We start from the raw sequence: 57,671 nt of genomic DNA on the forward strand, positions 1-57,671 counted from the left end.
GTCTGTTCTCTGATGTCTTTTGACACTGATATTATTACTGAGGTCTGAGGAAGTAGGATTGAGTTCTGAGTAGTGATGTCTGAAGACTGAGGGCTGAGGACTGAGGTTTGAGGACTGAGGTCTGAGGACTGAGGTTTGAGGGCTGAGGACTGAGGTTTGAGGTCTGAGGTCTGAGGTCTGAGGTCTGAGGGCTGAGGGCTGAGGGCTGAGGTCTGAGGTCTGAGGGCTGAGGTTTGAGGACTGAGGACTGAGGGCTGAGGTGAGGTCTGAGGTCTGAGGTCTGAGGTCTGAGGACTGAGGTCTGAGGGCTGAGGGGTGGGGTGTGGGGTGTGAGGTGTGAGGTGTGAGGTGGGGGGTGAGAGGTGAGGGGTGAGGGGTGAGGGGTGAGGGGTGAGGGGTGAGGGCTGAGGGGTGAGGGCTGAGGACTGAGTAGAGTTAGGAAGATTTTCATCCAACGTTTGTGAGTTTTTAGCTGATGAGCGTCTAAGTAGATTGGTACAACTAAACTTAACGGATAGGACTGTTCATGGTTCATGGAGAATTGAAAATTACAATGAACAATCAACGATGAACGAGCTTCTTGAGTTATGTTTATTTTCACCCAGTTACTTATTCCGTAATTTCTAGTGATGAAGCGATGCACTACGGATATAAAGCCATCACCATTATAGGAACTGCCGCCTTACTTAGTGGAGGGACGACAGCTATCTATGCACAGACTCAGCCCTTACTCTTTCCTCAGCATTTCGTTAGCACTCTTCTAGTGGCTCAGTCGAATGCAGAGGAATTTTTCAACCGGGGGATGGAGAAGTATAAGAAAGGAAACTATAGCGGCGCTTTCAATGATTTCACCGCTGCAATTCGCCAAGATGCCAACCTGACTAAAGCCTACTACAGCCGAGGGCTGGCAAGGCGGCAGCTAGGAGATAACCAGGGAGCGATCGCAGATTACACGGAGTTGCTGAAGCGAAATCCCCAGAATGTCGATGCCTACCTGAACCGGGGTGTGGTCTATGCCGACCAAAAAAAGTATCGGGAAGCGATTGAGGACTACACCAAGGCGCTGAATCTCGACCAGAAAAAGGCGATCGCTTACTACAACCGGGGGAACGCCCGCAGTGCGCTAGGAAATACTAAAGGAGCCTTTGAAGATTACAGCAAAGCGATTCAGCTTCAGCCTAACGATGCCACCGCCTACGTGAACCGAGGGAATGTTCGCACTCAACTGGGAGAAGCCCAGGAAGCGATCGCTGATTTTACGAAGGCGCTAAGTCTCAACCCCAATCTAGTAGAAGCTTATTACAATCGCGGGATTGTCCGACGGCGACTGGGAAATATCAAAGAAGCGATCGCAGATTATGACCAAGCCATCCAGCGCGATCCCAACAATGCAGCAGCTTACTACAATCGAGCGATCGCCCGTCAGCAAATCGGCAATCCTCAAGCAGCCATTGCCGACTATACCGAGGCGATCTCTATTTCTCCCAACTTTGCCAAAGCTTATGGCAACCGGGGGCTAATTCGCTACGAAACCGGCGATGCTAGAGGCGCAATTGAAGATTTACAAGCAGCTGCGCGACTTTTCTCCGAGCAAGGACTAACCGCTGACTCTCAAAAAGCATTGCAATTGCTTAGACAGTTAAAATAGACCTCTTCCATCTTATTTTCCGGGGTACTCCGGCTGCGTTGTGTAACGAGCAACTGTTCCTCTCTGATTATTCAGAGTAATCTTGAAAGGTTTCCCACCGGGGCGATACTGTCTTTTCCTCGGCGATTAGAGTTGCTGTCTTGGGCGCACTCTACTGGGGCGATGATTATTGAGGATGATTTTGAACCTGAAGCTGGAGGGAAAAAGTCTTAACTCTTAGGTTAAGTCACCAAAGCGATCGCGATATCTCTCTAGTAACTCTGCCATTTCAGCTGCTTGTTGTTGCGCTAACTCCCGCTGATTTCGCTCAATTTCAGCTAATTCCTCACCTGTCTGATACCTCACACCTTGTGCATCGTACCAGTACAATACCTCGCGCTGTATGCCTCCTACTTGAGCCACAAATCGCCCAATCCCTAAACCAATTTCTGGCATCCACAATGGTTCTCCGATTTGTAAATGATATTCTCCATTTACTAAACGGTAAACTTCAAAAGGTTGTTCCTGGTCGCGCCGCCAGAAATTTGGATTATAGATTACATAATACAACACGCCTAAGTTGGCATAAATTGCCATTTTTGTATCGTATTCTCCCCCATAAGTGTGAGAAACAATTTCTAAAACAAAAATGGGGGCGATATTATTTTCTTCCCAGAGAACATAACTGGAGCGCGAACCATTGTTTTTTCTCCGTTCAACACCCAAACTGAGAAACCCATCTGGTACCACTGGTACTCTCGGATTCACACCTGTCGTGTGATAGATGCCCATATCGACACCAAAATACCAGTCAAGGCGACTAGCCCAAATGAACTCTAGCAAGAATAATAGAAAATTCGGGAGAAAATTCTGGTCTTCGTTATCCACAGGTGTATCATCCGAACAAGGAAGTTCAGCACTTGTTGGTAATCTGGTTTCCGGGTTGTGCTGTACCATAAAGATCAGCTCCACAAGCTATTAATATAATTATCCAATAAATACCCCTAAATAAATCAAATTCATTGAAATAATAATCTCTTTTCTCTTCCTTTACCTTCTCAGCGTCTAAAGCGCTAACGCGCATGGCTTCGCTAAGGCGGTTCGTTTAAAAAAGATAGTTTTCATAAATCAAATGAGATTGCCATAACATGAATTTGGGACATCATGTGGTTCCATGTCTACACGTTGGAACCTTATGAAGGATGGCGGCGAGATGAAGGGTATGAGGAGAGGAAAAAAGAGCGATCGCAATCTCTATTTCGTGCGTTAGAAACGGTGATTCCGGATATACGCGATCGCATTGTATTAGAACTTATCGGCACACCGTTAACTCACGCTTACTACTTACGCCGCTATCAAGGAACATATGGCCCTGCAATTGCAGCGGGTAAGACATTTCCTGGCACACAAACGCCGATTTATGGATTGTATCGGGGGGATACCACGATGCCAGGAATAGGCGTTCCCGCTGTTGCTGCTTCGGAAATTTTGTGTGCAAATACTCTAGTTACACCGCAAGAAAAGGCGAAGTTATTAAAAATTTGAAATTAAAATCAAGCTTTCTTAATTGTCGGCTTTGCTGCGGTGCTGGACTGCGAGAATGTCGGTCGTTTGGGAATCGTCATTAATGGTGTAGATTACCCTATAATCGCCTAGCCGAATCCTCCAAAAATTATCTTCTCCTACCAATTTTTTGCACCCAGGAAGATGAGGAGCAGTTGCTAATGCTTCAGTTTTTGGCAAAATCCGCTCGACCCTTAGCGCCTTTAGAAGACAGAGGAAGAGAGAACAGATGGGTGTCAATTTAGTTGTGGCGGACTCATCTTTTTGGGAAGGATGCGATCGCGTTTTTAGAAACAAACCGCAGAGAACACAGAAAAAAGAGGTAAAATCACCCAGTTAACTGCAACTTTAGTCGTAATTAGTGCGTCTTTGCCATAGGGAGATACATCTACAATATCTTACCTGAAAAGAAAATATATTTTTCAGGAAAAGCTATGGAACAACTCTCGAAGCGGCAAAAAGATGCTTTGGCTATGGCGTTATGGGTGAAAAAGACAACTGCTAACAAAGATCCGCTTTTTGAGCGTCGCCTGAAGCAAATAGTGTTACGCGCTTATGTTATTTATAAAAGACGCGCTCGCTTAGAAGCAAACACTTTTTATCGATATCAATGTGACTTAAAGCGTCGATTAAAAGAGTGTCTGCAATTTCAGACAGATAATACAGAAGTTCCTTATTATTTATTCTTGTTATTGAAAGAGCCGTTTCTAGCACCTACTGCTATAGACTACGAGCTAACCATAGCCGGGAGTCAAGTTAACCAAAAATATTTTGCTCTTGATAATAAACACAAATTTTCTTTATTTCGATATCATATTGGCGTGGGTTAGGTTATGTTTAGCAGTAGGCACAACAAATCCTCTAATTGTCAGCTTAAAGAAAAAACTTGGTTGTATTAGCCTAATTTAGATTAAAGTAAGAAAGGAACCTGTAAAAGTCCGAAATGTTCGGATTCATTATCACGATTTATACCATCTTGAGGTTGCTCAACTAAAAAGAATCCAGATGGGAAGATACATGGTAAGTGGCATTCACGGGATAAAAGCACGAGTGTTTCATGATTTTCCGATTTTACAAGAGTATGACGGATTTCTAGATGAAGCTAGAATTGCGATTCACGAGTGGTTAACTCGACCTACAGCTTTTAGTAAAATTCAGGCAATTTGCTGGATGACTTTGCTAATATTACACGGCATCAATCCTTTTGCAGTTGTCATGCGTCATCTTAAGAGTATGAATAAAAAGCAGCAAGAATTATGGTGCTGATTCAAGTTTAGTTAAGAATAATTGTGGCTCTTCATTACTTGGTATGCTAAAAAGTTGATTCCAAAACTTGAAAGGCTTACCTAGCAAGGTATAACGATTTTGGACTGTATTTTCTATTTAATAAACGCTAAATTGGCTTAAATTCATGGCTAGTATAGCTTGTGGCGCTTCTTGACTATAAATTTAGCATACCAACTACGGAAGAGCCATAATTGTAGGTTGGGTTGAGTTAAGCGAAACCCAACAAATGCTCATTAGTGTTGGGTTTCGTTACCTCAACCCAACCTACACTCTATTAGCTGCAAAGGGACAAAGGACGCAAAGAAAGAAGGGAAAAAAGGGTTTTGTTTTAGGGCGCGATCGCACCCCCAGGTTATTGCCTTTCATCCTCTGTGGATTCAGTTAGAATTTCCTGCAATACGGGTGAGAGTCGATTATCTAAACGTCCTGCACGGATCAGTTCGGCGTAGGTGTCGGCTTCAATATCTAAGAGTTTTTCTCGCAGTTGTTGCATAGTAAGCGATCGCAACTGAGGATATTGATTTTGCAGCTTCTCAATTTCTTCCTCAATACCCTTGAGTTGTCCTTTTACCAGTTGTAACTCGTAACGATAAAACTCCGGATCAATTTCTGATTCTTTGCCAGCTTCCAATAAATAATTCAACACTCGATTTAAGGCGACGCGACGGGCAATTGCCTCTGAATATTGCTGGCGTAGCGGCTGCTCTCCAAGCAGTCCTAATCTTTCCAAGAACCACTTAGTTGTCAAACCTTGAACTAACAAAGTAAACAACACAACTCCGAACACCATATCAATAATTTCCTCTCTTCCTGGCAAGATAATGGGTACGCTTACCGCCAAGGCAATTGAAACTGAACCTCTTAAACCACCCCACCAAAGTATTGTTTGCTCTCGCCAACCTATTTGTGATTTAACTAACCAATTGCTCAAGGCACTGAGTCCATAAATAGCAACTGCTCGCGTTACCAATACCTCCCCAATTGTCACCACAATCAGACCGAAATTATCCACTAAACGCGAGTAGTGGATTTGGTCACCAATCAAAAGAAAAACGATGGAATTTACAAAAAATGCTAAAAATTCCCAGAATTCAGATACCAGTAACCGGGTGCGCGGGTTCATGCCAATGCGAGAGCCAAAGTTACCCAAAATCACGCCAACTGTGACAACCCCAATTACCCCAGAACCACCCAACTCTTCTGTTATCAAATAAGTGCCGTAAGCGGAAACAAGAGTGAGTGATTGTTCTACTAATGGCAAGTCAAAACGTTGAGTAAGATAGGAAATTCCAAAACCGACTAAGCTGCCAATTCCAATCCCAATACCAACAAATACCAAAAAACGAGCAATTGTAGTGTCTAGTGCAAATTCATTGGTTCCCAGCGGGATTCCCACTAGCAACGTAAACGCCACCACCGCCACGCCATCATTAAATAAGCTCTCTCCCTCCATCAACATTGTTAAGCGTTTGCCTGCACCCAGTTCCCGAAACAAAGCTACTACGGAAACGGGATCGGTTGCAGATAAGCAAGCACCGACAAGGAGGGCAGTTGTAAGAGGAAGTCCAGTCAGCCAGTTGAGGGGAAATGCAATTCCGACAACGGAAATGATGACACCAACGATGGCAAACAAAGTAACTGGAAATATATCATCCTTCAAATCTTTCCAGCGGATATTCCAAGCGGCTTCAAACAACAAAGGCGGCAAAAAAATCTCCAGAATTAATTCTGGTGACAAATTCACCAGTCGCACATCTACAAATGCTAGAAATAGCCCGACGATTACTAGCAGCAATGTATAGGGAATTTGGCGTAACCAACTGAAAATCCGCGAGAGTGTCGCCACACTCAAGGAAACAGACAACACCAGCAGAAATTGTTCCAGACTTTGCTTAATAGAAGCTTCGCCTAAAGTAGTTTCTAGCGCCATAGGAAACTCCAAGTTCGTAATTAGCCGCTAAAACACTGTAGCTTTTAATTTGCCCTTCAATCTAGAGGTTGTATAGGATACTCTGTTAAATTGGCAACATCATATCATTAAATAGATGTAATTATGCAGAGACAAAATTTATTGCATCTGTCTTCAGGAATAAAAGACTTTTTATGTCAGACATTAAACAGTTAATTGCCGATATCCAGCAAGAAGCGGAACGGGAGACATTTCCCGTCGATGAACCAGTTTATCTAGCAGCGAGTTAGGAGCCTACGCAGCCAATTCTCTATGCAGGCAATCTGGAGAGTAAGCTGTGCTTTTTTGCGCGGGATTTGGGAAAAGATGAAGTGCAGGCACGTCAACCACTTTATGGTGCTGCTGGTGGCTTTGTGCGTCGGGGTTTGTACCGTGCGATCGCAGCCACCGAACCGAATAAGGATACCGATTTACAAGTTGTCCTCGATCGCGTTTTACTAATACCATGCCTTACAAACCACCGGGTAACAAAGCATACGCTGAGGCGTGAAAAAACGATTTCGCCCCTTTTTAGAGCGATTATTGGTGTTGCATTGGCAAGGAGATAACATTATTACGCTGGGGAATGAAGCGTTTAATTGGTTTGCGCCTTATGCTGCTAAGGGTGAGTTGAAGCAGTTTTTTACAAGAAGCGATCGCTATTCTGCCAGCATTCAAGTTACGCTTCAGGCGAAGGACGCAGAAAGCAACCTACATCAATGTCCAGTGACGCTACTGCCACTCCCTCATCCTTCCCCACTCAATCAAAAATACTACGCCCAATTTCCCCAACTCCTTCAGCAACGCCTCGCTGAAATATTGCCGTAACACACTTAACCCCCAGCCATCGGATGGTTGGGAAAAGCTGTTTGTGTCTTTATTTAAAAGGGGTATATATTCAGTTAATCATGATAGACGTAGCGTTTTTTCTCTATCACTTTTCCTTCTTTATCAAAACACATTTGAAACGAAATCCAAGCAAAATCACCCCAAAAAGCTGCACCATCTACACCATAACTCCAATTATCACGATCAATGCTATGTTCGGGAGCAGGCAAGATTTTCAAAATTTCATCTTTGTCCATTCCTAATTGGATACTGGAAAATTTTTCTTCTGAAAAGCCCGAAGGTAATTTTGTATCAATTAAAGGATAAGGCAGAAAATAACTTTCGGTATGACAAACAAACCAGACTAAAGCAAAAGTTCCTATTCCTGCAAAAAAACAAGAGACGATTCTAAGAGGTGATTTCATGGAGTTCCTCAATTCATAGATAGAAATATTAACGATATCGGAATTGATGACTACCCTGTTAAAATCTAATTTCATAGAACCAAAGTTAATTTGCTCTCTCCCCTAAACCTTAGATTTCTGCCAATCTCCTAAACTTAGGAGATTGGGGGCAAGATAACTAGCGATCGCTCTTAGGCTGGAAAACAGGGCAAACGCATCTAAAATTCAGATGTACCCATCCCTCCATAATCCTGCCCCCTACTCCCTGATGACTAATTACCGCTACCAACTTATAAGAAGTTCTAACAGTTTGACTAAACTTCCGCTAGATAAGCATTTTAAGACTTGCTGGGAAAAGTCGGACCTAAATGTTGAGCGGATTTGAGAATGATCAATTATAAGTGTTGAGTTATTGTTTAAACTCAACACTCAAAACTCAACTCGGTTTCCTTTCCCCTCAAATCGGTTTCAGGCGCGTTACCTTAAGCTTAAAAGAACCGCCGCTCGTTTCCCCAAAAGCCCGAACCCGAATAATGTAATCACCTGAGTCGGTAATTCGGGAAAACAAAAGCGAGTTAGTGCTGCCGTCGGGACCGTCATCATTTTCCGCTACAGTAGAACCATCCGACGACATCAGCGTCACAATCGTGTCAAAACTATCAGAGATCAAGTCAACCGCTACCTGATCTCCAGCATCCAAATTCACCACGTAGTCACGAGCAAAACCTCCCTCACCAGTCGGAATATCTTTTTCAGTCAGCGTGTCGGAAACTTCGTTGTTTGCCGGTACAGGAATTGGGCTGTACACCTTATTTTGCGCTCTGGCTGATATAGTGGTCAGACAAAGAGCCAGCAGCGTGGCAGGAACAATCAGGGTGCGGTGCCATCTAATGGCAAAAGCGTCAGTCATAAAAATTCCCGCTGGACACCCGTCCCTGTTGAGGGTTGGGGGAAAGCGGGGCGGGGTGTACCGCTTCCCAAACAAAGAATGTTTCTACTTTTTTTACTTTCTTTGGCACCCGGAAGCGATCGCGAGAGCTTCACGCAGTTTGTGCATAGTCCGGCACTTGGGAAGAAACCGGAAAACCTTATCAGCTATTGCTCTAGTCAGTGTTACCGCCCGACTTGAGCTTTTTCCAGATGGGCGGCAAGGCTGGATCTGGCTAATTCACTAGCTTATCTCCTAAAGGCGATGAATTGGCGATCGAACTCCTGTTCATTGATTGAGCGATGGTGACATCCATTCTTTTTATATCCTTCCTACTTTATTTTGACGGACAGGACGATACAGCGATTCATCGCAGATTAGGACTTCTCCCTTTACACCGCCCAAACACTATAAACAAAAGCCTGTCGCTATTTCAACACTACCTATAGCGGAAAAGTTGCCCTAGAAGCTAGCGTTGAAAAATCTCAAGACTTGAGGAAGAGCGTATTTCCTTTCAGGATCGGTCATATGAAATCAATTGTCAAAAGAATTAACTTGTTGTTAGCACGACAAAAGGAAAAAGTCAAAAGGAAAAGGTCAAAATCTATCGCCTTTTTGCTTTTTGCCCTTCCACATCTAGCATTGGGAATGTCCGTTTGCTTTCTGAGCGTGCAGGCACAATCGATCGTCCCGGCGACTGACGGCACCGGCACCATTGTGAAGCCCAATGGAACCCTATACGACATCCAAGGCGGCACTAAATCCGCTGATAATACCAATTTGTTTCACAGCTTTACCCAATTTGGTCTTAGCCAAGGTGAGATTGCCAACTTCATTTCTAGCCCATCCATTCAGAATATCCTGGGGCGCGTTACGGGGGGCGATCCTTCAGTAATTAACGGGCTTCTCCAAGTCTCTGGAGGTAATTCCAACCTCTTCCTGATGAACCCCGCTGGGATCATTTTTGGCGCAGGAGCCAGTTTGAACGTACCTGGAAGCTTCACCGCTACCACGGCTACTGGAATTAAATTTGACTCTGGATGGTTTAATGCCATCGGCTCTAATAGCTATGCGGCTCTCCTAGGGACGCCTAATACCTTTGCCTTCGCCACCCCCCAAACGCCCGGAGCGATTGTCAACGAGGCGCAGCTAGCGGTTAAAGATGGGCAGGATCTCAGTCTACTCGGTGGCACAGTTATCTCCCTCGGTAATCTCTCGGCACCAGGGGGGAGTATCACTGTTGCATCTGTACCGGGTGAGAAGATGGTTCGCATTTCTCAGGCGGGAAACCTGCTGAGTTTAGAGATTCAACCTCTCTCGCCTTCTCTCCCCCTCTCCGTTTCTTCTCCTCTCTCTTTGCCCCAGTTACTAACAGGTGGAGGTGCTAACAATGCTACAAAAGTGACGGTTAGCGGCACTGGGGAGGTGAAACTGGCTGGTTCTGACATCCGGGTAGACGCTGGTGATGTCGTGGTGCAGGAAGCCACCTCTAAAACTTCCTTGCCCTCAGTGGGGAGTTCTGTAAATTTGGCTTCTGCTAACAACATTACAGTCCTCGGAAAAATCGATACCTCCGCCACTTTTTTGGCGGCGCATGGAGGTTCTGTAACGATGTCCGCTTTTAAGGATATTAATATCCTGAGTTCGCCCTTAAACGGGATTTTTACAACTTCCGATTCTGGCAATGGCGGCAATATTTTCCTGAGGAGTACAGCCGGTTCAATTAACATTAAAAGTTTTTTAAATTCTTCATCAAATCTTGGAAATGGAGGTGCAATTACTCTTTCGGCACTTGACAAAATTAACCATGTTGTGTCACCCAATAGTACGACGGGGACAATTAATATTGCGGGTTCTATCAATTCCTCGTCTAACTCTGGTAATGGGGGCGCGATCGCGCTTTTGGCTCTCAACCAAATAAACGCTGGAGTGATAAACTCTAGTTCAGCAATCGGGAATGGGGGATCTGTCACCCTCGATCCGCTTGGGGATATTCAAATTACCTCCATCAATGCCCAAGGGGGAACAAATGGCGTGGGGGGAAACGTTAACATCGCCGCCGGTCAATTTTTCCAAGCTTCGGGCACTTTTCTAGACCAAGATGGTGTATTCTCCAGCATCTCTACATCCGGAGGAATTGGGGGGGGTTCGATCGTTATCCAGCACGGTGGCGGCGACAGTTTAGTTCCTTTTTTAGTAGGAAATGCGACAAGGAACGGGACAGCCGGGGCGCTGAACAATGGGCAATTCACGATTTCGACCTTCCAATCTTTTCCTGGGCCAGACACCCTGGGAAATATTCGATTAATTACTGCCGATCCCAATCAAACAATCGATCCAACAATCTTAATCGATGACCCGGAAGAGGAGCCGCCAACAGAACTCCCGCCGGATATCCCGGCAATTGAAATTGACGCAGTCGTGACTGAACGCGAAGAAATTTTTACCCGTCAATTTGCCGAATATTTCGGTCTCAATAATCTTCCCGCTCGTGTTAATTCCCTGCTCGATGCTCGTCAGACTCTCGCAAGAATTGAAAAAGAAACGGGAGTCAGACCGGCGCTGATGTATGTTGCTTTTGTTCCCAAAACCATTGCACCAGAGGGACAGGAAAGTAGGAGAGTACAGGGGAATGAAAAATCCCTCTTTTCACTCAACACTCAGCAGGGGCAGGGAACCCCAGCTTCTACAGCCGTCAGCACTCAGAGCGACGAGCTGGAAGTGGTGCTGGTAACGGCAGAGGGTTCACCCATCCGCAAGCGGTTATCTGGAGCCATGCGAGGAACGCAAGGCGCATACGCTTCGCGAGGAGCGCAAGGCGCATACGCTTCGCGAACGCAAGTTCTCAAAGTCGCCGATCAATTTCGTAAGGAAGTCATTCGGATCAGACGCACTCCCACCTACTTGACCTCAGCCCAGCAACTGTATCAGTGGCTAATCGCTCCGCTAGAAGGCGATTTACAAGCTAGAGGCATCCAAAATATCGTATTCGTGCCCGACAGTGGGCTGCGTTCTGTGCCATTTGCGGCCCTATATGATGGTCAACAATTTCTAGTGGAGAAATACAGCGTCAGCTTGATCCCCAGCCTTAGCCTAACGGACACCCTCCAGCGCAACCTAAAAAACTCTCAAGTTTTGGCAATGGGAGCATCGGAATTTCCCGATCAAGACCCGCTTCCCGCTGTACCAACCGAATTATCGATCATCACGCCTGAATTGTGGCCTGGTAAATCCTTCCTCAACAACGCCTTCACTCTCAAAAATCTCAAGACTCAGCGCCGCCTACAACCGTTTAGAATTGTTCACCTGGCAACCCATGCAGAATTTGAACCAGGAAATCCGAGTAACTCCTACATTCAGCTATGGGACACTAAGCTGTCCTTGAACCAACTACCACAGCTTGACTGGAATGACCCGCCGGTGGATTTGTTGGTGCTGAGTGCCTGTCGCACTGCGCTGGGTGATGAGCAGGCGGAGTTGGGTTTTGCTGGGTTGGCGGTGCAGGCAGGGGTCAAGTCAGCGCTGGCAAGTCTTTGGTACGTCAGCGACCAAGGCACCTTGGGACTGATGACGGAATTTTACCAAGAATTGAAAAAAGCCCCCGTGAGAGTGGAGGCACTGCGGCAAGCGCAGGTAGCGATGCTGAAGGGGCAAGTGCGAATACAGGGAGGAAAACTGCTTACTCCCAATGGGGATGTGACCCTGACGCCCGAACTCGCAAAGCTAGAGAATCAAAATTTATCTCATCCTTATTATTGGGCAGCTTTTACGATGATTGGAAACCCGTGGTAATCAATGAAAAATGAAAAATTAGGAATGCTTCAATTTTTCATTTTTCATTTTTCCTAGAATTGATAGTTAACACTGAAATAGAAGCCCCGATCCTGGGCATTTTCGCCACGGTCTTTAATATCAACCAGTGGAATGCCATAGTCTAATCGTATATTTAGCTTGGGCAGTGGTTGCCAGATTAGCCCTAAGCCAGCACCTGCTAAAAATTTCTCATCCTGTAACGTAGCGTTGTTGGGATTATCAGACACATTCCACACCCAACCTAGATCCAAAAAAGGAGCAAACTGCAAGGTGGCGGCACCGGCTTCATCTCGCTGAACGGTAATGCGATCTTCAATCGAAAGTCGCACTCCATTGTCACCGGCACGCACATTTTGTCGGTAGCCGCGTAACGATTGACCGCCGCCAATTACAAACTGTTGAGAGGGCAACAGACCACTGGTTGATAGCTGAATATCTCCCTGCACAATTAAGAAATTATTGTTATTCAAGACTTGGACTCGCTGCACTTGACCCAGCCAGCTCAAGAAACGACCATCGGGTATAGGGTCGGGATTGATGGTGGCATCCAACAAGCCAGTGCCAAGACTAAAGAGCGATCGCAATGCCCAAGCACCCTTGACATCACGACGCAAATAGTCTTGTCCAAATTTAATCACGCTGGTGCGGCTCCGACCTTGTTCGTCAGGACCAAAACCAAAGGGGGTTGGTCCGGCAAAGGTAAAAGTCTGACCATTCTGGTGAGCAAAGCCTAAAGAAAGGGCAAATTCTTCACGCGGTGAGCGGATTAAAGGCTGTCGATAACTAATTTCATAAAGCTGCGACTCTCCCCGAATGTCGAACATGTCAAAAGGGGCTTGGGTGACTTGATTTCGATTGGGAGCATATCTCAGTTGCAAGGTGCCGTTCATGGGGTTGAGTGGCACCCGATAGCTTAAGTCAAGAACATCAGCGCCCCCTGTGGTCGTATGGTAATAGGAGCCAGCAATTTCATCTCCAATGCCGATGATGTTGCGATAACCCAGATTGACGCCCAATCGTTCTGAACCAACACTGGGAGGCGAGTAGTTATCGATGCCGAAGCTGCCATAAAAAGGGTTGGCTTCGGTGACGCGAACGACGAGAATACTTTGACCGACCCCACTCCCAGAACGGAGGCTGGCTTCTATGTTTTTAAATAGGGGATCGACACGCAATAGCCTTAATTGATCTTCTAGCTTGCCAGTATTGAGCGGTTTGCCAGCCCCCAAACGCACCCGCGATCGCACGTAATTTGGATTCAACCGGCGCGTTCCTTCTACCCTAATTTCTTCTAAACTGCCTTCGATGACGCGAATCTGGACGACACCATCCGTAATGGCTTGGTCTACAAGGATGGCTCTTGAGGTGATGTAGCCTTGGTTGAGGTACAACTGGGTAATCGCATCGGCAACGTTTCTAAGTTCTTCTAGGGTGACAGTACGCCCCTCTACAGTTTGAGTAATCGAGTTCAACTGTTTAGCCCCAAAGATGGTGCTGCCGGTGACTTGAATCTTTTTCACCTCAAGAGTGTCTGAGGACGGCGCAGGAGAGGGGGTGGGAGTTGGGGGTGTCAGGACGGGCGACGGTGACTCTTCCGGGAGGGGTTGTGGGATGGGTGCAGGCTGCGGAAAGCGATCGCGGTTAGGATCGGATTGGGGTTGCAGCGGTTGGTTTAGCTGTGGTTGGTTCTGCGGTGGAGACGGTAAGTTCTGCGCTTGCAGCAGCCGATTGTCAGACCCCTCTGGCACAGGATGAACCATTGCCACGCGCTTTTGGTGTATGCCGCTTGACGGGGCGATTGAACGCTGAACGGGTTCTTTTTTTTCCCTGGCGTCGCTGGAAAACGCTTTCAACGTTTCCATTTCACTATGAAAATTCAATCCATTCAGATCGGGCGTTGCCGGTAGTGTTTTGGCATTAGCACCGCTGGCAGAGACACAAGCGATCGCACCCTCAATTAACACTCCACACCAAAACCATTGAAACCTTGAACGCATGGCAGCTGTGTTCTCCACGGGTTGAATTGTCTAAAAACTTCAATTAATACAATTTTTTTGCATCCAATCCGTATTTTCTTTACTTAATTCAACTTTTTTCTTTTTCTCTGTGCAAATGTAGCGATCGCTCCTTGGAGAGAGAATGTTACTTTTGTAAACAAATTACCGGCATAATTTTAGGTTTTTTTCCAAAATTGTATCCATCTCAAGACAGAAAATTATGTCTTTATTATGCCATCAGCTGTCAATAGCGTTCGCTCTTGGCTAGCTACATTGTGCCTATGAGAGGCGAGTAAAAATGCCCGACGACTCGCATTCGCGGCTAAACAAACAAAGCCTGTGGGGGTATATTTGCTGTCATCGGGATGCTCCCCCCAATCAATGACTTCTATACCTGATGGCGCGCCACTCTCATTTCAAGCTGGACTCCTGACCCCCAAAGACAACCGTATCGAATATCATCGACGGCACCATTATCCAGCGAGGGGACGTATTTTTCCACAACTTCACCCAGTTTGGGCTAAACCAGGACGAAATTGGTAATTTTCTCTCCCACCCTGTTATCCAGAATATCCTGCTGAGAGTACGGGGTGATGATGGCGCGAGGGTGAAAGAGTGATGCGTACCTCTATACCATTTTAGATTTTGGATTGCAGATTTTGGATGGCACAAGTCCTGTCAGTAGCCACTTTCAGCAATTTTTTTGGCAACTTTAAGGTGAAATGGTATAATTGAATGTCACTTTTGTGTAGCTACACATCAGCTCCCCCAACCCCCGCGATGGGAGCGCCGCTATAGCGAAGAGAGCGAACGCTAACGCTAGAAAAAAGGGAGGCTTCGAGAATTGAAGTGTAGCGCCAATAAAGTGAATTGGTATAAGCCGGGACACTTGTTGAGTTTGGATATCCAGCCTTCAGCTTTATCCTGTCCTCTGGCTGTTCATTTCATATTTACAACTTATTTTCTTCATTTATCCCCCAAAGACTGAAAGGGTGTCATTTGGCTAGCAGATGTCGTCGTACTTGGAAGCAAAGGCTCTTTGGCAATGCTGTCCAGTCCAACTGCCTTCAAGAGTTGTTCCCACTCAGCAGAATAGGCGGAATTGTTCGGATTGGAGCGGCGCAACTCTGCCAGAGTAGTTAAGGCATCAAACCACATCCCCGCCTCTGCATAAACGTCTGGGCGGTTATTCGGTGTAGCCACCTTCAACTGATTATTCAGCTGTGCGGTTGGTGCAACACGCTGAATCGAACCTTGTACAAAAACATCGAGCGATCGCTGTTCGGAATCGCAAACCATCGACAAGAACCACTGATAATTCTTACCCACTTCCAAGGGTGGTAATCCAGCATAAGTCGGAAGGCTGATGCTGACAATACCCCCCTTCCCTGTGGTCATAAAGGTTGTTATATAAACCTCTTGATCGTTTTCATCCTTCAGTACAAACTCTATTGGCAGTGGCGACGCTTGGGCAGGCACTGGAGGTACGTAGAATGAGAAGCTCGGATATGCGGCGACGGTAAACCCAATGTTATTGGCGGGGATCAGCGCGGTTAGCGGCTTGTCTGCCACTGGGCAGCTTGCAGGACTGCGAGTTCCGCCCCCTTCCCTGCGCCCTGGTGCCCCAAGGGTTCTGGGTGGTTTGTATTCAGCTAACCACCCATCGGACATTCCTTGGGCGAGTAATGTTGGCGGTGTCCCTATCAGAGTTGAGAAACTCGTGAGCAGTGCCACTTCCATAGAGATGGCTAAGGCTCGTTTTAACCTAGGGGACTTCATCCAGTCCATAGCAGAACTGCTCCAGAGAGTGCGTGAGTTTTGAATGGATAGGGGCGGTTCAACCAACAAGATTCGATTGTCCCGCCCCAGATTGCCTGACTACCCACCCGTACATCGTTTTCTTCACTATCCGAACTCGGCTTTCTGGCTTCATCGAGTCGCATCTTGGAGTCGAAAACTCTAAACGAGTGGGTCAAATATTCCTATTTTTTAGCAGATATAACAACCCAAAGACTGGTTGTCTTAGTTCGAGCTAGTGGAAGTACGACTAGCTGCACTCTGAACTAGAGGTTCGCTTGCAACTTTGTCCAGTTCAACTGACAGTAGCAGCTTTTTCCAGTCAGATGCCAAAGTAGAATCGTTAGGACTCAAGCGGCGTAGCTCCAGCAGGGTAGCTAGTGTCTCATGCCAAAGGCGAGCTTGTGCATAGAGACCAACGCGCTCTCGTAAACTGGCTCGCTGGATTTTATTGGCAAAGGCTGGAGCTGGTGCGATGCGCTTGATCGCACCCCATACGACACTATCTTTCTCCCGGTCTTTAGCATCACAAATCACCGAGACTTCCCAATGATATTCTTTGTCTGGCGCCAGGGGTGGTAAATTGGCGGAGGCAGGAAGGTCGAGGCTGTAAATGCCAGGTTTTCCCGCGATCGCAAAATTCGCTTTGTAGACTTCTCGCTCGCTGGCATCCTCCAGCACAAATTGCGCCGATCGAGCTGACGTTGCAGGCATATACCATGAGAAGGTGGGATACTCTGCAACCGTTAACCCAACACTCTTAGTGGGTGTTAAGGCAGTAAGAGTCTGAGTGCAACTGATGGGTTTGCGGGTTGCACCTTGTTCTCTGTTATCGGGGTTGCCTCGCTCTGGCGGCTTGAAGTTTAAATTATTTGGTAGTAGGCTGCGGCTGAGTGAGGAAGGCTGTGCCTGTGCCTGGGAAGGTACGTTCAGAACCAGTCCGAGCGTTAAGGAAACAGCCAGTGTTGTTATCTGTGAGTAGCGTTTCATCCAAGTCATGCTAGAACTGTTTTCTGTTGACACTCCCCAGAGCTTAAGCTGTGGGATTTTTACTTCAACGAGTCTACTTAAAAAACTGAAATTGGTTTGAACTTTTTTCCCAGGGGTTTCTCCCTTGAGGAGAATATTGCGATCTGCCCCTAATTTTTGTAGCACTGTAGTTTCTTGTGTAGACCTCATTAATCCGGTCTCTTTCAATTTCCAGACCTTTTCAAGCGGTGTGCCTGAAGATTTTGCCCATCCAGACAGTGGTGGATGGCTCTGCACTCTCTCACTTTTGAAGGTTCTCTTTAACAACCAATCGCTAGATTGATATTGCTTTGGAGCAGCAAGCTCGTCCGATCGCGTGTCCATAATTATATATCAAACTCATGTACGGAAAATTTGTTTTTCTTTTCGGACATTGAGTCATGAAGTCTGCCCTTCTGCAAGAATCCCCTGTGGGGGGCATCTAAAGGCAATGGGTCGGCTCAGTCCTTCGTTGGGTCATTCTTTAAAGATGCCCTGACGGTTGTCAGAGTTCCCGACTGACACAGACAAATAAGATCGTACTCAGGTTCGTATAAAGCAGTTGTCTTGGTTGCATTTTTGGTAACTTGGGCTAAGACTAGGGTCAAATTAATTTTAGGGTGGCGATCGCTATTCTAGATTGACTAAATCCTATAATCCCAAATCCTAATTTTAAAACCACTCTGCCTCCCTAGGTATCCACTTCTACATAACCTTCACTGAGATTTGAGATGATTCCTGATTCAGCGGCTCTACCACTCAAAGAAAATCCTTGGCATCGGACAATTAGACCGATTGCAGCTGCTGCCTTACACGGCATTGCTTCTGTGAAAGATACACTCATCGCCATTGACGCCACTAACGGGTATCTGCTGCAAATCGATCCGAAAAGCGACAACACTACTATACTCAATGCCAATCATCTGCCCGATTTTCTCGGCGTGACTGGCTTGGCTCTTTGGGAAGATACTCTCTGGTGTACCCAGGAAAATGGTGTTTTCTTTTGTCCAAACGCCATTAATGGCATCTCTACCACTGATTTGACCCCCCAGTCCTTTATAAAGTTGCCCTACCCACCCAATGGGGTTGCTGTTTGGGAATCAACCGTTTACGTGACTTCTCAAAAGGCGGGATATATTCTTGTTTTTAGTCGTGAGACGGGTCGAGAAATTACCCGGTTTTATGCGCCTGGGGTAGGGGTAGAAAATATTACAGTTAAGGGTGAGGAACTCTGGGTTTCCGATAGCATTGAGCAAACAGTTTACTGCCTTGACCGAGCTACGGGTGAGATTAAATTCAGCGTGCTGACGCCCTTTGAGTGCCCGACAGGGTTGGCTTTTTACACAGATCCCCAAACTGGGCAGGAGATTCTCTACGTGGCTTATGCGGGTGAGGAGCCTTACCTGCGGGATAACCCGAATGCTGACCCGAACTACGAATTACAGTATCGCGATCGCACGTTTATTCACCCGTTGTATTTTTACTACAACGAGGCTGAACGCTACGCTCTCTCGAATGGCTATCTAATGGAAATTTCCTACGTCGAGGAACTTTCCCCTCTTGACGAGGTGGATTTAGAAAATGTGGAGTGGCGAATTGCCCTGCCATCGGAGACTCATCGGCAGAAGATCAGAAAAATTGAAGCGGTCGGATTGCCTTTCACCGAAGAAATTCAAGACGGACAGCGGGTGGCTGTATTTAAATTTAACAGCCTCAAAACCGGCGATCGCTATATATTTGGCTGGAAGGCACTGATGGAAGTCTGGAGTATCAAATATCGCCTGACACCCAGAGATGCCGAAAAACTTCCCGACCTCTCGCCTGAGTTATGCAGCAAGTATCTGACGGATGATGATGATTTGGCAATGGACAGCGATATCATCCTCAATGCCGCCAAAGAAGCGATTGGCAGCGAAACCAATATGCTGCGGAAAATCTTCAAAATTCGTAACTATGTCTATGACCGTCTTTCCTACGGGATCAAGCCCTATATTGACCCACCAGATGTCGCTTTAGAAAGGGGTGTTGGTTCCTGCGGTGAGTACCTGGGGGTTTTACTTGCCCTGGCGCGGCTGAATGGCATTGCCTGTCGCACGGTAGGTCGCTACAAGTGCCCTGCCCATCCTGAATTGATGAATTTGCCCCTAGAACCCGACTTTAATCACGTCTGGATGGAGTTCTACCTGCCTGGATTTGGCTGGTTGCCGATGGAATCCAATCCGGATGATGTGGTCGAAAGAGGTCCCTATCCATCGCGGTTTTTCATGGGTTTAGCTTGGTATCACGCTGAGATGGGCAAAGGTATCACATTTGAAAGCCTGATGAGTCACGGTGAAAGAGTCAATAAGCAGGAAGTTTCCATTGGCGATTTATCTCTAAATCATGTGAGATTTACGATTTTGGAGGAACTAGCACCGTCCTCATAAGGATGAATAAAGTCCCCAGGGTGGGCAGTGCCCACCCTTTTTCGCTCACTACTAATTGCTAATTGTCTTATCTTCCCTAGAAGGTCACTGCTTAAACTGTCACAAACTGTTCTCCGTTTTCACCAAAAAGCAGCAGTTTAGGGAAAATGGCATCTATAGCCTATTGAATTAATTGAAAATCGTTGGCGCGATCGCTAATTTAAGGCTTTAGGAATAGGTCAATCTTCTAACTGTCACAAATTTTAGAAAAATTCCGGATTGCTCCTCAATACTAAATTTATACCGAAAGCATCAATCTTTATCAAAAATCTAAAATTTTGAATATCAAAATGCTGTTAGCGAGATATTTGATAGAGGGTTGACTAGCTACTTATTAATCAAGATTAAAGCAAGAAGGAAGAACTGAATCCATGAATAATTCTAGCATTAAAAAGCGGTCGGTCGATCTAGCTGGCTATCAATATCCCCAACCGCATTATTTACAAACGCGATCGCGCCTTAATCATCTCATTGAGCGCTATCTATCGCTAGAGATTCTGCAACAAAATCTGGCAGACTTACCAAGGCAATTTGAAAATCCTCATCAGCGCCTCTGGGAAACGATTGATTGGCAAGCAATTACTTGTAGTCAAATTATCGGTGTCGCTCCCGAATTATTTATCGCGACAGTTGCGAATGCGGTAGAGATTGAAACGCCGATTCGCGCTTATGCTAAGGAAAGCTGGGATTATTTGCAGGCAGCCCACTTTCCAATGGCGCGATTTGTGGGCGGTACATTTGCAGTAGATGGCTCGGTGCTAGAAGTAGGAATATGGGAGAAAGAAGAACGGCAACACCGTCCCACTTTTAGCAAAATCTATCAGCAATTAACGGGGGAAAAACTACAACCCTATCCGAACTCAGTAAAAGGGTATGAATCGAGTGGAAATCTGCGAGAAGATGTTTATAAACACGCGATCGCCCGCATCACAACCGAGTGGGGAGCAACGTCTGTATACCTCTGGTTAATGGCACATTCGACAGGGGCATTGCAACAAGCGATCGCGCAACCCATGCAAGACGAAATCAACCACTTAGCAAAATTCTGGGGGATTAGTCGTTGGGCTTTTGGAGATTCTTATCTAACCCGCTTGCAGGGTACCACTAAAAATTTAATGGGTCTTCTCAAACATCACCAGGGCGAACGCCCAAAAGGCAACGAGGTCTTGCAAATCGGCTATGCCTTGTACGCGGTGGAATTAGTTTTCACATTTGCCCGACTCATGGTGCAGCTGCGTCACTGGAACCAAACTCTTACGTCCGATGATCTCGAAGAGTTGTTTGGGCTGCCGCCACAACAATTAGCTGCTAGCTGATAGCTGTTAGCTGTTAGTCTGGACTGAGTAGGGTGGGCGCTGTCCACCCTACTCATTTGATTATTTGAATAGCTGAAAATGAATGTAATTCCAGCGATTGATTTGCTAGAAGGTCGGTGCGTGCGGTTGTATCAGGGAGACTATGCGCGATCGCAAGTTTTTGATGACAACCCCGCTAATATTGCTAAACAGTGGGTAGAGCAAGGAGCAACCCGACTGCATATCGTAGACCTCGATGGTGCTAAGACGGGTCAACTGGTCAACCGACAGGCAATTGAGGCGATTTTACAGGCAGTACCCGGAGAAATACAAGTAGGGGGTGGCTTGCGCGACAAAAGCTCAGTCTCTCAGCTGCTAAACATGGGTGTGAAGCAGGTAATCTTGGGAACCGTAGCCGTAGAACAACCCCAACTGGTAGAAGAACTTTGCCAAGAATTTCCAGGGCAAATTATCGTAGGAATTGACGCTCGGAATGGACGAGTTGCCACGAGAGGCTGGTTAGAAACGTCTGAAGTTGCGGCAATCGACTTGGCTCAGCAAATGCAACAATTAGGGGCTGCTGCCATTATCTACACCGATATTCATCGAGATGGCACGCTTTCTGGCCCTAATTTAGAGGCATTAAGAGAACTCGCCAATGCTATTTCCATCCCCATTATTGCCTCTGGCGGTGTTAGTTCGATTACTGACTTGTTGAGTTTATTAGCACTCGAACCTTTAGGAGTCAGCGGTGTTATTGTGGGTCGCGCCCTCTACACAGGTGATGTTTCGCTCAAAGCAGCCCTGCAAGCGATAGGGTCGGGACGCATCCAAGATGTCCCGCCAGATTTGGGCTTTTCCGCTTTTGCTTGACACTTCAATGCTCTAAAATAAGCGCAATTGCGTGTCTCTACATTTCCTTTTTATACGAAAAGTAGAGGTTTAGTTAATTAGCCTAGAATCAAGCCCGTAGCCCGTAGGTTGGGTTGAGGCACGAAACCCAACATCTAACATCTAATAAGCTTAGTAAGTAGGTTGGGTTGAGGCACGAAACCCAACATCTAGTAAGCTTAGTGAGTGGTTGGGTTTCACTATCTTTCAACCCAACCAACAAATTACTTTTTATGCTTAAGTAAGTGCCATTCGCTATACTTCTAAGCTCCTTCCGGTTGGGGAAGATTTACGGGCAGCTGAATGCAGAATTCCGTTCCTTCTCCCGGTGCCGACTGGCACTTCAGGACGCCGCCGTGTTTTTCAACAACAACCTGGTAGCTGATTGACAACCCCAAGCCGGTACCTTGACCTACTGGTTTGGTGGTAAAGAAAGGGTCAAATATATGTTGCTGCACTTCCGATGGTATCCCAGGGCCATTATCAGTAATCCGGATGACCACTTTATTGTCATTTGCCAGTTCCGTGCGAATCCGAATGGTAGGAACGTCAGTTGTTTTTCTACTGACTACTGACCATTGACCATTGACTATTGACTCTTCTAGGGCATCAATCGCATTACTCAGGATATTCATAAATACCTGATTAATTTGCCCAGCATAGCAATCGACACGGGGCAGGTTGTCATACTCTTTAAGTATCTGGATATCGGTGCGTCCTGCTTTCGGTTTTAGGCGATGTTGTAACAAAAGTAAAGTGTTATCAATGCCATTGTGGAGATCGAAAGGCTCTCTTGCCGCTTTATCTAGGCGAGAGAAGTTCCTCAAGCTCAGCACAATTTGTCGAATGCGTTCAGCTCCCACTTGCATCGAATTCATCAGTTTTGGAAGGTCTTCACTGAGGAAATCTATGTCCAGTGCTGCTGCTGCTTCTTGAATGGCGGGTGTTGGTTTTGGATATTCCTGCTGGTAGAGCTGAACGAGGTGCAGCAGGTCTTGAGTATACTCAGTTGCGTAGGGAAGATTACCGTAGATAAAGGAAACGGGGTTGTTAATTTCGTGGGCAACACCGGCGACTAACTGCCCCAAACTGGACATTTTTTCGGTTTGTACCAGTTGACTTTGAGTTTGTTGCAGTTCGTACAAGGCTTGTTCCAATTGAGCCGCTTTTTCTCTCAGTTGCGCTTCTGATTGAATTAAAGCTGTCTCAGCGAGTTTGCGATCGCTAATATCACGAGAGTTCACAACAATGCGAACACCTGGTGCATCCATTACCAGATTGCTGTGGGTTGCTTCGATATAACGCCACGAGCCATCTTTGTGCTGAAATCGGAACTCAATGGATAAAGCAGTTGTTGAATTTTCGAGGACGCCTTGAAAGTCGTTTTTGACTAAAGAAATATCTTCTGGGTGAACAAAGTCAAAGGTATTTTTGCCAATCAATTCTTTTGGCTTGTATCCTAAAATGCCCTCAATGGCAGGACTTGCGTATTTGATGGTACCATCGGCTTCTAAAATTGTGATCAAATTGGAACTATTTTGCAGTAGCGATCGCCATTTCCCTTCGTTTTGCGCCCACACCACTGCTTCCCTCTTGCGTTCTTCTTCTACACCAATCGCGGCAACCATAATCCCCATCAGCTTCTTGTCAGATTCAGTGGGTACAAACTGGTTCTGATAGACCACGCAAAGTGAGCCGATATACTCACCCGCGCATCTAATAGCTTGTCCAAGGTAGCTTTGCAATTGGTAAGGAATTACCCAAGGATCGCTGTGTGCGTAGGGGGTGTTTGGCAAATCTTGAACGACATACGTCTGGTCGCTTCCCTGCTGAATTACGTCATAACAGAGATGTCCGTCCGGGTCGCCTACGTTTGGAAACTCCGACGGCGTTTGCCATTGACCCCAAGACCAAAGTAAGCCTTGATGCAGTCGATTGTAGACTGCCCAAGCGCCGCCTAGTAATTGCCCAGCGTATGCCGTGACGCGGTTAATATTCTCATCTGGGTCGGCACCAAGACCCGAAAAACATTCATTGATTTTTGAGAGTTGTTCGCTTGCCTTGTGGTTGGTGATGTCACTCAGCGTGCAGACGACTTGCTCGACGCAACCATCGGGATCTAACTGCGGTTCGGTGTTGACAGATATCCAGACGCGATCGCGCTTTGTCGGTCTATAAACCCCTAGCACCAGGTTTCGCAGCGATTGGCGGGTCGAAAGCAGCAACAATGCTTGCTTTGCCCGGACTGGTGCCGTGTGGAGTTTCATCTGAAATGGCGTTCCATTCTCTTGGATGACGTGCCAAGCGGGATCGAGCGGCGTTTGATCCAGCATCTGGTCTGCCGTTAAATCCAGCAAGTCCAGTGCCGCCTGATTCGTAAAGCGGATTTCCCCCTGCGCTCCCATCACCAATACGCCGACTGGTAGTTCGCTCAAAAGTACCTGAGGGAAGGTATCCATCCTGGGCGCTGATTGGGCAGCGCCTTGCTGATTCGCTTGTAAAGTTCGCATAGCTTTTAATCAAGGCACTGGCTGAGTACCTGGAGTTTTTGTTATGTCAATTTTTTTAACTTGTTCAGCCGTTGGACTGGATACACCCTTTTCTCTCTACTCTGGTATAACGCTTTTAGCTGTGGGGCTGCATACACCCTGAGTGGTAACTTCCAGACTATTTTATTAAGTCTTTGAAGCCACCAGATTAACAAGTTTTTATACAAATAGATAGATGCTTATTTTTTCTAAAAATAACACCCTAATCACTGGAGCTAGGGCTTTTGAATTTATATTGGTATCAGTTTTAACAAGGGATGAGGATTTCTGGGCTGAAAGGAGTTGTTTCCATGAAAATCCGGTTAAAAAATTGGGTAAATATTCATACTTATGCATATATTTTCAAATATTTAAATAAAAGTTGTCTTTTCTTCATGCCAAAAAGTCAAACTGTCGCCAGTTGTTCTCCGGGATTTAGCACAGGGACTATTCCCAAGGATTTAATCGGTCAGTTGCCAGTCAGTATTCGTTATTTTTTACACGCAAACCTACGGAAAATTTTGACCTAATAAAAAAATTAGAGTGAAATGAAAAATCAGTTTTTATACCTATGTGTCGATTAGCAAATGTGTTGATTAGCAAAAGACAGTTTAATTTAAGAATGTTCGCCCGGTTGCACAAACAAAAAAAGGGGCAGTGCTTCGGGGACTGCCCCATCGGTTTATTCTGTAGCTGGCTCTAGAAAAGGGAAGGTAGCAGCACCCGATGCTCCATTTGCAAATGGAGAGCGATCGCGCTTTGTACAAAAGCAGCCGCGTCTTGTGGTTGAGAGAATCAGCGAGAGGCTTGGTGGAGTAACTTTGCCAGCAGCAGTAGTTGCTCTTTATTAAACACTTGAACCAAAACCTTTGCCGCTGCGCTAGGTTCTACAGGCACGGCGATTTGTTTGACGGATGTCGGAGTGGGTTTTGGCTCCGCTGGACTGGGTGCCCCTACCCCAACAGCCACCTTTGCCGTCGGTATTGGGGCGGCAGTTGCTTCTGGGGACGCTGCCAACAGCCGCAAGCTGGCACTAGGCGCGATCGCGTCAGTTTTGCCGTGTGGCAACTGATCGCTAGCCTGCTTGAGTTCCTTAATGACAATCGGTGCCAGGGTAGCATAAGTATTTTTAGAATTAGCGATCGCTCGATTTGCAGTTTTTACCAGCACTTGCCAAGTTTTTACTTCCGCACTCATCTGCACGAGGCGATTGCACAAACCGCAAAGTTGTTGACGATTTGCAGGCGTTTCTGCTTGTTTGAACAGCGGCAACATTTGTTTTAGCACCCCAGTCACCTGAGCAGAAATATCTGGAGTTGGCGTTTTGCCCGCCATCGCCGCTTCTTGCTCACTTCCTGCTGCCCCAAGCAGGCGGTTAAGGTGTGCCTGTAACTGAGCAAAATGAGGTTCTGCTGCTTGCACGATTTTCTCGCCTTCCTCTTCCCGAAGACCAAATGGCCCTTGAAGGCGGTCAACCAAGTCCTTAAGGGTGTCATACCCTTTTAAAAACATAGACTCCAGCTCGCTATCGATGTTGACTGGATGTTCTTTGAGGAGCTTGAAACAATCTTCAAAACGATGGGAAACTTTTTGAATACTGTTAAAGCCCAGCATCGCTGCCCCTCCCTTGACGGAATGGGCGGCGCGAAACATTTCATTAATCCTTTCTTGGTCTGCCATCACGGCGCGCAGATCCAGTAGCCCTTTTTCCAGGGTTTCGAGGTGTTCTTTTGCCTCCTCGATGAAAAAGCCCAAAATCTTTCCCGACTCCACGGCAGCATTCCTCAAAACAACAATTTTGTGTAGTCACCCGGTTATGGGGGAGTCGTTCCAGGCAGTGGATTTTTCCACTAGGCACTGTTTACCCCGGTTCCTATCGGCACGCCTCAGGTTGAAGCGCAGCTAAGTTTGATATACGTTGGAGACTGTTCCTAAAATAGCCGAAACCGCTAAGTTAGAGCTTGGTAGCAATACTTAAATTAGCAAGTGCTAATTGTGCCATTGGGTCAAAGTATTTTATAACTAAGGTTCAAAAAAGCGAAAGGCGAACGATCGGCTTGTAAAACAAACAACACTTCACCGTTGCCTGTTTACGGGAGAAGTCGCTAAGGTTGATGGGCAGAATGCGAGTACGATCCTCTCTCCCCACTCCTCAGTTCCCAGTCCTGTTAACAAGGGTTGCCAATCATTGTCAAAGCTCAGTCGTGCGATCGCCCCTTTTAGATTCGGTTGACACAGGAAACCCAACATTTTCAAATTGAATTAATTGATTCATCTTTTCCCTGTCCATCCCGATCGGAGTAGTTGGGTTGATATGATGAGCTGAATGCAAGTACGATCTTCTCTCCCTCAGCCCTCAGCCCTCAGTCCTCAGCCCTCAGTCCTCAGCCCTCAGCCCTCAGTCCTCAGCCCTCAGTCCTCAGCCCTCAGCCCTCAGTCCTCAGCCCTCAGCCCTCAGTCCTCAGCCCTCAGCCCTCAGTCCTCAGCCCTCAGCCCTCAGCCCTCAGTCCTCAGCCCTCAGCCCTCAGCCCTCAGCCCTCAGCCCTCAGCCCTCAGCCCTCAGCCCTCAGCCCTCAGCCCTCAGCCCTCAGCCCTCAGCCCTCAGCCCTCAGCCCTCAGCCCTCAGCCCTCAGTCCTAAATCCTCAGCCCTCAGTCCTAAATCCTCACTCCTCACTCCTCTTACCAAGGATTGCCAATCATCGTAAAAGCTGCCCAGTAATAAGGATGCGTCAGCAGCGTGTCGCCCCGGTTAGCAAGTTCGGGTGGCAGCTTGATGTTTCCTGTGGGGAAGCGCAGTTCACCCCCCTCCAAGCGTACCTGCCCCTTGATCATTGCTACCTGCGCTTGCCGTAATGCTTCTGCCTTGATTGGAGCTATTTTCAATTGAGCGTAGAAATCCGCCATCAATCCTTGGGTTCCCTCATCGCTGACATACCATAAACTGGCTACAGCTGACTTCACTCCCGCCAGCACTGCTAAGCCACCAAAGCCTAACTCTGCTTGTTCATCTCCCAGCGCGGTGCGACAGGCACTCAGCACCAACAATTCCACTGGCGGGTCATTCCAGCCCAATTGCCGCAGCTGGTTGAGTCGCAGCTTGGTATCCCATAACTGGATGTAGGAGTTTTCGATGCCCCCAGGTTTAAATTCGCCATGCGTCGCCAGGTGGACAATTCCATAAGGATCTTGCTGACGCTGCGCCTTCAGATTCTTTAGCGTAAATTTCTCGTTGAGGAAAGATTTCCCCGACCACAGCTTCTGGGTGATGATAAATAATTCTATCGGCACTGCTGGTAAGGGATTCAGCTCGGTAAACTTCGACGCGCCCATTGCCAAAACTTGAGCGTTTTTGATATTCACGTAGCGGGTATCGGTGAGGCTGAGACTCGGCATTGTGCCGACGCTGTACTTTTCTACGAGAAATTTTTGACCATCGTGGAGGGCAGCCATTGGGAGACTCCGCAAACCTGTATCCATCAGAAATACCAGATTCTGTATACCTCTGGCTTGTAAATCGGCTTCCAAGGGTGCCACCATCCACTGATAGAGTTTCTGGGATGGTTCCAGGTAGCCACGGGGTTTTCTGACGTTGGTAACTTCGCTGTGGAATTGTTTAGCAACTTTGAGAACTTCCTCGCGGGTTGCCCCCTGCACCCGTTTCCGAATCGGTTGCCCTTTGGCAGTGATAACGACTAATTCGAGTTGGTCGTTGTCTGGTGCGGGGCGACTGATAGAGGGAGTAGCGGCGGGTTGCGGGGACGCTTGAGTGAGGGCACTTTGGGGAGGAAACTGCCGGATGTCTGATTCTGGCGATGTTACAGGTAATAGAGTTTTGTCTGTGGCTGCCTTTGGTGCAACAGTGGCGGGAATAAAAGTGATGTAGATGAGTGCCGGTTTTACCCCAGTCGATTTCTCAATGTTTTGCAGAATATCGCGGGCTTCGGCGAGGGTTTTAATTGGAGTATCGGTACTTCCATTGAAATATTGCTCAAACTGCCGCGTGAACGACTCGTCCAAGTCAGCTAACACGGTGTCAACTTCCGCGAGATCCAGTCTGGCAGACACCGAAAATTGGGGTGTTGCCGTTTCCTGTGGAGGCGTTATCTCTTGTGGTAAAGGACTCGGTGTATCAGGTGTATCAGGTGTATCAGGTGTATCAGAGGTGATGATTTGAATCTTGCCCTGAGTATAGCTACCGGGGAAAGATCCTGAGGCAATGGTATTGCCAGAACCAGTTGTCAATACTCCGGCTGTACCGTTGTTGGTAGCCTTGCCAACGACGAAGGGAACGTCTTTAGAACCGCCTCCGTGGCGCAGAACAATCGTACCTTCACCGGCACCCCCGGCGGCGGAAATACTTGCTTTTTGCCCATTTTGGTCGGTGAAGGTATCTGTAGCCCGAAACAGACTTTCGGTGGTGATGTCAACGATGCCTCCTTTGCCCCTAGTTCCACCTTGGGCATTGATGAAGCTAACTTGAATGTCGTTTTCGGGGTCGAGGGTGACATTACCAGCGTCTCCGAAACTAGCGCTGGAATTAATTCCTAGAGTTGTAATGCTGTCAATGGCAGATAGGAAAATATTCCCGCCTTTCGTGGTGCCGGAAGCCGTTAAATTTCCGGTTTTTATGACAGCTGTTTGGCTGGTAAGAGTGATATTTCCGCCAACCCCATTGTCAGAATGAGAGTCGATGTTAGCAGTGGTAAGGTTATTTTTGGCAGTAAGAGCGATCGCGCCTCCATTTCCTGCTGTCTTACTGGTATTGAGCGCACCTGTACTGATACTATTGTTGGCTGTTATTTGAATCCCGGCAGCGGTAATATCGTTTGCGATTACATTGTTGCCGCTATTCACTGTCAGATTACCTAGGAAATCACCACTTCCTCCCACTGCATTCTGGAAAGTGACATCACTGCTGGCACTGATGGTTAAGTCGATAGGATTGCCGCTATTAGCGAGGATACCGCCAAAGGTAATCGAGCGATCGCTACTGCTGAGTTCTATCGGGTTTTGAACGACGAGGTAAACATCGCCGCCATAGTTTTGAATTCCGCTGGTGGTGACATTCCCGCCGATGACGCTAATCCCTTGTGTCGTTACGCTAGCTGCATTGACACTGCTATCCAAGCTAGTGAAGCCACTGCTGTTAGCAGTTAAGGCTCCGATAGAGGTGCTGTTGCCCACTGCATCAGCGATTTCAATGCTGCCCGTACCAGCAGTTAAAGTGAGGTTTTGCCCGCCTGCGCCCGTTCCATTCGTCTTGCCACCTAGATAGATATCACCACCCGCTTGATCTCCTGTACTGAGGGTGATGTCTTTAGCGAGAACTGTATCGCCGTTGATAGTAATGCTTTGCTCTGCGGTGGTGATATCTGCGTTGAGGGTGGTTAATCCAGCATTGAGGGTGATGGAGGCGTCCCCAGTGCCTGTAATGGCTCCATTGACCGCCACTGAGCCAGCAGGAGCCTGAATAGTGACAGGATCTTTGAAGGTTACACCAGTACTATCAATCGTAATGGCACCACTGCCGTCAAGCCTTCCAATTGTAATAGAGCTAAAGCCGTCTTGCAATTGCCCTAACTTTGCGGCAGTCAGATTCAAACTATCGTTGACAGGAGTCGCATTCCCAATCTGAATATTTTTCGATGCCGTTGCGGGTGCTAATCCAATTTGGTATCCTGTACCGCTGAGTGCCCCATTAACGTTAATCTCGTCTGCGGTTAGGGTTGCATTGTTATTCAGCGTCACGGGAGTGTTGAAGCTGATAGTGCTGCCGCTACTTGTGGTGACGTTGCCGTTTAGAGTGACATTGGAGGCACTATTGACACTCAAATTCCCGATAGGTGTAATGTTGCCGACAGCGCTACCGAATGTCATGTCACCCGTGTCTGCATTCAACGTCAGGTTTTGACCGCCTGCACCCGTGCCATTGACGGTTCCGGTGATATTGATTTCCCCAAACGTCGTCGTCGTCAATATGGCGTTGTTACTGAGCAAGACATCGCCAGTAAGCGTAATATTGTACCCGTCTCCATCACTACCAGAGGCATCAAGATTACCGCTGAGGGTAATGTTGCTACCTGCACTCGTCGTCAGGTTAATATTCCCACCAGTCCCAGTAGAACTAGCGTTGAGTAAGCCTGTGCTGATGTTGCCAGTAGCATCAATATTGATATTCCCGCCTTGGGTGGTAATGGTAGTAGCGCTACTGTTGAAAGTGTTGCTCAGGCTACTGAAGTCACCGCCGTCAGTGTTAATCGGACCATTAATTGTTACATTGTTTGCCCTAGTTCCCGCACCACCTTGACCTCGAAGCACGACATTTAGCGCGTAGCCATTACCGCCGATAGAGCCATTGAGGATAATGTTATTGGCTGCCTCAAAAGTGAGAGTCACAGGGCCACCAGAAGCATACCCCCCGCCAATCGCTGCATCAGCATTCTGCGTAATATTACCATCCTGAAAGCCGCCAGGAAGATTAGGATTATTTGTGGAGATGATTACGTCACTACCGCCATTGAGGGCGTTTTGGATTGCAGTATTACTAACAGTGGAATCGTCGGCATTCGCCGTGAAATTTGGTGAAATGCCGTCCAAGGTACCATAGCTAAAACCGGCATTGATGATAGTCACATTCGAGGGGTCAAGCAGCCAAGTGCCGGGAAGACCTTTGGGGGCGCTGGCATCCGCAGCTTTGGTGACATCCAGGTAAACTTTGCCGGAAGTTTCGATAAATCCGCCGTTCCCGCCTTGCGCGCCGCCACGGGCGCTAATGGTGCCATAGGTACGGGTGGCTTGATCTGACCAAACAATAACTCTACCGCCATTGCCGTTAGTAATGGCATCGGCATTAAGTGTCACATCTGCGCCCACAAAGGTGAAAGCAGCATTGGGTACGCTGCCTTTGCCCAGATAATCTCCGCCAATCAATACTTTACCGCCGCCTGCATCCCCGGAGGCATTGACGCTGGCGTTTTCGACTAAACCAACTTGATTACCCAGTACAGCTATTGCTCCGCCAATACCGACTTGAGTGTTGGAGGCATCCAGCTTACCGGAGACAATTGTAGTTCCCGCTTCTGTGGGAATGCTAATACCCGATCCGCTTATCACCACCTGTCCGGCGCTATTGACGGTCATTTTGGTGGCATTAGCGACACCTCCACCTGTGAGTAATTGCGGCAGGGAGGGAGGATTGGGTAGCTTAGCGTTGAAGCTGGAGGGTAAGGCGGATGGCTGAATCTCTAAACTCAGCACGTTTCCCGCTTGCGATATCTGCACCGTCTTCTTGCCCGGTACGGCAGCTACGGTGATATTACCGCCTGGTGCTTTGAGTTGTCCGGTGTTGACGACGGTACCGCCGATAAGAGTAAGATTTTTTCCCTCTCCCACCGCTAAATTCCCGGCGTTGATAACGCTACCCGGCTGGGAGGTGGTGAAGGCAAAGAGATTGGGTGTGCCTACCAAGTTGGCGTAGTTATTAGGATCGAAGGCATTGAACCAATTGTCGCCAATCCCAATCCCTGTAGCGGTGGTGGCGGTAAAGCTTCCTGGTACGTTCAAGCTGGCACCGGAACCAAACACAATGCCAGCAGGATTCATCAAGTATAAGTTGGTGGAGTTGCTGCCGGAAACTTGAATAAGTCCATTAATAATAGAAGGGTTGCCACCCGTGACGCGACCCAAAATATTGTGAATGGATGGGTTAGAAAGAAAGTTGGCAATTTGATTTTGTTCTAAGCCAAATTTGTTGAAGCTGTGGAAGAGATTTCCCCCATCTCCGGAAAGTTTTCCACCAGTAATATTGAATTGATTGCCAGAGGTGGTGACATTGGTGTTGGTGCCGTCAGCTGCGGTGGTAATCGATTGTGCTTGGGCGAAAGTTGGAAAAAGGCTACAGGTGAGGGCGAGAAGGCAAGAGGCAATGTTTTTGGCAATGGGGAATTGGTAATTAGGAGATGTTGCACTGTTGTTAGTAAGCTGCAAATCCCGCCCGCCGCTTAAGTGGCGGGCTAATAGCTCAAGTCCACTCAAGTGGACTTCAATGCATTTAGCTCGCTTGAGTGGACTTTGGCGATTAGCTAGGGGTTTTAACTGCTGGTAGGTGAGTGGGAATGGTGCAAGATGGGAGTAATTGGTAATTGGGAATTGGTAATCGAGAATTGATAGCTTTTTGCGAACTAATAAGACTTTGGAGTTGAAGGGAAAATGGCTGAGGATGTGCAGTTTTACAGAAAAGCGATCGCTTAATCCTCTCCTTTGCAGTGCCCGCGCGATCGCTTTGCAGGAGTTCTGCGCCTGCTGCTTGGTATAGGTGTGTGAGTCACTTGCTTGATGGCAACGATAGTAGTAAAGTGGCTTGTTGATATGCCGCACTTCAGCAACTTCTGATAGCTTCAGGCACAGATCGTAGTCTTCAACGTAGTCGAAGGATTCTTCGATTCCCCCCACTTGGTCGAAGCAACTGCGACGCATCAACCGGAAGTGAAAGGTCATAAAATCGACCAAAAGCCGCTCTTTGGAGTAGGGGATGCGACAGCGCTTCCCGTAGTCGATGACTTTGCCTCTTTGGTCGATGTCGATGTAGTTGGTGTAGACAAAACCTACGTCCGGGTTCGCCTCCAGGACTGCTGTTGTCTCTTCTAGTGCTGTGGGGGCAAGCAAATCGTCGCTGTCTACCAAACCGATGTAGGTGCCGGTGGTCTGTGCGATCGCTGCTTGCAAGGCGCTAACTCGTCCTTGATGTTCTGCTGCGACTACCCGAACTCTGCGATCGCGTGCTTCGTAGTGACGGGCAATTTCTACGGTTCTGTCTGTGGAACCGTCATCCCACACCAGTAGCTCAAAGTCTTGCCTAGTCTGCGTCAGAATACTTTCAATGGTGGCAGCGAGATAAAGCTCCCGGTTGTATGCCGTGATGACGAGGGAAATGGGTACGAGCATGGGAAGACTCCGGAGGTGTTAACTCTCGTTGCCGAAAGTCATGCGAGTGCTAATTAAAACATTCTCTTTTCTAGAATACTCCTCTGGCTAGATGCATTGGGGAGATTACTGATTTTATCCCAAGTATAGATTTGCTAAGTTTGGGAACTTTAATTGTTATTAGAAAATTAGAAAATTGTTAAGCAAGTGGGTAGAATTAAACATCATGTTTTGAAAGTTGGTATTGGGGACTGATATCTGGCACCAACCCGATAACCCGCCCGGAAATCAAATTCCATAGGTTATAGCTCAAGTCCCTTAAAATGGACTAAAAGCCTTGATATTTCTGGATTGAAGTCCGTTCTAACTCACATCTTGCACCAGTCGCAATACCCGCCAAGGGTTTGAACCCCACAGCTAATAGCTCAAGTCCACGTTTCGTGGACTGGGGAATAATTTCAGTCCATTTCAATGGACTTGAGCTATGAGCCTTGAACTTGAGTTCAAGGCGGATGGGCTGACTGAGAATGGTGCAAGATATGAGGAAAAAGGAAATTGAAAAGCAGCCATTCCCTCAGGACTTACGCAACATCACCACATCTGGGGCAACCACAGGGGGATTGCCCCTACAAAACGCTATATGTATATGTATAAGCTTTGCGTAAGTCCTGCCCCATTATCAGTGCTAACAAGTTCGCTCAAATCCTGTTAATTACTCAACCTTTCAGAAGAATCTCTCCGTTCACGGCTATGCTTTACCTTCAAACAGACGTTTGGTAGGATTGTTGATAGATTGGCAATCTGTCGCTTTGAGGCTGGAGCTGTGAAAAGTTCTTTACAGCTTCAGCCTTTTGATTAGCATCTTGGAGGCTAATCGCCAGAATGCGATCGCGCTTTGCCCATCCAAAGCCCTACTCGCATTCTTTCCCGATCTCCCAAAAATACGCGATCGCCCACAAACCCTAAAAATCTACGCCGCGCTTCAAGTCCACCCCTCTGTCAGCATAATGCTTATGACAAATCATCTCTGAATGGACGCTAGCGAGGTCAAAATACGCCGGACGATTTAGACAGCGCCCCGTGATAATCACTTCCGTGTCGCGGGGTTTGCGTAGCAGTACGTCTACGATTGGTTGTTGATCCAGGAGTTCCAAGTCAACCGTGGGATTGAGTTCGTCCAAGATAATCGTTTTATAAAGCCCAGACGCGATCGCCGCCCTAGCAATTTCCCAACCGCGTTCGGCTTCCACATAGTCTAGCTCTTGCTGTTGTCCGCGCCAAACAATCGCATCTTGTCCGCAGCGCTGATGATCGACTAAGTTCGGGTAACTTTGTTGCAAAGCCGCGATCGCGGCATCCTCAGTATATCCAGTCCCGCCCTTGAGCCACTGCATAATTAGCACTCGGTGCGACTGATCTTGACTAATCCCGCGCCCAATCGCCTGCAATGCTTTACCCAATGCACTGGTAGACTTGCCTTTACCGGCACCCGTATAGATTTCTATCCCCTGTAAAGGCAGGGAAACCCCGTCCCTACCTTCGACGATGGGGTGGTGCGGCTTCATCTCCGAGTGCAAATCGGCAATCTCTAGGAGTTGTTGGGGGGCAGCCCGACCTGTAACAATTACTTCTAACTCCTGCGGTTTGTGCTTGAGCGTCCGAACCACTTCCTCAACTGGCAACAATCCTAAGTCCAGCAACGGGTTCAGTTCGTCCAGAACCAGGACAGAATAGAGGTCAGATGCGATCGCGCCTTTTGCCACATCCCAGCCGCGCTGCGCCTCCTGTCGGTCAAAGCGCGTTATTTCCTCCGCACCAAAAAATTCTGACCGACCTGTGCGAACTTGGTCAATCAAGTGAGGGAAGCCCTGTTGCAAGGCAGCGATCGCCCCATCTTCATCGTAGGAGCGTCCCGGCCCTTTGAGAAACCGCAACAGCAGCACTCTCGTTGCTAAATCAGTATTAATTCCCAGTCCAATCGAGCGTAACACCACGCCCAGCGCCGCTTGGGACTTTCCCTTCCCCGCCCCATCGTAAACATGAATCTGACCGACGAGACGCTCAGAACGCGCTTGAGCCGTGCGAATGCCGATCCCCATTCTACTCATAATTTTCATGAATCTTAGCTGCCACAAACTGTTAACAATAGCAGCTTAGAAGGGTAAAGTGAAAAGAATCAAGAGTAGCAGTTCCACCAAAGCTAAAGTTGAGATTGGGAATAGGGAGTAGGGAGTAGGGAGTCAATTGTCCATCGTTTAGTTGCCAGTTGTTTTTTCTCTTCTACTGAGCCATTACCCGCGATCGGTTCCTCCTCGTTCTGTTTATTTAGAAATATTTCAAATATGCTTTCTTTATCTGAAAAAAACCTTGATTTCCCCAAGTCGGCAGGACAATAGAAATGAAAGGGCAACCCGTCCTAACCAACGTCAAAACTAACGCCAAAACTTAATTAACCAGGTTTCAGGGAGACAACCTTATGCTTGCCAATGTTTTCCCGCTCCAAGGGATTTTATTTCAATTTTTATTTTTGCTGGTGGCGATCGCTATTGAATCATTCATTTTATATCGAGAATTAAACTTTAGTCGAAAAAAGAGCATTGACTATGCTATTTCGATTAATTTATTTTCAACTATTCTGGGTTGGGTAGTTTTCTTTTATGTACATCCTTGGCTTCCCCGCTCGTTGAAATCTCAGCTAATCAGTTATATCTTTTTTGACCGTTTCTTTTCATTTGCTCAGTCGCCCAATATTGTAACGGAGCTAATCTTAAGTGGCTTTGTTGCCTTCTTTGCCACTTTTGTCGTTAAACTGAAAGGATTGGAACTTTTACAAATATTACTAGAGTTGCCGACTTATGTGGAAAGAAAAAAGCAAGATAAATCTAATCCTCGGTATTTTCGACTTCTGGCTTTTAAGTCCGATCGTCTTTTAACTAACACCATTTTTCAGGCTAATATTTATAGTTTTGGAGTAATTTCAATAATATTATTTATTAGGACTCGATTTAGTTAAATAACTAATAGTTTTTCAATCATCTGTCTTTTTTTGGAATGGGTTTAATTATCAATTTACTTTAACTTAATAAGGATTTGCCGCTAATATGTTCTCAATTCTTGATTTTTTTGTCTTTAAGTATTTAATTAATACTTTTAACGCCTTACGAAAAGCCCTAGCTCCTTCCCGTGCTTATTCCTGGAAAACCTTCATTTATCTCAGTTTTTTTTCTTGGTTAATGTCGTTTTTGGCAACTGACTTAGTGCATGATATCATCACTAATTGCGCTTGGATATTTTTAATTATTGGAGTGAGCTGGGCTACAATAGAAAATCCTCTGAAAATTGGGGGGATTCCGATTGGTCCCTGGATTACGGGTGCCTTAATCTGTATGTTGTTATTTGGCGATTGGACAGGGAGTATCCCACCGATTGCTTTGATAATTTGGCCTACGCTTTCAGCATTTATTGCTGTGTTCCCAACCTTTTTTGATGAAAGGTTCAGATTAAAAGTACCAGCACCCCAATTTCGTCAAAGAATCGTTATTTTGATTGGCAGCAATATGGTAATTAGCTGCTGGATTCAATTTTATTTTCTTACTCAAGATTGGTTAGAACAATATCCTACTTTGCTTTCAGATCACTTTGGAAAAACTACAATGGTATCCCAATCAGATTCTCAACAAACAAAGATGCTTAGAGGTACCGTGGTTCTAGAATTTATGGAACCCTTGATCGTACAAGAATTAGAGAATAAACCTTGGTCAGAAGTGGAGCGATGGCTGCTAGAACCACAACCACACATAGAAGCTATTCGGGAAGAAGCGGTTAAAAAAGTTCCGATTGTGGAAGAAGATTTCTGGTGGCGTTATACCTATAATATTGGGTCGATTAACTCAGGATATAACTTACAATTGCGGGCGGTTTGGCAAGGTCCTCGTTCGCAAACCGAAGCATATTACGTAGAAAAAAATTGTCAAATTACGCAAAGCTATCAACCAATAGTAACTGGCTCAAGGGTGACGCCCAGCCAGACAGGAGTACAAAGTATTGCGGTTGCAAAAGTCAATTGTCAACCGATCGGCGAACTAAAAAGCTATGAATGATGTAGACGTCCAAAGAGTTGTAGATAGAGCCAAGAGGTGGTTGGTAATGGAGAAAAAGTAAACGATAGGGAGAATTAACTATTAGTAACAAAAATGTTATTTTTATTCGTGCCAAGGATAGAATATAAATCGTTGAGAGAAATCATCATTGATGATTTAGAAGGACGATGAATTTAAGCACAGTAGAGCCGAGGAAAATAAATGTGTTTCGGAGATCGATCGAGAGTTTGAAGAGAGTTTGGGCGATCGCAGTGAATGGGTTTCGGGAAGTCATCCGCGATCGCGTCCTCTATATCATCGGCTTGTTTGCGCTGTTAATGGTGGCGGCGTGGCGGCTGTTACCGGAAGTGGCAGCAACAACAGAAGATAAAATTCTCAAAGATGTTGGATTAGCAGCAATGGATGTCCTGGGAACAATTGTTGCTGTATTTGTGGGGACTGGGTTGATTAACAAAGAAATCGAAAAGCGCACTGTCTTAGTGTTAATTCCCAAACCGCTTAGTCGCGCCGAATTCATTATTGGCAAACATCTGGGGCTATCAGCCGTTTTAGGCGTCTTGGTGGCAGCCATGACGGCAGTTTATCTTGCCATCCTCAGTTTAAGCCAGATTTCTTACCCGCTGGGTAGCATTCTGATTTCGGCGCTGTACCTGTTTTTTAAGCTATCTTTACTGACTGCTGTGGCGTTGCTGTTTGGCGTCTTTACGAGTTCGCTGCTAGCAACCTTGTTTACATTTGCAGTGTATTTAATGGGGCATTCCAGCCGAGATTTAGTAGAGCTGGGAAAATTAAGTCGCAATGTAGACATCGAACGGATCGCAAATGCTTTATATGTGGTACTGCCTGATTTATCTCGGCTAGACCTAAAAAATCAGGCGGTTTATGGTCTTTTGCCTTCTTCCTCGGCGCTCCTAACCGATGCTTTGTATGGTTTGGTGTATACCGTCCTCCTCTTAGCGATCGCTATCCTAATTTTTTCGCGGCGCGAGTTTTAAGCAGAGACAGGTTCCTCGCCTCGCTATACAAACTAGGTAGGAGGAGCGCGAAAGTGAAGGAAGCGCAGTCCCTAATCCTTCGTTCCTCACTCCTATAGTTTCCAGGTCGTACTTCGCCTCGTGATGCCACAACTGCAACAAGCTCCGTCCCCAGATGCCCTCCGCCTATTGATCGTGATAGACTCAAGCGCGGATGTCGGGCTGATTACACACCCACTGCGGGAAGCAGACATTGATTTTACCTACGAGATTGCCGCTACATCTGCCGCTTGTCGAGAACGATTGCAGCAAAACACCTACGATGCAGTGTTGTCAGTACAGCGGATTGGGGATGCTAGCTCAATGGCAGATGGGAACACCGGGAAGCAGGGAGAACTAGAAAAATCCCCTTCTCACCCCTTCACAGATGCCCCAAGCTCCTTAGAAGCATTGCAATTAGTCCAGCAATCCGGGCAGTTTATTCCTTTTATTGCGATCGCTCCCATCGAAGCGGGAATCGCAGATGTTGGCTCACAACAGATGTTTCAGTTGCCGAAGATTTTGATGCGATCGCTCCACGAATTTGAACAACACCGAATCGAGTGCGATCGCCTTGCCCAAATTCAGCAGCAAGCTCAACGAGAGGCAATTATCAACCGCATTGTCCAAGCAATGCGAGAAACGCTGGTTCTGGAGGAAGTGCTGCAAACCACCGTCGATTTGCTGCACGAAGCACTCAACGTCAGTCGGTGTCTAATTTTTCTGCCCGATCCCAATGATCAAATGCAGGCTTGCCTCGTCAGCGAATCTTCCCCTCAAAGGCAGAGTCTGATAGGCGTCTATTGCGACTTCTATAACTATTACCATTCCTCCCTTGCCCAAGGTGAGCCGCTGGTATTCAATCAAATTGACGACCGCATCCCACTCAAACTGCAAGAATTAGCTAGAGAGTATGAAGTTTGCTCCATGCTGACGATGCCGATGTTGTATCAGCAATCCTTGGTGGGAGGGATTACCCTGCATCAATGTGTTAGCGAACGGGAATGGACAGAAGATGAAATCGCTTTGGTGAGTGCGATTGCGAATCAAGGCGCGATCGCCATCCACCAAGCGCAGCTATTCGATCGAGTTCAACAACAAGCGACGCGGGAGCGATTGTTAAATAATATCTGTCGGAGCTTAAATTCCAGCCTCGATCCAGAATATATTTTGCAGGAAATCGTGAATCTAACTGGAGAATCCTTTGGCGTTGACCGAGTCGTTATCTTTGCCTTAGAAGCAGAAGAATTTAAGGTTCTCAAAGAATGGCGAGTCAGCGAACAAGTCGCTTCTCTCTTGAGGCACAGATTTCCTCTATCGGAAAACCGCGATGTATTAGATCCTGCCTCCAAGTATTCGGTTCATCGAGTTTTTCATGCTCCCAAACTCGCAGACGTTCCTTATTCTCCCAGCCGCCAAGAGCAAATTCAACAGGTACAAATCCTGTCTATGCTGAGAGTGCCAATTTTTATTCGCGGTCAGCTGTTTGGTGGCTTTTCGTTACAATCTACATCGCGTTACCGGACTTTCACCGAAGACGAAATTCATCTGCTCGAAAGGATTGCTAACCAAGTTGCGATCGCTCTTTACAACGCTCAAAGCTACGAAGCAAGCGAGCAACTCGTCAAAGAACGTACCCAAGAATTAGAGCAAGAAAAACAACTTTCAGAAGTCGCCAATCGTGCCAAAACCGAATTTATCGCCACCATGAGCCACGAACTGCGAACCCCGCTGACCGGCATCTTGGGGTTTTCTCGCCTGCTAATGGATCGAGTTGTGGGATCGCTCAACGACAAACAGCAAGAATATCTCACTTCCATTACATCCTGCGGCGAACAGTTATTGGAACTGATTAACGACCTTTTAGATTTATCCAAGATTGAAGCCGGTCGAGAAGAATTCAGCCTAGAAACCTTGTTAGTGGAGGAAGTTTGTCAGGCATCCGTTTCCGTCGTGCGCGAACCGGCGCAAAACAAAGGATTGCAATTAATTGTAGATATTTTCCCAGGCATCACCACCTGCGTAGGCGACCATCGCCGCTTGAAGCAGATTTTAGTCAATCTGCTCTCTAATGCGGTGAAATTTACGCAACTTGGCTCAGTGACGCTGAAAGTCGAAAAAACCGCAGACACCATCTTATTTTCTGTCATCGACACCGGAATTGGCATCGCCAAAGCCGACCAAGCCACCCTCTTTGAACCGTTCCGGCAGCTGGATAGCGGTTTGAATCGTCAATATGAAGGAACGGGTCTAGGCTTAGCTTTATCCCGCAAACTGGCATTCCTTCACGGCGGCGATATTACCGTACACTCAGAACTGGGGCAAGGCAGCTGCTTTACTTTACACTTGCCGATCCAGCCACCAGACGAATTGAATAAAGCTTAAAATTCGTTACGATCTTGAGAGTGCGGAGGACTGAGGACTGAGGACTGAGGACTGAGGACTGAGGACTGAGGGCTGAGGACTGAGGACTGAGGACTGAGGACTGAGGACTGAGGACTGAGGACTGAGGACTGAGGACTGAAGGCGCTTCGCCTTGCCGAAGGGTGGACTGAGGACTGAGGACTGAGGACTGAGGACTGAGGACTGAGGACTGTAGGCGCTTCGCCTTGCCGAAGGGTGGACTGAGGACTGAGGACTGTAGGCGCTTCGCCTTCCCGAAGGGTGGACTGAGGACTGAGGACTGTAGGCGCTTCGCCTTGCCGAAGGGTGGACTGAGGACTGAGGACTGAGGACTGAGGGAAGGATGAAGGATGAAAAACTTCTCCCCATCTCCCCATCTCCCCATTGCCTCTGTACCTGAAGCACCTTTGCGTCCTGTGTGATTCAATTAAAAAAAAACCATGATCGAGCAGAAACTTGAGCAACTAAAAACCCTCTTTGCAGAAATGGATCGGGCATTAATTGCCTATTCTGGGGGCGTCGATAGTACCTTGGTTGCCAAGATTGCTTACGATGTTTTGGGCGATCGCGCTTTAGCCGTCACCGCCGTTTCTCCCTCCCTCCTTCCAGAAGAACTCGAAGACGCCCGAATCCAAGCAGCAGCGATTGGAATTGCCCATCAAGTGATACAGACGCACGAAATGGACAATCCTAATTACACCTCGAATCCTGTCAACCGCTGCTATTTTTGTAAAAGCGAACTCCACGACAACCTCAAACCCCTGGCACTTCAACTGGGTTATCCCTATGTTGTAGATGGCGTCAATGCCGACGATTTGGGGGATTATCGCCCTGGAATTCAAGCGGCAAAAGAGAGGGGTGCGCGATCGCCTTTAGCAGAATTAGGCATCACCAAAGCCGAAGTCCGCCAACTTTCTCAACACCTAGGACTTTCCTGGTGGGATAAACCCGCCCAACCTTGCCTTAGTTCCCGCTTCCCCTACGGCGAAGAAATCACCGTCAGCAAACTGCAACGAGTCGGACGCGCGGAAATCTATCTGCGTAAATTAGGATTAAAAAATCTCCGCGTTCGCTCAGAAGGCGACACCGCCAGAATTGAGTTACCGTCAGAACAAATCAAAGAATTTGTTTTCACCACCGATTTACCCACCCTCGTTTCCGCCTTTCAAGAATTCGGCTTTATTTACGTCACCCTCGATTTAGAAGGCTACCGCAGTGGCAAACTCAATCAGGTGTTACCGCAGGCAATAAAAGCCTAAAATTCTGGCGTTGCACAAGTTAGATTTACTGGGGAGGGTGTGGTGAGTGGCGATCGCAAGTCAAATAAATTCTAGGGAATGGGGACGTGTCGCTCCTACCACTTCAACGCCGATCGAGATCCAATCCCCCACCCTCTCAAAAGTTGCGATCGCTGCCAGCAACTTGCGTCAGGTTTTAATACAAATCGATCGACAATAATCACTCATGCAATAAGATAGTAATTTTCTCGCAGCATGGGTACGACGCCAAATGGCGTGAAAGCTTCGGCTTTGTCTACATCATCTTCGATCGAGACAAGCGATCGCTTGTCTTTTGCGGAATCAGCTTGTAATCGGGAAGCATTGCACGTCAAAGCCTGACTTCTAAATTTACAACTCAACCAAAAAGTAGGGGTACCGTATTGCCGTACCCTTAAAATTGAAGTAACGAGGCGAAGTGCGGCGACGATACAACCCGATTCTAAGCTTAAGCGAAAAGGCAATTCCAGCCAAACAACGATTCCTCATGAGTTAGCTGCGTGGCAACCAATGTAGGGCAAGGCTAGGGCAATGCATAAACTTTCAGAAATGGTATATGCGACTGTATTTTGGTTAATTTCCGGCTTACTTGTGTGGCTGGTAGTTCTGCCCGCAGCACTCATTAGTTTCCCAGTTATCTTACTGGTAAAAGCAGTCGGACAGCTACTTTTCAAGATACCTCAACAAAATCTCACAGAAGCAGAAATCTCATTACAGAATCACTCCGAACAGAAACCTACTAATGCAGGAGAATCGCTTTTTACTTCCTTGCTCATGACAACGCTTGTTGGAGTGCCTGCTCTACTAGCATCAGTCATTTCTTTACAGCCGACAAGAGTCATTAAAAAAGAGCCAGAAATTGCCCCACCTCTGCCACAACCAACAACAGCACAGACAACCTCATGGACAGAGACTGAGGAAAAAACAGGTGAAACTTAAACTAGAAAGGCGTCAGTGACATCGCCAGAAAAAAAAATGATAGTCTTATTGTAGGGAATGGTTGAGGTACGAAACCCAACATTTTCTGCAACATTTTCTGTAGGGACATGGCACAGAAAAAGCCCCGAATACAAATCCATTCTATTTATCAAATTCTTGTGTATCAAATTCAAATAGCTTGCTCAACTACCTAACCACCTTGGTTGGTTGACAACCGTGCATTAGGTCATTTTACAATCAGCCAAGGAAAGTATGCGATCGCTCGAAACAAATGGGATTAAAACTTGAAAGCGTCATTCCTTGGGGGCGTTCCCTGGCAGAATACATCACGATGTTCAACTTAACGCCTGACGACCTCCAGTTAAAAATTCTAGATTGTGCCGGTGGTCCTGCCAGCTTCAATATTGAGATGACACGCCTAGGCTACAACGTCATCTCTGGCGATCCAGTGTATCAGTTTACCAACCACGAAATCCGAGAGCGTATTCAGAAAACTTACCAAAAAGTTATCGATGGAGTCCAAGCCAACCTCGATAGCTACGTTTGGCAGGAGATCCTCTCACCAGAAGATTTGGGACAAATCCGGATGTCAGCTATGCAGCAATTTTTGGAAGATTTGCCACAAGGAATTCAACAAGGACGCTATTTAACTGCTGAGTTACCTGTTTTACCCTTCAATACTCGGCAGTTCGATTTAGCCTTATGCAGTCACTTTTTGTTCACCTATTCGGATTTCTTCTCAGAAGATTTTCACCTCGCCTCCATTGTGGAACTTTGCCGCGTTGCTGCTGAGGTACGGATTTTTCCCCTATTGAATATTTCCGGGGAGGTGTCGCCAATCCTTCAGCCAGTGATGAAGCAATTAAAAGCGCAAGGCTACGGTGTAGAAATCAAGCCAGTACCCTACGAATTCCAAAAAGACGGTAATCAGATGTTGCAGATAAAGTCAGCCGTGTAAATATGTACTGCAACATGGCGCTACTTTGAATGCGCCTGTTCGTAGCGATGCGTTGATTTGCTATACCAATTTTATATATAGCAATCCTAAATGAGTCGTGAAGGCGAGATACCCGACTTCTTAAAGAAGTCGGGTATCTGAACCGCTGGTATCTCACAACTCGAATAGGATTGCTCATTACCAAAAACCTATGCGTCGCGCATCCCAAGGGAAATACTATTTCTTCAAAAAAAAGTTTCAGGGTGTTCTTCTTGAAAAGAACACCCTGAATTAGGTTAATTATTTATTTAGCAGCCTTTGATATACCGAATAAAGCTGCTACACCACTATGCAAGCGAGATGATACAAAAAAAACTAACTCTAGCCTGTTAACTTTAGCTCAAACCTAGCTCAGCGAAGCATTGCTGCGGTCATAGCTAGAGCGAAAGCTTGGATGTGGCTGTCCTTGAATGTGATTCCAGTATTCAGATGATTCAACATCTAGACCTACTTCAGCAGCGACGCGACCCAGCATAGATTGCTGACGGTTTTTGATGAGGTGATGATGACGCATCATCAGGGCGCGAGCTTGTTCTTGAGTAGACATACCAGGTTTCTCCGTATTGCTTGAGTGATGTTTGACTGGCTTGATTGCTCTTACCTATTCAATATAACAGAAAATTCTGTATCTAAATTTACAAAATGCTTTAAAAAACAAAAATTTACAATAAACTTTAAGATTAGGTGCGGCACCCATCAGTTAGAGCGATTCTAAATGAGGAAAAGCAATAGAAATCAGCGATTCCTATTTTGCATGGGAGATAATAGCCAGAACGCAGAAACTGTAAAATTTGACAAGCGCCCTGAAAATTCAAATGGCTACATCCTCCAAAAGTGTGATTTAGTAGTTCCCCTTGGCAGGCTAAAGGCATCATGGGACGATGTGGAGTTTGTGCCCCAATCCAAAAGAGACAGCTGACCAGGAGATAAAACAATGGCTACCCCTGTCACATTCTTCAGGACTTACGCAACATCACCGCATCTGGGGCAACCACAGGGGAATTGCCCCTACAAAACTCTATATGTATAAGCTTTGCGTAAGTCCTGATTCTTGTAGAAGGCAACCCGGTCATTATCTATTCAGTCCTCAGTCCTCAGCCCTCAGTCCTCAGTCCTCAGTCCTCAGCCCTCAGTCCTCAGTCCTCAGCCCTCAGCCCTCAGTCCTCAGCCCTCAGTCCTCAGCCCTCAGTCCTCAGCCCTCAGTCCTCAGTCCTCAGTCCTCAGCCCTCAGCCCTCAGTCCTCAGCCCTCAGCCCTCAGCCCTCAGCCCTCAGCATCTAACCAGGAGATAAAACAATGGCTACCCCCTGTCACATTCTTGTAGAAGGCAACCCGGTCATCATCTATGCCTGCCGGAATGGCAGCCCTAAAAAAGTTTTGCCCATCCTTAATCGCTTTCTAGAGAAGTTTTGGCAAGAAAGAGAAACCTGCGGAGAATACTGCGATACGCCTGGGTGCTTAGTGGCTCAGATTCTCGTTCGCTTCGGCTACGAGATGTGCGAGGATGATTTTTCTAACCTGCGAGTGGGAGTGAATTTCGACCCAGATGTGGAATATATATACTGGGTTTCTTTGGATTACAAAGTGAGTGTCTGGGTTCCAGAGGTGTCCTATCGCAATCATCCCTCTCTGGGACTGCAAGGCTGTCGCCAGGACTTAGCTTTGAGTGCTTTCTCAATGTAAGGGATAGCGATCGCACTTTTTGTTTGCACTTGATTATTTGCATTCCTCACCCCCATTCCTGACCTGGCTGCACGCCAGACAACAGCGAAAACGACTAATCTGTATACAGATGGAATTAAAACCCACAAACTCACAAATGTGGGCTTTATTCAGCCGATTTTGATAAGCAGATAACTATCTAGCCGCCCAAAAGATACACATATTATGTTCGACGCACTTGCTGAACGCTTAGAATCTGCCTGGAAAAGCCTGCGGGGTCAGGACAAAATTTCCCAATCCAACATTCAAGATGCCCTGCGGGAGGTTCGTCGCGCTTTGTTGGAGGCGGATGTTAATCTCCAGGTCGTCAAAGATTTTATTGCCGATGTCGAAGCCAAGGCACAGGGAGCCGAGGTCGTTTCTGGCGTGCGCCCCGACCAGCAGTTCATCAAAATTGTCTACGATGAGCTAGTGCAGGTGATGGGGGAAACCAACGTTCCCCTCGCTTCAGTAGATAAGCCTCCCACGATTGTGCTGATGGCTGGGTTGCAGGGAACGGGTAAAACCACAGCCACAGCAAAGCTAGCTTTGTACCTACGCAAGCAGAATCGCAGTACCTTGCTAGTCGCAACCGACATCTATCGCCCAGCCGCCATCGACCAGCTGGTGACACTGGGGCAGCAAATTGAGGTGCCAGTGTTTGAACTCGGCACCAATGCTGACCCGGTGGAGATTGCGCGGCAGGGGGTTGAGCGAGCCAAGGCAGACGGCATAGATACAGTCATTGTTGATACCGCCGGACGCCTCCAGATTGACCAGGAGATGATGGCAGAATTAGCCCGCATCAAACAAACCATCCAGCCGCACGAGACGCTGCTGGTGGTCGATGCCATGACCGGGCAAGAAGCGGCGAATCTCACCCGGACTTTCCACGAACAAATTGGGATCACGGGTGCCATTTTGACGAAGCTGGATGGCGATAGTCGCGGCGGTGCAGCGCTATCGGTGCGACGGATTTCCGGTCAGCCGATTAAATTTGTCGGCGTCGGAGAAAAAGTCGAGGCGCTGCAACCGTTTTATCCGGAGCGCATGGCTTCCCGAATTCTGGGCATGGGAGACGTAATCTCCTTTGTGGAGAAAGCTCAGGAGGAAATAGACCTGGCAGATGCCGAGAAGATGCAGGAAAAAATGCTCTCGGCTAAGTTTGACTTCAGCGATTTCCTCAAGCAGATGCGGCTGCTGAAGAATATGGGGTCGCTGGGAGGCATCCTGAAGATGATTCCAGGGATGAATAAGATTTCCGACGAACAGTTGCGCCAAGGAGAAACCCAGCTAAAGCGGGCTGAGGCGATGATTAATTCCATGACGAAGGAAGAACGCCAAAACCCAGACTTATTGGCGAAGTCTCCCAGTCGTCGTCGCCGGATTGCTCGCGGTGCTGGCTATCAGGAGCCGGATGTCGGCAAGCTGGTGGCTGATTTCACAAAAATGAGAACCGTCATGCAGCAAATGGGTCAGGGTGGCTTCCCCGGTATGCCCGGTATGCCCGGTATGGGTGGCGGCATGGGTGGCGGCAATCGTCCTTCCCAACCCGGTTGGCGGGGCTACGCCCAAGGAAGTCCCGGCAAGAAAAAGAAAAAGGAAAAAAAGAAGAAAGGCTTCGGCACTCTCTAGCTGGAACCGTTATCGCAATTAGCTTTTAGCTTGGAGAAGTAGAACTTGATGCCATAAAATGGTATAATAAATGACTCTGCGTCTAAAATCTAAAAGCTAATCGCTAAAGAGCTGATGGCTTAAAATCCAAACAGGAACATTCTTCATCAACATGATCAAACTGCGATTAAAGAGATACGGCAAAAAGCGGGAAGCTAGCTACCGGATTGTGGCAATGAATAGCACTTCCCGCCGCGATGGGCGTCCTTTGGAAGAACTGGGCTTTTACAACCCCAGAACCGATGAAGTCAGGCTAAATGAGGCAGCACTCACCAAGCGCCTCCAACAGGGAGCGCAGCCTACGCCAACGGTGCGCCGGATTCTTCAAAAAGCTAATGTCTTGGAACAAGTCAGTGCCCCAGCTACCGCATGAGTACGAGTTGGATTCCTCAGCTTCAACCAGCCAGCCTGTAAAGTCATCCCACGGGAGTTCGCCACCGGATTATGCCTCTCTGGTGCAATTTTTGGTGCAGCCGTTTTTAGAATCACCAAAATTGCTGAGCGTGGACTGCGAAATGTCGCAGAGCAATACTAAAGTGTGGGTGCGGCTGGCTTTTGAAGGGGAAGATAAGGGACGAGTTTTTGGTCGGGGGGGGCGGAATATTCAGGCAATACGGACGGTGATAGAAGCTGCTGCGAAAGCTGCCAATCAATCTGTCTACCTGGACATCTATGGTAGTTCGGCGCGATCGCTTGAAAGTACGTCGGGAAGTCAAGAAGTTGCGAAAAAAGATCCACCCCGCCGGTCTTCCTCGGTATCTGCTCCCAAATTCCGCGACCGTTAAAACTTTACACGGTTAGCATTGAGGAGGTGATGGATCGCCTCCGATTATGGATATCTCCTAAGTAAATCGCCTGTTATCTTTAGCAAAGGGGCTATCAACTTGGCATTGGAACTAACCAAAAGCTAGAGTTGATGGTTAACCTAAGCAAAAAAGACAGCGAGTGGCTGCAAGTCCGTTTGGTTGAAAACAAGTCGATTAACTCGGCGTGAAGATGCAACCAACAATAAAATTCAGCGATGCGGAATTTTATTGGAAGTTAAATCTCACCAACGGTAAGAAAAGCCGAGGATTCGTCGAAAGCGGAAGCATCCCGTCAGTGCCTGCGCTCTCATTGAGGATCTGTAGCTAATAAAATTGGGACGCCTGAGCTGTTATGGCAAGTCTATATATCGGGCGTCTTTTCGCATTATAGGGGCGGATTTTACCAATTATCCCGTCCTCTTACCGACGACTGCTGTAAACTCGCCCATAATATTACGATGACAGAGGCATTTAAAACAATACATCTACCAAGTACCAATAGCGCGATCGCCTTAGCAGGCGACCGAGAAGAAAACCTCAAAACCCTGGCAAAAACTACTGGCGCGGTTCTGGTGTTGCGGGGGCAAGAACTGATGGTTTCTGGGACTGCTAAACAAATAGACCGCACCAACGATCTGGTGAACGCGCTCAAACCTTTCTGGAAAGACGGGAAGCGGATCTCCAAAGTAGATATCCGCACGGCTTCCCAAGCCCTGGATACGGGACGCCAGGTGGAATGGCAAGCAATGCAAGAGGAAATTCTCGCGCGAAACCGTCGCGGCGAAGAAATTCGAGCCAAAACATTTCCTCAGTGGCAGTATATCCAAGCAGTACGCACCCACGACCTCACCTTCTGCATTGGCCCAGCAGGCACCGGCAAAACCTACCTAGCAGCCGTTCTGGCAGTTCAGGCGCTGCTTTCCGAGCAGTACGAACGACTAATTCTAACCCGTCCAGCTGTGGAAGCTGGGGAAAAATTGGGCTTTTTGCCTGGGGACTTACAGCAGAAAATCGATCCATTTCTGCGCCCCCTTTATGACGCTCTCTATGAATTTATCGATACAGATAAAATTCCCAGTTTGATGGAACGCGGGGTGATTGAAGTCGCTCCCCTCGCTTATATGCGGGGTCGAACCCTCAACAACTCCTTTGTGATTGTGGATGAAGCCCAGAACACCACCCCGGCACAGATGAAAATGGTGCTGACTCGCCTGGGGTTTCGTTCTCGCATGGTTGTCACGGGCGACATCACCCAGACCGATTTACCACTCAACCAACAATCAGGGTTAGCCGTTGCCCAAAAAATCCTCCAACGGGTTGAAGGCATTGCCTTCTGCAATCTCTCCAAAACTGATGTTGTCCGCAATCCGTTAGTTGAGCGAATTGTAGCGGCATACGAAAACGATGCGTTATGAGGGATGAGTTAGGAGAACAGTTCGGGTTTTCACTCCCAGGAGAGTGTCGGTTCGCAGACTATTTGAAAATTTGTTCGCAGTTCTCCACCCGAAGCAACCAGGAAAGAGGTTCTCGAATGTGTGCGAGTGCCTCAATTGCCTTTGCCCTATGGGGAGCGAGTCCGCAAACTATTCGTAAGTGAGAACCCTCAAACCCCGATGTCAACTATTTTTGGCAACATGGCACTTAGTCGCAAATGGGTCGTTGCAAAACTTTATCCCCCAATTTAAGCCTTGGATTAGCCAATTTATTCAACCCTGCCAGAATCTACGTGGTATCCCTGCCGTTTTCTCATGAAGATTGGCTGAGAATAGTGAAACCAACAAAATCATGAAACTTCATTAACACAGCATCACCACTACATGAGTCACTATGCAACATCATCACAACTTACTGAGCTATTCTCCAGCAGTAGACCATGTCATTGACCCCTCTCCCCTAATCGTTACTCCTGACACACCACTCGCCGATGTCATCACCTTGATGGGTAGGGTACGAAGCAGTTGTTTACTCACCAGCGGCAATGCAGCGCCAGAAGATAGTCTCATGGGTGAAGCACGAGCTGGTTATGTTTTGGTAGTGGAGCGAAGGCAACTGGTTGGGATGTTCACCGAGCGGGATGTTGTTCGGTTGACAGCTGCCGGGATGAACTTGGCATCTGTCAAAATTAGGGAGGTAATGACTTCTCCGGTAATTACCCTGGAGCTATCGGCTTTTCGGGATATTTTCACAGCGCTGTCACTTTTGCGTCGGCATCACATTCGTCACTTGCCAATTGTAGAGTCGCAGGTGCAACTGGTAGGGGTTGTCACGCCTGATAGTATTCGTCAAGTCATGCAACCGACGAATCTTCTCAAGTGGCAGTGTGTCGCGGAGGTAATGATCGCTCAGATAATTCAGGCTCCACCCTCAGCATCGGTGCTAAGTTTAGCTCAACTCATGGCAAAGCACCGAGTTAGTTGTGTAGTGATTACAGAGGCAGACAGAGAAAATTTGATTCGCCCGGTGGGGATTTTTACAGAGCGGGATCTCGTACAGATGCAGACGATAGGGCTAGATTTATCCCAAAACCAAGCTGAAACGGTGATGAGTACGCCTTTATTCTGCGTTAGTCCTGAGGATACTTTATGGACAGTTCATCAGGAGATGCAGCGGCGATATGTGCAGCGCATAGTGGTGACTGGGAGTGCGGGAAACCTGCTTGGCATCGTGACTCAAACTAGCCTATTGCAAGCGTTCGATCCGGTAGAAATGTATGGCACTGTGGAACTGTTGCAGCAATTAGTAGAAGTGCGTACCTCCGAACTCAGCAATGCCAATCACCAATTGCAGCGCGAGATTTTGGAGCGAAAACGTGCGGAGGAAGAGCTACAAAAGGCGCTAGAGAAAGAGAAAGAACTGAGCGATCTTAAATCCCGGTTTGCTGGCATGGTTTCCCACGAGTTTCGCAACCCCTTGACGACCATCATCAATTTAGCTGACTTACTCAAATATTACAGCCACCGATTGACTGACGAGAAAAAACTTAAGTATCTCAATCATATTGAGGCAAGTGCCAAAGATATGAACAAGTTAATCGATGAGCTGCTGGTTATTGCTAAAGCGGAAGCCGGGAAATTGGATTTCAAGCCAGCTCTACTGAATCTCGTTCAATGGTGTGCTGAACTCATAGAAGAGATACAACTCGTTTATGACAATCGGAACGCGATCGCCTTTGAGAGCTATGGTGTAGATACTGATGTTTACCTGGATGAAAAACTACTACGGCACATTCTTACCAATTTGCTTACCAATGCTATCAAGTATTCATCCCCAGGCAGCACCGTCCATTTTGAACTTTGGTTTCAAGCTGGAGACGCAGTATTTCAGATTCAAGACTCAGGCATTGGCATTCCGGTAGAAGATCGAGAACGATTATTTGAATCATTCCATCGAGCCAAAAATGTTGGCAATATTCCCGGTACTGGATTGGGGTTGACGATTGCTAAAAAATGTGTAGAGTTGCACGGTGGCAAGATTGCTGTCAAGAGCGAGGTCGGGGTGGGTACAACGTTTACAATCTCGGTACCGTTATACAACGGCATTTCCATCCCGAAAAGAAATTCATCCGGATGTGCCGTAACTCACTATATGAACGAAGGGTGCTAGTTTTGCCACATCGTCGGTAAAATCGAAGCAAGGAGCTTGAGTGCATAACGCCAGAGCGATCGCTGAATTTCAACCCAAACCAGAAACCGCACCATAAAATGCTTCTTATCTTAGCAGATACGACCTCGCTTCCCTGCGGCTGAGTGACCGATAGGGTTTTTCCCCACCCATCTTTCATCCACTGGTTCCGAAGCTAGCTGATAACGACTATCTGAAGAAAGCCGAATTTGCTGGGAGTGGTTATCTAAGCTGGCATGAATCGTAAACATACCGAAAATCAAAACATCTCCAGCTTTAAAATCGGCGGTTAGCCAGCGTCCTCCGTATTTTTTTCGCAGAGAAACCGGGTTTTTCGATAGCGCCCCATTCCACCATTTTTCACCAGATGCATACAATTGGGCAGTCTTACGGTTAGCACAATAACTATCTACATCCTTGCACCCATAATAGTTTTTAATACTTTCCAGGCGATGAGATTTTTCCAAAATTATCAACCCTCCCATCTCCAGAGATACATCGCCCAACGGTGTCCAAGTTGTGTAAAGCTCGTGAGTTCCCCGTCCCATGTACACGATATCGCAATGAGCATAAGTACCATGACCGGGGGCAACTGCCCTTAACCAGGTATAATCGAAAGGTCGGACATCTCCGCCTAAAAAGGCTTGATAAAATTCCATCATTTGACCCGAATAAAGCAGTTGTTTTAGCGCCGGACTTTGGACTGCTAAATCAGGTCTAAAATGCATTTTCAATCCTGACTTTGCCACGCAATCTAGAATCGAGTGTCCAGGTTCCAGACAACCTTCTGCGGCTAAGAGTTCGGCAATTTCCTGACGGCTCTGGCAAACTTCTTGGGGATTTAGAAGTGCCGGAAGGTATAAATAGCCGTCCTGTTGCATCCGCAGGCGCAGTTCATTGGGCTGATTAAGTAAATCTGAAGAATCGGTTAAATAACCAAAAGCATTGCTGCTGCAATCGAGTTCGTAACCTAAAGAAGTGAGGACGGTTTTCTCAGGTAAGACGATCATCACTCAGTATTTAAAGTTGCTATTCTCACATCTTATTCTCGTTCCTGGGTTGCTGCCTGATAAAGTGCCCACAGAGCGATCGCCTGCTAATTCTAAAGTAAATCGTCATATGCTGGGAATTAAAGCGAGGAGCGCCCTTGAGGGCATACGCGAGAGTGAACAGCACCATCTCGACGGTTACATTAAAGTCACGCCATGCAATATCGCCCATTCTCTCTCGTTCAAAAAGACGATATCGCCATTTGTCGAATGCGAGACGATATCGACGACTATCAATTAATGGCAAAATGGCTGAGTGACGAGAAAGTTTTGGAATTCTATGAAGGACGAGACAACCCCTACTCTTTAGAACAAATCATAGAAGAATATGCCCCCGCAGTCAGGGGTGAAGAGCCGGTAGTTCCCTGCTTTTGCTTATACCAAAATCTTCCTATCGGTTATTTACAGTATTACCTACTCACAGAGGCTGACAAGCAGAATTATGGAGATTATGGAGTAGGCGAGATGGGCAATATTTATGGTATTGACTTATTCATTGGAGAGACAGATTATAGGAATCAAGGGATCGGGTCTAAACTGCTTTCGCTCCTATTAACCTATCTTTTTGAAGAACTGAAGGCTGCTAAAGCAGTCATAGATCCGCAGATATGGAACACCCGTGCTATCCGCTGCTACGAAAAGTGCGGCTTTCGGAAAATTAAACTACTGCCCGAACACGAACTCCACGAGGGGAAATATTGGGATAGCTGGCTGATGGCTATAGAACGGCAGAATCAGTAGACTGAAGTTAGTTGCCCTGCGCTTGAATCGCCCACTCACTAGAACCATGACCCAGCAACCTACACGCATTTGTATCCTCGGTGGCGGCTTTGGCGGTCTCTACACTGCCCTGCGCTTGAGCCAGTTGCCTTGGGAAAAGTCGGAACGTCCGGAAATTGTCCTGGTGGATCGAGATGACCGCTTTTTGTTCACGCCGCTGCTGTATGAACTACTCACCGGGGAACTGCAAACTTGGGAAATTGCCCCGCCGTTTCCAGAGATTCTAGCGAACACGGGTGTGCGCTTCTGTCAGGGCGTTGTGGCTGGAATAGATATCCACGAAAAGCTGGTACATTTGCATGATGGCCCCGCCTTCTCCTACGATCGCTTGGTGTTAGCCCTGGGTGGAGAGACGCCGCTAGATATGGTGCCGGGGGCTGCTGAATATGCGTTTCCTTTCCGCACGATTGCTCACGCCTACCGCCTGGAAGAACGGCTGAGAATTTTAGAAGAGTCGGAAACGGATAAGATTCGCATCGCCATTGTGGGAGGCGGTTACTGTGGCGTTGAATTGGCTTGCAAGTTGGCTGACCGCCTTGGCGAAAGAGGTCGCATCCGGTTAATTGAACAAGCTGATATGATTCTCCGGACATCGCCAGATTTTAACCGGGAAGCGGCGCGAAAAGCTTTGGAAGAAAGGGGTGTGTGGATTGATTTGGACACGTCGGTGGAGTCGATGTCACCAACTACGATCTCGCTAATGTACAAAGGACAGGTAGACCCAATCCCAGTGGATTTGGTGCTGTGGACGGTGGGAACGCAAGTGGCAGAGGCGGTGCGATCGCTCGAACTCAAATACAATCAACGCGGTCAAATTACCACCACGCCGACTCTACAAGTGGTTGACCATCCAGAAATCTTTGCCCTTGGCGACATATCGGACTCTCACGACGCTGAAGGTCAGCAAATACCGGCAACTGCCCAGTCTGCCTTCCAGCAATCAGATTATACTGCCTGGAATATCTGGGCATCGCTGACCGGGCGTCCTTTGCTTCCCTTCCACTATCAGAGCTTCGGCGAAATCATGACCTTGGGGACGGATAACGCCACTTTCACCGGCATGGGAGTGAAGCTGGATGGTTCCCTCGCCTACCTCTTCCGGCGTCTGGCATATCTGTATCGGATGCCAACGCTCAACCATCAGTTGAAAGTTGGGTTAAATTGGATTGCTCAACCCGTGTTGGAAATGTTCTCGAAGTAATTCGGAATTGGGGGTCATCGGTTTGTAATTAAAGGTGGGCATTGCCCACTTATACAGTTTCACTATATTTATCTCAGGACTTACGCAAATATCACCACATTTGGGGGCAACCACAAGGGGATTGAACCCGAAAAAACGCTATATGTATAAGCTTTGCGTAAATCCTGATCTCTTAGATTCCTATGTAGGGGTGCGAGGCTTTGTCTCGTGCCCTTACGCTTAGGAAGGAATTGACGCTCCCACTGCTCTACTTCGTTAAAGCAGTGGGAGCGTCAATACTGAGATACGATTTATGAGATGATGATGAATCTAATCGGTGGTTTTGTTGGGTTTGCGATCTTGAGATGGAACGCTAAGGTAGCATGAAGCGCCCCAAAGTTATTTTTCTTGATGCCGTGGGCACCATGTTTGGTGTGAGGGGCAGTGTAGGAGAGGCGTATAGCGCTAGAGCCAGCCGGTTTGGCGTCCAAGTCTCCGCTGAGGTGGTGAATCCAGCCTTCTTGCAAAGCTTTAAAGCCGCACCGCCGCCAGTTTTTCCAGGTGCAGAACCCCAAGAAATACCAGATCGGGAATTTGAGTGGTGGAAAGCGATCGCCCTTTCCACATTTGAACAGGTAGGCGTGCTGCCCAAATTTTCCAACTTTCCTAGTTTTTTTGACGAACTTTACACCTACTTCTCCACTGCTGAACCTTGGTTTGTTTATCCCGATGTTCTTACAGCTTTGGAAAAATGGCGAGAAATGGAAATTGAGTTGGGTGTATTATCAAATTTCGATTCCCGTATCTACTCGGTTTTGCAATCTCTGAATTTAATCGAATTTTTTACCTCTGTCACCATTTCCTCCGAAATTGGTGCTGCCAAACCCGATCCCAAAATTTTTACTGCTGCGTTGGAGAAACATAACTGTTCGCCTGAGGAAGCATGGCACATTGGCGACAGTCATAAAGAGGACTATCAGGGAGCAAAAGCAGCTGGACTGAAGGGCATTTTGCTAAAGCGCACCGAGTAGATGGCTGGGACGGAAATCAAGGCAAAAGTAAAAAAACCAAAGTAAAAAGAACAGGACTTACGCAAAGCTTATACATATAGCGTTTTGTAGGGGCAATCCCCCTGTGGTTGCCCTCAGATGTGGTGATGTTGCGTAAGTCCTAAAGAAAAGAGTTTGCAGGATGGGCTGTGGCGACCAAAATCCAACGCCTGCGATCGCGTTAATTTTGCAGCTTTACTAAAACTTGATTAACTCAATTTTTTTCGGGTGTTGCTTGGATTGTGCAAGGCTTACTGCCACACTGCTGAATGTAAAGCTGATCCACATAAGGTTTCTGCCACTTTAAGGGAATCTCTAGTAAATCCCGCGTACCAGTCATACCTTGTCCTAAAAACAGCAAGAGTGCAATGCAGTTCAAAATGATGTGAACGTTGCGCCAACGATTTAACCGATCTTTGTAGATATCTTCAATAATTGCTAACGAAAAAATCATCAGCATTGCCGCTGCGATGCCGATGTAGTAGTGAGACACCAACCACTCATTGTCCCGACGATAGACGCCTTCTTGGAAGCCTAAAATAATTAAACCTGCGCCGGTTAAGGTGGCAAAAACGCCGCGCCAGAGTCGCTCTCTAGCTCTGTAGAGCAATACTAATGAGGCAATTGTCGCCGCAAACATTAGGACGATGAAGACAACTTGAAAAGGCTTCTGGCTCCAGATTTGCTTGCTCAAAATCTGCTCAAAAATCGGGTAAGCAAGTCCGATGAGGGCAACTCCGACGACAGCACCAGAGAGCCATTTGCCCAGTTGGACGTGTTCTTGCCCAACCACTGGCGGAATTTTACTTTTGCCTTCTAAATTTTGCAAGCGGCGTTGGCGAGTAAGACAGGCGCGGTTGACGACGATGCCAATCAGAGGGAAGACGACTGCAATTGCGATCGCGGGATGAATCAAAGCCGTCCAATCTGCGATTTCCATAACAACCTCAGTATGCGTTGATTCACTAGCTACTGAAAGGGGCAAAGCCAAAGGTGGCGTTGAATTGGCGACACCAAATCGCCACTGAGCCAAACTCTGCTGGATTAACGCTAGCAGGAATAGCATAGCGTTGAGTACCACTTATTTTTTGTAAGCGCCCAATGCTTGCATAATCTTTTTCTTTAATGCCATAGGTTGGTGGCTTCTCAGAACGATACAGGATGATGAATAAATCCGGGCCATTGTCAGTTTTGAAAGCTCGATCCAACTCCAGATAGCGGTTTCCATTTTCTGTCACCAAGCGCACAGTTCCCTGGGTGGGATGTTCTGCTCCCTGAAAGGTTCCAGACTGTGTTGTAGGCGTCTGTGCTACCGATGTAGCAGATGGGTTTGTCGATGGCGCAGTCTGAACATTTGGCTGATTGGAATTTGCTTCTTTGGTACAGCCAACAGTCAAAAATGCTACTACACAAACTACTGCTAGATAATTCAACTTCATAGAAGTGTCTTCAAAATCATCTCTACTGGCACTTTAAAGTGCTGTGTCAGCAAAAAAATGAATTTTAGCTGAGAAGTTGATTGGAAATGGCTGATAGCTTTTTAGACCACTTTTTAGATTAAAATGCTGTCATTTATACTTGCTGTAAGTTTTTAGTCTTTTTTAGGAAATTCTCATTTTTAGATCATCTGGATACAGTAAGTTTATAAGATATTAAGGACAACCTTGTAGCCGCAGCCCTTTTAGTCTTGTCATTTTCTGCTTTTTTGAAGGTTTCATCCATCAATTTTTAAATATAAAGTTATGCAAAGAATAGTAGCGAAGACATTAAGTTTTTTCAAG

The 57,671-nt window shown here is 47.1% G+C and carries 44 protein-coding genes and 3 pseudogenes (1 of these 47 running past the window's edge); 28 read left to right on the top strand and 19 right to left on the bottom strand.

Going from position 1 to position 57,671, the window contains the following annotated elements:
* Nucleotides 1-455 (bottom strand): annotated as a pseudogene (locus tag AC2VDX_RS01960) (hypothetical protein); the annotation flags it as partial.
* Between the two features lie 182 nt (nucleotides 456-637).
* On the opposite strand from AC2VDX_RS01960, the gene AC2VDX_RS01965 reads away from it, so the two are divergent.
* Nucleotides 638-1,648, top strand: a complete 1,011-nt coding sequence (locus tag AC2VDX_RS01965; protein WP_486928082.1) for a tetratricopeptide repeat protein — start codon at nucleotides 638-640, stop codon at nucleotides 1,646-1,648.
* A gap of 216 nt (nucleotides 1,649-1,864) precedes the next feature.
* Here AC2VDX_RS01965 and AC2VDX_RS01970 read toward each other — a convergent pair whose 3' ends face one another.
* The gene (locus AC2VDX_RS01970; RefSeq protein WP_378178890.1) at nucleotides 1,865-2,584 is read right to left on the bottom strand and encodes a Uma2 family endonuclease; all 720 of its coding nucleotides are present in this window, start codon (nucleotides 2,582-2,584) and stop codon (nucleotides 1,865-1,867) included.
* Nucleotides 2,585-2,784: 200 nt separating this feature from the next.
* On the opposite strand from AC2VDX_RS01970, the pseudogene AC2VDX_RS01975 reads away from it, so the two are divergent.
* A pseudogene (locus AC2VDX_RS01975) lies at nucleotides 2,785-3,172 on the top strand (all-trans-retinol 13,14-reductase); the annotation flags it as partial.
* Nucleotides 3,173-3,190: 18 nt separating this feature from the next.
* On the opposite strand, the gene AC2VDX_RS01980 reads toward AC2VDX_RS01975, so the two are convergent.
* Entirely contained in the window at nucleotides 3,191-3,487 is a 297-nt protein-coding gene (locus AC2VDX_RS01980; RefSeq protein ID WP_378178887.1) for a type II toxin-antitoxin system RelE family toxin, read from the bottom strand.
* A 137-nt stretch (nucleotides 3,488-3,624) separates the two neighbouring features.
* Here AC2VDX_RS01980 and AC2VDX_RS01985 point away from each other — a divergent pair, with 137 nt between their 5' ends.
* Nucleotides 3,625-4,020: a hypothetical protein gene (locus AC2VDX_RS01985; protein ID WP_378178884.1), complete on the top strand. Its 396-nt coding sequence runs from the start codon at nucleotides 3,625-3,627 to the stop codon at nucleotides 4,018-4,020.
* A 175-nt stretch (nucleotides 4,021-4,195) separates the two neighbouring features.
* Nucleotides 4,196-4,456 carry a hypothetical protein gene (locus tag AC2VDX_RS01990; protein WP_378178882.1) on the top strand — a complete coding sequence of 87 codons (261 nt, stop codon included), beginning with the start codon at nucleotides 4,196-4,198 and terminating at the stop codon, nucleotides 4,454-4,456.
* Between the two features lie 373 nt (nucleotides 4,457-4,829).
* On the opposite strand, the gene AC2VDX_RS01995 is transcribed toward AC2VDX_RS01990, so the two are convergent.
* The gene (locus tag AC2VDX_RS01995; RefSeq protein ID WP_378178879.1) at nucleotides 4,830-6,407 is read right to left on the bottom strand and encodes a Na+/H+ antiporter; all 1,578 of its coding nucleotides are present in this window, start codon (nucleotides 6,405-6,407) and stop codon (nucleotides 4,830-4,832) included.
* A gap of 173 nt (nucleotides 6,408-6,580) precedes the next feature.
* On the opposite strand from AC2VDX_RS01995, the pseudogene AC2VDX_RS02000 reads away from it, so the two are divergent.
* A pseudogene (locus tag AC2VDX_RS02000) lies at nucleotides 6,581-7,253 on the top strand (uracil-DNA glycosylase family protein).
* Nucleotides 7,254-7,327: 74 nt separating this feature from the next.
* Here the strand turns inward: AC2VDX_RS02000 and AC2VDX_RS02005 are convergent.
* Together AC2VDX_RS02005 and AC2VDX_RS02010 are read right to left on the bottom strand one after the other, a co-directional pair.
* Nucleotides 7,328-7,678 (bottom strand): hypothetical protein, encoded by a 351-nt coding sequence (locus AC2VDX_RS02005; protein ID WP_378178876.1) that lies wholly within the window; start codon nucleotides 7,676-7,678, stop codon nucleotides 7,328-7,330.
* A gap of 436 nt (nucleotides 7,679-8,114) precedes the next feature.
* Nucleotides 8,115-8,567 carry a PPC domain-containing protein gene (locus tag AC2VDX_RS02010; protein ID WP_378178873.1) on the bottom strand — a complete coding sequence of 151 codons (453 nt, stop codon included), beginning with the start codon at nucleotides 8,565-8,567 and terminating at the stop codon, nucleotides 8,115-8,117.
* A 666-nt stretch (nucleotides 8,568-9,233) separates the two neighbouring features.
* Between AC2VDX_RS02010 and AC2VDX_RS02015 the strand changes: the two genes are divergently transcribed.
* Nucleotides 9,234-12,377 (top strand): CHAT domain-containing protein, encoded by a 3,144-nt coding sequence (locus AC2VDX_RS02015; protein ID WP_378178870.1) that lies wholly within the window; start codon nucleotides 9,234-9,236, stop codon nucleotides 12,375-12,377.
* 53 nt (nucleotides 12,378-12,430) lie between these two features.
* Here the strand turns inward: AC2VDX_RS02015 and AC2VDX_RS02020 are convergent, their stop codons facing one another.
* The 3 genes from AC2VDX_RS02020 to AC2VDX_RS02030 all read right to left on the bottom strand — a co-directional run bounded on the left by AC2VDX_RS02020 (nucleotide 12,431) and on the right by AC2VDX_RS02030 (nucleotide 17,371).
* Nucleotides 12,431-14,395, bottom strand: coding sequence for a ShlB/FhaC/HecB family hemolysin secretion/activation protein (locus AC2VDX_RS02020; RefSeq protein WP_378178867.1), 1,965 nt, complete (start codon nucleotides 14,393-14,395; stop codon nucleotides 12,431-12,433).
* 966 nt (nucleotides 14,396-15,361) lie between these two features.
* Nucleotides 15,362-16,183 (bottom strand): DUF928 domain-containing protein, encoded by an 822-nt coding sequence (locus AC2VDX_RS02025; protein ID WP_378178864.1) that lies wholly within the window; start codon nucleotides 16,181-16,183, stop codon nucleotides 15,362-15,364.
* 234 nt (nucleotides 16,184-16,417) lie between these two features.
* Complete coding sequence (locus AC2VDX_RS02030; RefSeq protein ID WP_378178861.1) at nucleotides 16,418-17,371, bottom strand: DUF928 domain-containing protein; 954 nt, start codon at nucleotides 17,369-17,371, stop codon at nucleotides 16,418-16,420.
* Between the two features lie 560 nt (nucleotides 17,372-17,931).
* Here AC2VDX_RS02030 and AC2VDX_RS02035 point away from each other — a divergent pair.
* The 3 genes from AC2VDX_RS02035 to hisA all read left to right on the top strand — a co-directional run bounded on the left by AC2VDX_RS02035 (nucleotide 17,932) and on the right by hisA (nucleotide 21,833).
* A complete protein-coding gene (locus AC2VDX_RS02035; RefSeq protein ID WP_378178858.1) occupies nucleotides 17,932-19,626 on the top strand; it encodes a transglutaminase domain-containing protein in 1,695 nt (564 codons plus the stop codon).
* Nucleotides 19,627-20,036: 410 nt separating this feature from the next.
* Nucleotides 20,037-20,981 carry a hypothetical protein gene (locus tag AC2VDX_RS02040; RefSeq protein WP_378178855.1) on the top strand — a complete coding sequence of 315 codons (945 nt, stop codon included), beginning with the start codon at nucleotides 20,037-20,039 and terminating at the stop codon, nucleotides 20,979-20,981.
* 78 nt (nucleotides 20,982-21,059) lie between these two features.
* Nucleotides 21,060-21,833, top strand: coding sequence for a 1-(5-phosphoribosyl)-5-[(5-phosphoribosylamino)methylideneamino]imidazole-4-carboxamide isomerase (gene hisA / locus AC2VDX_RS02045; protein WP_378178852.1), 774 nt, complete (start codon nucleotides 21,060-21,062; stop codon nucleotides 21,831-21,833).
* Between the two features lie 281 nt (nucleotides 21,834-22,114).
* Here hisA and AC2VDX_RS02050 read toward each other — a convergent pair whose 3' ends face one another.
* The 4 genes from AC2VDX_RS02050 to AC2VDX_RS02065 form a co-directional block, all read right to left on the bottom strand.
* The gene (locus AC2VDX_RS02050; RefSeq protein ID WP_378178849.1) at nucleotides 22,115-24,361 is read right to left on the bottom strand and encodes a PAS domain S-box protein; all 2,247 of its coding nucleotides are present in this window, start codon (nucleotides 24,359-24,361) and stop codon (nucleotides 22,115-22,117) included.
* 813 nt (nucleotides 24,362-25,174) lie between these two features.
* Nucleotides 25,175-26,152: an Hpt domain-containing protein gene (locus AC2VDX_RS02055; RefSeq protein ID WP_486928083.1), complete on the bottom strand. Its 978-nt coding sequence runs from the start codon at nucleotides 26,150-26,152 to the stop codon at nucleotides 25,175-25,177.
* A gap of 907 nt (nucleotides 26,153-27,059) precedes the next feature.
* Nucleotides 27,060-33,323 (bottom strand): CHAT domain-containing protein, encoded by a 6,264-nt coding sequence (locus AC2VDX_RS02060; protein WP_378178843.1) that lies wholly within the window; start codon nucleotides 33,321-33,323, stop codon nucleotides 27,060-27,062.
* A gap of 941 nt (nucleotides 33,324-34,264) precedes the next feature.
* Complete coding sequence (locus AC2VDX_RS02065; RefSeq protein WP_378178840.1) at nucleotides 34,265-35,410, bottom strand: cob(I)yrinic acid a,c-diamide adenosyltransferase; 1,146 nt, start codon at nucleotides 35,408-35,410, stop codon at nucleotides 34,265-34,267.
* Between the two features lie 368 nt (nucleotides 35,411-35,778).
* Between AC2VDX_RS02065 and fraC the strand changes: the two genes are divergently transcribed.
* The 4 genes from fraC to AC2VDX_RS02085 all read left to right on the top strand — a co-directional run bounded on the left by fraC (nucleotide 35,779) and on the right by AC2VDX_RS02085 (nucleotide 40,800).
* Complete coding sequence (gene fraC / locus AC2VDX_RS02070; RefSeq protein WP_378178837.1) at nucleotides 35,779-36,315, top strand: filament integrity protein FraC; 537 nt, start codon at nucleotides 35,779-35,781, stop codon at nucleotides 36,313-36,315.
* An 88-nt stretch (nucleotides 36,316-36,403) separates the two neighbouring features.
* Nucleotides 36,404-37,402 carry a DUF5357 family protein gene (locus AC2VDX_RS02075; RefSeq protein WP_378178834.1) on the top strand — a complete coding sequence of 333 codons (999 nt, stop codon included), beginning with the start codon at nucleotides 36,404-36,406 and terminating at the stop codon, nucleotides 37,400-37,402.
* Nucleotides 37,403-37,605: 203 nt separating this feature from the next.
* Nucleotides 37,606-38,397, top strand: a complete 792-nt coding sequence (locus tag AC2VDX_RS02080) for an ABC transporter permease (RefSeq protein ID WP_378178831.1) — start codon at nucleotides 37,606-37,608, stop codon at nucleotides 38,395-38,397.
* A 123-nt stretch (nucleotides 38,398-38,520) separates the two neighbouring features.
* A complete protein-coding gene (locus AC2VDX_RS02085) occupies nucleotides 38,521-40,800 on the top strand; it encodes a sensor histidine kinase (RefSeq protein ID WP_378178911.1) in 2,280 nt (759 codons plus the stop codon).
* Here AC2VDX_RS02085 and AC2VDX_RS02090 read toward each other — a convergent pair.
* Nucleotides 40,751-41,245, bottom strand: coding sequence for a hypothetical protein (locus AC2VDX_RS02090; RefSeq protein WP_378178828.1), 495 nt, complete (start codon nucleotides 41,243-41,245; stop codon nucleotides 40,751-40,753). The genes AC2VDX_RS02085 and AC2VDX_RS02090 overlap by 50 nt on opposite strands.
* A gap of 13 nt (nucleotides 41,246-41,258) precedes the next feature.
* On the opposite strand from AC2VDX_RS02090, the gene larE reads away from it, so the two are divergent.
* Nucleotides 41,259-42,077, top strand: a complete 819-nt coding sequence (gene larE, locus AC2VDX_RS02095; protein WP_378178825.1) for an ATP-dependent sacrificial sulfur transferase LarE — start codon at nucleotides 41,259-41,261, stop codon at nucleotides 42,075-42,077.
* A gap of 46 nt (nucleotides 42,078-42,123) precedes the next feature.
* Nucleotides 42,124-42,276 (top strand): hypothetical protein, encoded by a 153-nt coding sequence (locus tag AC2VDX_RS02100; protein WP_378178822.1) that lies wholly within the window; start codon nucleotides 42,124-42,126, stop codon nucleotides 42,274-42,276.
* A gap of 4 nt (nucleotides 42,277-42,280) precedes the next feature.
* On the opposite strand, the gene AC2VDX_RS02105 is transcribed toward AC2VDX_RS02100, so the two are convergent.
* On the bottom strand, nucleotides 42,281-42,559 hold the full coding sequence (locus AC2VDX_RS02105; protein WP_378178819.1) for a hypothetical protein: 279 nt from the start codon (nucleotides 42,557-42,559) through the stop codon (nucleotides 42,281-42,283).
* A 67-nt stretch (nucleotides 42,560-42,626) separates the two neighbouring features.
* Here AC2VDX_RS02105 and AC2VDX_RS02110 point away from each other — a divergent pair, with 67 nt between their 5' ends.
* Both AC2VDX_RS02110 and AC2VDX_RS02115 read left to right on the top strand, forming a co-directional pair.
* Nucleotides 42,627-43,034: a hypothetical protein gene (locus AC2VDX_RS02110; protein WP_378178816.1), complete on the top strand. Its 408-nt coding sequence runs from the start codon at nucleotides 42,627-42,629 to the stop codon at nucleotides 43,032-43,034.
* Nucleotides 43,035-43,305: 271 nt separating this feature from the next.
* On the top strand, nucleotides 43,306-43,992 hold the full coding sequence (locus AC2VDX_RS02115) for an SAM-dependent methyltransferase (RefSeq protein ID WP_378178813.1): 687 nt from the start codon (nucleotides 43,306-43,308) through the stop codon (nucleotides 43,990-43,992).
* A 385-nt stretch (nucleotides 43,993-44,377) separates the two neighbouring features.
* Here the strand turns inward: AC2VDX_RS02115 and gifA are convergent, their stop codons facing one another.
* Nucleotides 44,378-44,578 (bottom strand): glutamine synthetase inactivation factor IF7A, encoded by a 201-nt coding sequence (gene gifA / locus AC2VDX_RS02120; RefSeq protein WP_378178810.1) that lies wholly within the window; start codon nucleotides 44,576-44,578, stop codon nucleotides 44,378-44,380.
* Between the two features lie 475 nt (nucleotides 44,579-45,053).
* Between gifA and AC2VDX_RS02125 the strand changes: the two genes are divergently transcribed.
* The 7 genes from AC2VDX_RS02125 (at nucleotide 45,054) to AC2VDX_RS02155 (ending at nucleotide 51,814) form a co-directional block, all read left to right on the top strand.
* Complete coding sequence (locus tag AC2VDX_RS02125) at nucleotides 45,054-45,311, top strand: hypothetical protein (protein ID WP_378178807.1); 258 nt, start codon at nucleotides 45,054-45,056, stop codon at nucleotides 45,309-45,311.
* 15 nt (nucleotides 45,312-45,326) lie between these two features.
* Nucleotides 45,327-45,713: a histidine kinase gene (locus AC2VDX_RS02130; RefSeq protein WP_378178804.1), complete on the top strand. Its 387-nt coding sequence runs from the start codon at nucleotides 45,327-45,329 to the stop codon at nucleotides 45,711-45,713.
* A gap of 204 nt (nucleotides 45,714-45,917) precedes the next feature.
* Complete coding sequence (gene ffh / locus AC2VDX_RS02135) at nucleotides 45,918-47,366, top strand: signal recognition particle protein (RefSeq protein WP_378178801.1); 1,449 nt, start codon at nucleotides 45,918-45,920, stop codon at nucleotides 47,364-47,366.
* Between the two features lie 151 nt (nucleotides 47,367-47,517).
* On the top strand, nucleotides 47,518-47,778 hold the full coding sequence (rpsP, locus tag AC2VDX_RS02140) for a 30S ribosomal protein S16 (RefSeq protein WP_378178798.1): 261 nt from the start codon (nucleotides 47,518-47,520) through the stop codon (nucleotides 47,776-47,778).
* Nucleotides 47,759-48,190 carry a KH domain-containing protein gene (locus AC2VDX_RS02145; protein ID WP_486928084.1) on the top strand — a complete coding sequence of 144 codons (432 nt, stop codon included), beginning with the start codon at nucleotides 47,759-47,761 and terminating at the stop codon, nucleotides 48,188-48,190. Before rpsP ends, AC2VDX_RS02145 begins: the two co-directional genes overlap by 20 nt.
* 479 nt (nucleotides 48,191-48,669) lie before the next feature.
* Complete coding sequence (locus AC2VDX_RS02150; RefSeq protein ID WP_378178792.1) at nucleotides 48,670-49,626, top strand: PhoH family protein; 957 nt, start codon at nucleotides 48,670-48,672, stop codon at nucleotides 49,624-49,626.
* Between the two features lie 412 nt (nucleotides 49,627-50,038).
* Nucleotides 50,039-51,814 carry a CBS domain-containing protein gene (locus AC2VDX_RS02155; protein WP_378178789.1) on the top strand — a complete coding sequence of 592 codons (1,776 nt, stop codon included), beginning with the start codon at nucleotides 50,039-50,041 and terminating at the stop codon, nucleotides 51,812-51,814.
* A gap of 110 nt (nucleotides 51,815-51,924) precedes the next feature.
* Here the strand turns inward: AC2VDX_RS02155 and AC2VDX_RS02160 are convergent, their stop codons facing one another.
* Entirely contained in the window at nucleotides 51,925-52,842 is a 918-nt protein-coding gene (locus AC2VDX_RS02160) for a phytanoyl-CoA dioxygenase family protein (RefSeq protein WP_378178786.1), read from the bottom strand.
* 195 nt (nucleotides 52,843-53,037) lie between these two features.
* Here AC2VDX_RS02160 and AC2VDX_RS02165 point away from each other — a divergent pair, with 195 nt between their 5' ends.
* The 3 genes from AC2VDX_RS02165 (at nucleotide 53,038) to AC2VDX_RS02175 (ending at nucleotide 55,872) form a co-directional block, all read left to right on the top strand.
* Nucleotides 53,038-53,622, top strand: coding sequence for a GNAT family N-acetyltransferase (locus AC2VDX_RS02165; RefSeq protein ID WP_378178783.1), 585 nt, complete (start codon nucleotides 53,038-53,040; stop codon nucleotides 53,620-53,622).
* A 46-nt stretch (nucleotides 53,623-53,668) separates the two neighbouring features.
* Entirely contained in the window at nucleotides 53,669-54,862 is a 1,194-nt protein-coding gene (locus AC2VDX_RS02170; protein WP_378178781.1) for an NAD(P)/FAD-dependent oxidoreductase, read from the top strand.
* A gap of 362 nt (nucleotides 54,863-55,224) precedes the next feature.
* Entirely contained in the window at nucleotides 55,225-55,872 is a 648-nt protein-coding gene (locus tag AC2VDX_RS02175; RefSeq protein WP_378178778.1) for an HAD-IA family hydrolase, read from the top strand.
* 232 nt (nucleotides 55,873-56,104) lie between these two features.
* Here AC2VDX_RS02175 and AC2VDX_RS02180 read toward each other — a convergent pair whose 3' ends face one another.
* Together AC2VDX_RS02180 and AC2VDX_RS02185 are read right to left on the bottom strand one after the other, a co-directional pair.
* A complete protein-coding gene (locus tag AC2VDX_RS02180; protein ID WP_378178775.1) occupies nucleotides 56,105-56,830 on the bottom strand; it encodes a DUF4079 domain-containing protein in 726 nt (241 codons plus the stop codon).
* A 25-nt stretch (nucleotides 56,831-56,855) separates the two neighbouring features.
* On the bottom strand, nucleotides 56,856-57,329 hold the full coding sequence (locus AC2VDX_RS02185) for a DM13 domain-containing protein (RefSeq protein WP_378178772.1): 474 nt from the start codon (nucleotides 57,327-57,329) through the stop codon (nucleotides 56,856-56,858).
* Nucleotides 57,330-57,632: 303 nt separating this feature from the next.
* Here AC2VDX_RS02185 and AC2VDX_RS02190 point away from each other — a divergent pair, with 303 nt between their 5' ends.
* Nucleotides 57,633-57,671, top strand: partial view of a DMT family transporter gene (locus AC2VDX_RS02190; protein ID WP_378178769.1) — the beginning only. 1,023 nt of this gene lie beyond the right edge of the window; only the first 39 of its 1,062 coding nucleotides appear in the window; it begins with the start codon at nucleotides 57,633-57,635; its stop codon lies off the right edge, out of view.

This window comes from Coleofasciculus sp. H7-1, assembly GCF_057473865.1.

What these genes read in the sequence shown, in the direction of transcription:
- AC2VDX_RS02185 (WP_378178772.1), bottom strand. Translation starts at nt 57,329, where the DNA reads ATGAAGTTGAATTATCTAGCAGTAGTTTGTGTAGTAGCATTTTTGACT.
- AC2VDX_RS02085 (WP_378178911.1), top strand. Translation starts at nt 38,521, where the DNA reads ATGCCACAACTGCAACAAGCTCCGTCCCCAGATGCCCTCCGCCTATTG.
- AC2VDX_RS02060 (WP_378178843.1), bottom strand. Translation starts at nt 33,323, where the DNA reads ATGCTCGTACCCATTTCCCTCGTCATCACGGCATACAACCGGGAGCTT.
- AC2VDX_RS02040 (WP_378178855.1), top strand. Translation starts at nt 20,037, where the DNA reads ATGAATAATTCTAGCATTAAAAAGCGGTCGGTCGATCTAGCTGGCTAT.
- hisA (WP_378178852.1), top strand. Translation starts at nt 21,060, where the DNA reads ATGAATGTAATTCCAGCGATTGATTTGCTAGAAGGTCGGTGCGTGCGG.
- AC2VDX_RS02025 (WP_378178864.1), bottom strand. Translation starts at nt 16,183, where the DNA reads ATGGACTGGATGAAGTCCCCTAGGTTAAAACGAGCCTTAGCCATCTCT.
- AC2VDX_RS02010 (WP_378178873.1), bottom strand. Translation starts at nt 8,567, where the DNA reads ATGACTGACGCTTTTGCCATTAGATGGCACCGCACCCTGATTGTTCCT.
- AC2VDX_RS02050 (WP_378178849.1), bottom strand. Translation starts at nt 24,361, where the DNA reads ATGCGAACTTTACAAGCGAATCAGCAAGGCGCTGCCCAATCAGCGCCC.
- AC2VDX_RS02115 (WP_378178813.1), top strand. Translation starts at nt 43,306, where the DNA reads ATGGGATTAAAACTTGAAAGCGTCATTCCTTGGGGGCGTTCCCTGGCA.
- AC2VDX_RS01985 (WP_378178884.1), top strand. Translation starts at nt 3,625, where the DNA reads ATGGAACAACTCTCGAAGCGGCAAAAAGATGCTTTGGCTATGGCGTTA.
- AC2VDX_RS02180 (WP_378178775.1), bottom strand. Translation starts at nt 56,830, where the DNA reads ATGGAAATCGCAGATTGGACGGCTTTGATTCATCCCGCGATCGCAATT.
- AC2VDX_RS02075 (WP_378178834.1), top strand. Translation starts at nt 36,404, where the DNA reads ATGTTCTCAATTCTTGATTTTTTTGTCTTTAAGTATTTAATTAATACT.
- AC2VDX_RS02155 (WP_378178789.1), top strand. Translation starts at nt 50,039, where the DNA reads ATGCAACATCATCACAACTTACTGAGCTATTCTCCAGCAGTAGACCAT.
- AC2VDX_RS01990 (WP_378178882.1), top strand. Translation starts at nt 4,196, where the DNA reads ATGGGAAGATACATGGTAAGTGGCATTCACGGGATAAAAGCACGAGTG.
- AC2VDX_RS02020 (WP_378178867.1), bottom strand. Translation starts at nt 14,395, where the DNA reads ATGCGTTCAAGGTTTCAATGGTTTTGGTGTGGAGTGTTAATTGAGGGT.
- AC2VDX_RS02150 (WP_378178792.1), top strand. Translation starts at nt 48,670, where the DNA reads ATGACAGAGGCATTTAAAACAATACATCTACCAAGTACCAATAGCGCG.
- AC2VDX_RS01995 (WP_378178879.1), bottom strand. Translation starts at nt 6,407, where the DNA reads ATGGCGCTAGAAACTACTTTAGGCGAAGCTTCTATTAAGCAAAGTCTG.
- AC2VDX_RS02015 (WP_378178870.1), top strand. Translation starts at nt 9,234, where the DNA reads ATGTCCGTTTGCTTTCTGAGCGTGCAGGCACAATCGATCGTCCCGGCG.
- AC2VDX_RS02175 (WP_378178778.1), top strand. Translation starts at nt 55,225, where the DNA reads ATGAAGCGCCCCAAAGTTATTTTTCTTGATGCCGTGGGCACCATGTTT.
- AC2VDX_RS01970 (WP_378178890.1), bottom strand. Translation starts at nt 2,584, where the DNA reads ATGGTACAGCACAACCCGGAAACCAGATTACCAACAAGTGCTGAACTT.
- gifA (WP_378178810.1), bottom strand. Translation starts at nt 44,578, where the DNA reads ATGTCTACTCAAGAACAAGCTCGCGCCCTGATGATGCGTCATCATCAC.
- AC2VDX_RS02030 (WP_378178861.1), bottom strand. Translation starts at nt 17,371, where the DNA reads ATGAGGTCTACACAAGAAACTACAGTGCTACAAAAATTAGGGGCAGAT.
- AC2VDX_RS02110 (WP_378178816.1), top strand. Translation starts at nt 42,627, where the DNA reads ATGCATAAACTTTCAGAAATGGTATATGCGACTGTATTTTGGTTAATT.
- AC2VDX_RS02160 (WP_378178786.1), bottom strand. Translation starts at nt 52,842, where the DNA reads ATGATCGTCTTACCTGAGAAAACCGTCCTCACTTCTTTAGGTTACGAA.
- AC2VDX_RS02165 (WP_378178783.1), top strand. Translation starts at nt 53,038, where the DNA reads ATGCAATATCGCCCATTCTCTCTCGTTCAAAAAGACGATATCGCCATT.
- rpsP (WP_378178798.1), top strand. Translation starts at nt 47,518, where the DNA reads ATGATCAAACTGCGATTAAAGAGATACGGCAAAAAGCGGGAAGCTAGC.
- AC2VDX_RS02065 (WP_378178840.1), bottom strand. Translation starts at nt 35,410, where the DNA reads ATGAGTAGAATGGGGATCGGCATTCGCACGGCTCAAGCGCGTTCTGAG.
- AC2VDX_RS02170 (WP_378178781.1), top strand. Translation starts at nt 53,669, where the DNA reads ATGACCCAGCAACCTACACGCATTTGTATCCTCGGTGGCGGCTTTGGC.
- AC2VDX_RS02035 (WP_378178858.1), top strand. Translation starts at nt 17,932, where the DNA reads ATGATTCCTGATTCAGCGGCTCTACCACTCAAAGAAAATCCTTGGCAT.
- fraC (WP_378178837.1), top strand. Translation starts at nt 35,779, where the DNA reads ATGCTTGCCAATGTTTTCCCGCTCCAAGGGATTTTATTTCAATTTTTA.
- AC2VDX_RS02130 (WP_378178804.1), top strand. Translation starts at nt 45,327, where the DNA reads ATGGCTACCCCCTGTCACATTCTTGTAGAAGGCAACCCGGTCATCATC.
- AC2VDX_RS02125 (WP_378178807.1), top strand. Translation starts at nt 45,054, where the DNA reads ATGTATAAGCTTTGCGTAAGTCCTGATTCTTGTAGAAGGCAACCCGGT.
- AC2VDX_RS01965 (WP_486928082.1), top strand. Translation starts at nt 638, where the DNA reads ATGCACTACGGATATAAAGCCATCACCATTATAGGAACTGCCGCCTTA.
- ffh (WP_378178801.1), top strand. Translation starts at nt 45,918, where the DNA reads ATGTTCGACGCACTTGCTGAACGCTTAGAATCTGCCTGGAAAAGCCTG.
- AC2VDX_RS02005 (WP_378178876.1), bottom strand. Translation starts at nt 7,678, where the DNA reads ATGAAATCACCTCTTAGAATCGTCTCTTGTTTTTTTGCAGGAATAGGA.
- larE (WP_378178825.1), top strand. Translation starts at nt 41,259, where the DNA reads ATGATCGAGCAGAAACTTGAGCAACTAAAAACCCTCTTTGCAGAAATG.